This is a genomic window from Blastococcus sp. SYSU D00922 (assembly GCF_054050495.1).
Genome location: NZ_JBJGZL010000017.1, coordinates 1 through 56,087, shown reverse-complemented (window position 1 = coordinate 56,087; position 56,087 = coordinate 1). Strand labels below are relative to the sequence as shown.

General features: G+C 74.1%; 50 protein-coding genes, 2 pseudogenes and 1 riboswitch (1 of these 53 running past the window's edge). Of the genes and pseudogenes, 29 read left to right on the top strand and 23 right to left on the bottom strand.

Annotated elements, in window-relative coordinates:
• A pseudogene (locus tag ACI78T_RS18920) lies at positions 1-358 on the bottom strand (glycosyltransferase family 4 protein); its annotated part reaches 692 nt to the left of the window's first position; the annotation flags it as partial.
• Between the two features lie 71 nt (positions 359-429).
• Here ACI78T_RS18920 and ACI78T_RS18915 point away from each other — a divergent pair.
• The 3 genes and pseudogenes from ACI78T_RS18915 to ACI78T_RS18905 all read left to right on the top strand — a co-directional run.
• The gene (locus ACI78T_RS18915; RefSeq protein WP_456559672.1) at positions 430-1,155 is read left to right on the top strand and encodes a methyltransferase domain-containing protein; all 726 of its coding nucleotides are present in this window, start codon (positions 430-432) and stop codon (positions 1,153-1,155) included.
• Between the two features lie 174 nt (positions 1,156-1,329).
• Positions 1,330-2,307 (top strand): DUF3068 domain-containing protein, encoded by a 978-nt coding sequence (locus ACI78T_RS18910; RefSeq protein ID WP_456559671.1) that lies wholly within the window; start codon positions 1,330-1,332, stop codon positions 2,305-2,307.
• Between the two features lie 36 nt (positions 2,308-2,343).
• Positions 2,344-5,487, top strand: a pseudogene (locus ACI78T_RS18905) (alpha-(1->3)-arabinofuranosyltransferase domain-containing protein); the annotation flags it as partial.
• A 944-nt stretch (positions 5,488-6,431) separates the two neighbouring features.
• On the opposite strand, the gene ACI78T_RS18900 reads toward ACI78T_RS18905, so the two are convergent.
• Together ACI78T_RS18900 and ACI78T_RS18895 are read right to left on the bottom strand one after the other, a co-directional pair.
• The gene (locus ACI78T_RS18900; protein ID WP_456559670.1) at positions 6,432-7,664 is read right to left on the bottom strand and encodes an acyltransferase family protein; all 1,233 of its coding nucleotides are present in this window, start codon (positions 7,662-7,664) and stop codon (positions 6,432-6,434) included.
• An 83-nt stretch (positions 7,665-7,747) separates the two neighbouring features.
• Entirely contained in the window at positions 7,748-8,380 is a 633-nt protein-coding gene (locus ACI78T_RS18895; protein ID WP_456559669.1) for a TetR/AcrR family transcriptional regulator, read from the bottom strand.
• A 99-nt stretch (positions 8,381-8,479) separates the two neighbouring features.
• Between ACI78T_RS18895 and ACI78T_RS18890 the strand changes: the two genes are divergently transcribed.
• The 3 genes from ACI78T_RS18890 to ACI78T_RS18880 all read left to right on the top strand — a co-directional run bounded on the left by ACI78T_RS18890 (position 8,480) and on the right by ACI78T_RS18880 (position 13,013).
• Entirely contained in the window at positions 8,480-9,826 is a 1,347-nt protein-coding gene (locus tag ACI78T_RS18890; protein WP_456559696.1) for an MFS transporter, read from the top strand.
• 67 nt (positions 9,827-9,893) lie between these two features.
• The gene (locus ACI78T_RS18885) at positions 9,894-11,369 is read left to right on the top strand and encodes a GntP family permease (protein WP_456559668.1); all 1,476 of its coding nucleotides are present in this window, start codon (positions 9,894-9,896) and stop codon (positions 11,367-11,369) included.
• A 57-nt stretch (positions 11,370-11,426) separates the two neighbouring features.
• Positions 11,427-13,013 (top strand): glutamate synthase-related protein, encoded by a 1,587-nt coding sequence (locus tag ACI78T_RS18880; protein ID WP_456559667.1) that lies wholly within the window; start codon positions 11,427-11,429, stop codon positions 13,011-13,013.
• Positions 13,014-13,047: 34 nt separating this feature from the next.
• On the opposite strand, the gene ACI78T_RS18875 is transcribed toward ACI78T_RS18880, so the two are convergent.
• Both ACI78T_RS18875 and ACI78T_RS18870 read right to left on the bottom strand, forming a co-directional pair.
• Positions 13,048-13,686, bottom strand: coding sequence for an FMN reductase (locus tag ACI78T_RS18875; RefSeq protein WP_456559666.1), 639 nt, complete (start codon positions 13,684-13,686; stop codon positions 13,048-13,050).
• Complete coding sequence (locus ACI78T_RS18870) at positions 13,683-14,825, bottom strand: LLM class flavin-dependent oxidoreductase (protein ID WP_456559665.1); 1,143 nt, start codon at positions 14,823-14,825, stop codon at positions 13,683-13,685. Before ACI78T_RS18870 ends, ACI78T_RS18875 begins: the two co-directional genes overlap by 4 nt.
• Before the next feature lie 250 nt (positions 14,826-15,075).
• On the opposite strand from ACI78T_RS18870, the gene ACI78T_RS18865 reads away from it, so the two are divergent.
• The 3 genes from ACI78T_RS18865 (at position 15,076) to ACI78T_RS18855 (ending at position 17,478) form a co-directional block, all read left to right on the top strand.
• Complete coding sequence (locus ACI78T_RS18865) at positions 15,076-15,954, top strand: hypothetical protein (RefSeq protein ID WP_456559664.1); 879 nt, start codon at positions 15,076-15,078, stop codon at positions 15,952-15,954.
• Positions 15,955-16,039: 85 nt separating this feature from the next.
• Positions 16,040-16,549, top strand: a complete 510-nt coding sequence (locus ACI78T_RS18860; protein WP_456559663.1) for a universal stress protein — start codon at positions 16,040-16,042, stop codon at positions 16,547-16,549.
• Positions 16,546-17,478, top strand: coding sequence for an SMP-30/gluconolactonase/LRE family protein (locus ACI78T_RS18855; RefSeq protein ID WP_456559662.1), 933 nt, complete (start codon positions 16,546-16,548; stop codon positions 17,476-17,478). The genes ACI78T_RS18860 and ACI78T_RS18855 overlap by 4 nt, the downstream gene beginning before the upstream one ends.
• A 25-nt stretch (positions 17,479-17,503) precedes the next feature.
• On the opposite strand, the gene ACI78T_RS18850 is transcribed toward ACI78T_RS18855, so the two are convergent.
• The gene (locus ACI78T_RS18850) at positions 17,504-18,163 is read right to left on the bottom strand and encodes a TetR/AcrR family transcriptional regulator (protein WP_456559661.1); all 660 of its coding nucleotides are present in this window, start codon (positions 18,161-18,163) and stop codon (positions 17,504-17,506) included.
• Between the two features lie 136 nt (positions 18,164-18,299).
• On the opposite strand from ACI78T_RS18850, the gene ACI78T_RS18845 reads away from it, so the two are divergent.
• From ACI78T_RS18845 to ACI78T_RS18820, 6 genes are all read left to right on the top strand, one after another.
• Positions 18,300-19,802 carry a flavin-containing monooxygenase gene (locus ACI78T_RS18845; RefSeq protein ID WP_456559660.1) on the top strand — a complete coding sequence of 501 codons (1,503 nt, stop codon included), beginning with the start codon at positions 18,300-18,302 and terminating at the stop codon, positions 19,800-19,802.
• Positions 19,802-20,644, top strand: a complete 843-nt coding sequence (locus ACI78T_RS18840) for an SDR family NAD(P)-dependent oxidoreductase (RefSeq protein ID WP_456559659.1) — start codon at positions 19,802-19,804, stop codon at positions 20,642-20,644. The genes ACI78T_RS18845 and ACI78T_RS18840 overlap by 1 nt, the downstream gene beginning before the upstream one ends.
• Before the next feature lie 32 nt (positions 20,645-20,676).
• Positions 20,677-21,687, top strand: coding sequence for a GNAT family N-acetyltransferase (locus ACI78T_RS18835; protein WP_456559658.1), 1,011 nt, complete (start codon positions 20,677-20,679; stop codon positions 21,685-21,687).
• Between the two features lie 21 nt (positions 21,688-21,708).
• Entirely contained in the window at positions 21,709-22,356 is a 648-nt protein-coding gene (locus tag ACI78T_RS18830; RefSeq protein ID WP_456559657.1) for a class I SAM-dependent methyltransferase, read from the top strand.
• A gap of 127 nt (positions 22,357-22,483) precedes the next feature.
• Positions 22,484-22,623: riboswitch (cyclic di-AMP (ydaO/yuaA leader) on the top strand.
• A 213-nt stretch (positions 22,624-22,836) separates the two neighbouring features.
• Positions 22,837-23,604, top strand: a complete 768-nt coding sequence (locus ACI78T_RS18825) for an aggregation-promoting factor C-terminal-like domain-containing protein (protein ID WP_456559656.1) — start codon at positions 22,837-22,839, stop codon at positions 23,602-23,604.
• Positions 23,605-23,703: 99 nt separating this feature from the next.
• A complete protein-coding gene (locus ACI78T_RS18820; RefSeq protein ID WP_456559655.1) occupies positions 23,704-24,429 on the top strand; it encodes a DUF72 domain-containing protein in 726 nt (241 codons plus the stop codon).
• Position 24,430: 1 nt separating this feature from the next.
• On the opposite strand, the gene ACI78T_RS18815 is transcribed toward ACI78T_RS18820, so the two are convergent.
• Entirely contained in the window at positions 24,431-25,606 is a 1,176-nt protein-coding gene (locus ACI78T_RS18815) for a glycoside hydrolase family 3 N-terminal domain-containing protein (protein ID WP_456559654.1), read from the bottom strand.
• Positions 25,607-25,740: 134 nt separating this feature from the next.
• Here ACI78T_RS18815 and ACI78T_RS18810 point away from each other — a divergent pair, with 134 nt between their 5' ends.
• Positions 25,741-26,136: a hypothetical protein gene (locus ACI78T_RS18810; RefSeq protein WP_456559653.1), complete on the top strand. Its 396-nt coding sequence runs from the start codon at positions 25,741-25,743 to the stop codon at positions 26,134-26,136.
• On the opposite strand, the gene ACI78T_RS18805 is transcribed toward ACI78T_RS18810, so the two are convergent.
• From ACI78T_RS18805 to ACI78T_RS18775, 7 genes are all read right to left on the bottom strand, one after another.
• The gene (locus ACI78T_RS18805; RefSeq protein WP_456559652.1) at positions 26,133-26,567 is read right to left on the bottom strand and encodes a hypothetical protein; all 435 of its coding nucleotides are present in this window, start codon (positions 26,565-26,567) and stop codon (positions 26,133-26,135) included. The two genes, ACI78T_RS18810 and ACI78T_RS18805, sit on opposite strands and share 4 nt — an antisense overlap.
• Positions 26,568-26,749: 182 nt before the next feature.
• Entirely contained in the window at positions 26,750-27,466 is a 717-nt protein-coding gene (locus ACI78T_RS18800; protein ID WP_456559651.1) for an ANTAR domain-containing protein, read from the bottom strand.
• Positions 27,467-27,664: 198 nt separating this feature from the next.
• A complete protein-coding gene (locus ACI78T_RS18795; RefSeq protein WP_456559650.1) occupies positions 27,665-28,624 on the bottom strand; it encodes an anti-sigma factor RsbA family regulatory protein in 960 nt (319 codons plus the stop codon).
• Positions 28,621-29,460 (bottom strand): MEDS domain-containing protein, encoded by an 840-nt coding sequence (locus tag ACI78T_RS18790; RefSeq protein ID WP_456559649.1) that lies wholly within the window; start codon positions 29,458-29,460, stop codon positions 28,621-28,623. The genes ACI78T_RS18795 and ACI78T_RS18790 overlap by 4 nt, the downstream gene beginning before the upstream one ends.
• 80 nt (positions 29,461-29,540) lie before the next feature.
• Positions 29,541-30,947, bottom strand: coding sequence for a Re/Si-specific NAD(P)(+) transhydrogenase subunit beta (pntB, locus tag ACI78T_RS18785; protein WP_456559648.1), 1,407 nt, complete (start codon positions 30,945-30,947; stop codon positions 29,541-29,543).
• Complete coding sequence (locus tag ACI78T_RS18780) at positions 30,944-32,473, bottom strand: Re/Si-specific NAD(P)(+) transhydrogenase subunit alpha (RefSeq protein ID WP_456559647.1); 1,530 nt, start codon at positions 32,471-32,473, stop codon at positions 30,944-30,946. The genes pntB and ACI78T_RS18780 overlap by 4 nt, the downstream gene beginning before the upstream one ends.
• A 151-nt stretch (positions 32,474-32,624) precedes the next feature.
• The gene (locus ACI78T_RS18775) at positions 32,625-33,512 is read right to left on the bottom strand and encodes a leucine-rich repeat domain-containing protein (RefSeq protein ID WP_456559646.1); all 888 of its coding nucleotides are present in this window, start codon (positions 33,510-33,512) and stop codon (positions 32,625-32,627) included.
• 200 nt (positions 33,513-33,712) lie between these two features.
• Here ACI78T_RS18775 and ACI78T_RS18770 point away from each other — a divergent pair, with 200 nt between their 5' ends.
• From ACI78T_RS18770 to ACI78T_RS18760, 3 genes are read left to right on the top strand one after another with little or no spacing between them, the layout of a single operon-like run.
• Complete coding sequence (locus ACI78T_RS18770) at positions 33,713-35,788, top strand: putative bifunctional diguanylate cyclase/phosphodiesterase (protein ID WP_456559645.1); 2,076 nt, start codon at positions 33,713-33,715, stop codon at positions 35,786-35,788.
• Positions 35,785-36,666 (top strand): HDOD domain-containing protein, encoded by an 882-nt coding sequence (locus ACI78T_RS18765; RefSeq protein ID WP_456559644.1) that lies wholly within the window; start codon positions 35,785-35,787, stop codon positions 36,664-36,666. The genes ACI78T_RS18770 and ACI78T_RS18765 overlap by 4 nt, the downstream gene beginning before the upstream one ends.
• 29 nt (positions 36,667-36,695) lie before the next feature.
• On the top strand, positions 36,696-37,469 hold the full coding sequence (locus ACI78T_RS18760; RefSeq protein ID WP_456559643.1) for an SDR family oxidoreductase: 774 nt from the start codon (positions 36,696-36,698) through the stop codon (positions 37,467-37,469).
• 16 nt (positions 37,470-37,485) lie between these two features.
• Here ACI78T_RS18760 and ACI78T_RS18755 read toward each other — a convergent pair whose 3' ends face one another.
• From ACI78T_RS18755 to ACI78T_RS18745, 3 genes are all read right to left on the bottom strand, one after another.
• Entirely contained in the window at positions 37,486-38,787 is a 1,302-nt protein-coding gene (locus ACI78T_RS18755; RefSeq protein ID WP_456559642.1) for a hypothetical protein, read from the bottom strand.
• A 253-nt stretch (positions 38,788-39,040) separates the two neighbouring features.
• Positions 39,041-40,186 carry an acyl-CoA dehydrogenase family protein gene (locus ACI78T_RS18750; RefSeq protein WP_456559641.1) on the bottom strand — a complete coding sequence of 382 codons (1,146 nt, stop codon included), beginning with the start codon at positions 40,184-40,186 and terminating at the stop codon, positions 39,041-39,043.
• A 7-nt stretch (positions 40,187-40,193) separates the two neighbouring features.
• Positions 40,194-41,369: an acyl-CoA dehydrogenase family protein gene (locus ACI78T_RS18745; RefSeq protein ID WP_456559640.1), complete on the bottom strand. Its 1,176-nt coding sequence runs from the start codon at positions 41,367-41,369 to the stop codon at positions 40,194-40,196.
• Positions 41,370-41,539: 170 nt separating this feature from the next.
• Here ACI78T_RS18745 and ACI78T_RS18740 point away from each other — a divergent pair, with 170 nt between their 5' ends.
• Complete coding sequence (locus tag ACI78T_RS18740) at positions 41,540-43,003, top strand: mannitol dehydrogenase family protein (RefSeq protein ID WP_456559639.1); 1,464 nt, start codon at positions 41,540-41,542, stop codon at positions 43,001-43,003.
• A gap of 119 nt (positions 43,004-43,122) precedes the next feature.
• Entirely contained in the window at positions 43,123-43,995 is an 873-nt protein-coding gene (locus tag ACI78T_RS18735) for a DUF559 domain-containing protein (RefSeq protein WP_456559638.1), read from the top strand.
• 62 nt (positions 43,996-44,057) lie between these two features.
• Here the strand turns inward: ACI78T_RS18735 and ACI78T_RS18730 are convergent, their stop codons facing one another.
• The gene (locus ACI78T_RS18730) at positions 44,058-45,230 is read right to left on the bottom strand and encodes a 4-hydroxybenzoate 3-monooxygenase (RefSeq protein ID WP_456559637.1); all 1,173 of its coding nucleotides are present in this window, start codon (positions 45,228-45,230) and stop codon (positions 44,058-44,060) included.
• A 50-nt stretch (positions 45,231-45,280) separates the two neighbouring features.
• The gene (locus ACI78T_RS18725) at positions 45,281-46,060 is read right to left on the bottom strand and encodes an IclR family transcriptional regulator (RefSeq protein ID WP_456559636.1); all 780 of its coding nucleotides are present in this window, start codon (positions 46,058-46,060) and stop codon (positions 45,281-45,283) included.
• 68 nt (positions 46,061-46,128) lie between these two features.
• On the opposite strand from ACI78T_RS18725, the gene pcaH reads away from it, so the two are divergent.
• From pcaH to ACI78T_RS18695, 6 genes are read left to right on the top strand one after another with little or no spacing between them, the layout of a single operon-like run.
• Positions 46,129-46,875 carry a protocatechuate 3,4-dioxygenase subunit beta gene (gene pcaH / locus ACI78T_RS18720; RefSeq protein WP_456559635.1) on the top strand — a complete coding sequence of 249 codons (747 nt, stop codon included), beginning with the start codon at positions 46,129-46,131 and terminating at the stop codon, positions 46,873-46,875.
• Positions 46,875-47,525 (top strand): protocatechuate 3,4-dioxygenase subunit alpha, encoded by a 651-nt coding sequence (gene pcaG, locus ACI78T_RS18715; protein ID WP_456559634.1) that lies wholly within the window; start codon positions 46,875-46,877, stop codon positions 47,523-47,525. The genes pcaH and pcaG overlap by 1 nt, the downstream gene beginning before the upstream one ends.
• A gap of 22 nt (positions 47,526-47,547) precedes the next feature.
• Positions 47,548-48,873 carry a 3-carboxy-cis,cis-muconate cycloisomerase gene (pcaB, locus tag ACI78T_RS18710; protein ID WP_456559633.1) on the top strand — a complete coding sequence of 442 codons (1,326 nt, stop codon included), beginning with the start codon at positions 47,548-47,550 and terminating at the stop codon, positions 48,871-48,873.
• Positions 48,870-49,649: a 3-oxoadipate enol-lactonase gene (gene pcaD / locus ACI78T_RS18705; protein WP_456559632.1), complete on the top strand. Its 780-nt coding sequence runs from the start codon at positions 48,870-48,872 to the stop codon at positions 49,647-49,649. The genes pcaB and pcaD overlap by 4 nt, the downstream gene beginning before the upstream one ends.
• Positions 49,646-50,038, top strand: a complete 393-nt coding sequence (gene pcaC, locus ACI78T_RS18700) for a 4-carboxymuconolactone decarboxylase (RefSeq protein ID WP_456559631.1) — start codon at positions 49,646-49,648, stop codon at positions 50,036-50,038. The genes pcaD and pcaC overlap by 4 nt, the downstream gene beginning before the upstream one ends.
• A 41-nt stretch (positions 50,039-50,079) precedes the next feature.
• A complete protein-coding gene (locus ACI78T_RS18695; protein ID WP_456559630.1) occupies positions 50,080-50,916 on the top strand; it encodes an alpha/beta fold hydrolase in 837 nt (278 codons plus the stop codon).
• A 4-nt stretch (positions 50,917-50,920) separates the two neighbouring features.
• Here ACI78T_RS18695 and ACI78T_RS18690 read toward each other — a convergent pair whose 3' ends face one another.
• Together ACI78T_RS18690 and ACI78T_RS18685 are read right to left on the bottom strand one after the other, a co-directional pair.
• On the bottom strand, positions 50,921-52,132 hold the full coding sequence (locus tag ACI78T_RS18690; RefSeq protein WP_456559629.1) for a cytochrome P450: 1,212 nt from the start codon (positions 52,130-52,132) through the stop codon (positions 50,921-50,923).
• A gap of 48 nt (positions 52,133-52,180) precedes the next feature.
• Positions 52,181-53,161 (bottom strand): PDR/VanB family oxidoreductase, encoded by a 981-nt coding sequence (locus tag ACI78T_RS18685; protein ID WP_456559628.1) that lies wholly within the window; start codon positions 53,159-53,161, stop codon positions 52,181-52,183.
• Positions 53,162-53,240: 79 nt separating this feature from the next.
• On the opposite strand from ACI78T_RS18685, the gene ACI78T_RS18680 reads away from it, so the two are divergent.
• Both ACI78T_RS18680 and ACI78T_RS18675 read left to right on the top strand, forming a co-directional pair.
• Complete coding sequence (locus ACI78T_RS18680; protein ID WP_456559627.1) at positions 53,241-54,014, top strand: IclR family transcriptional regulator; 774 nt, start codon at positions 53,241-53,243, stop codon at positions 54,012-54,014.
• Positions 54,011-54,604, top strand: coding sequence for a 5-formyltetrahydrofolate cyclo-ligase (locus tag ACI78T_RS18675; protein WP_456559626.1), 594 nt, complete (start codon positions 54,011-54,013; stop codon positions 54,602-54,604). The genes ACI78T_RS18680 and ACI78T_RS18675 overlap by 4 nt, the downstream gene beginning before the upstream one ends.
• A gap of 36 nt (positions 54,605-54,640) precedes the next feature.
• Here the strand turns inward: ACI78T_RS18675 and ACI78T_RS18670 are convergent, their stop codons facing one another.
• On the bottom strand, positions 54,641-55,051 hold the full coding sequence (locus ACI78T_RS18670; protein ID WP_456559625.1) for a DUF4186 domain-containing protein: 411 nt from the start codon (positions 55,049-55,051) through the stop codon (positions 54,641-54,643).
• Between the two features lie 88 nt (positions 55,052-55,139).
• The gene (locus ACI78T_RS18665; protein ID WP_456559624.1) at positions 55,140-56,006 is read right to left on the bottom strand and encodes an alpha/beta fold hydrolase; all 867 of its coding nucleotides are present in this window, start codon (positions 56,004-56,006) and stop codon (positions 55,140-55,142) included.
• Positions 56,007-56,087 lie beyond the last annotated feature (81 nt).

Here is a 56,087-nt window from a genome sequence, read left to right as displayed (position 1 = left end):
GCTCGCGGTGCACGTGGTGGACCAGGTTGACGACGGGACGGCGGGTCACCAGCGTGCTGCCGAAGGGCAGGCCGTTCTGGACGTCGACGACCAGGCGGGGACGGTGCCGCAGCACGTGCAGGAGGGCCCGCGGGTAGACGCTCAGCCGACCGCCCCGGCGGACGATGCGCACGCCACCGATGACCTCCTCCGCCGGCGCCCGGTCGTGCGCGGCGCAGAACATGGAGACGGTCAGCCCGGCACCCGCGAGGCCCTCGGCCATGCGGTGCACGTAGCGTTCGGAGCCCCCGCCTTCGGGGTGGGTGATGTCCCGCCAGTTGACGAACAGGACATCGATCGGCGTTGATCGAATGCGCACCGCGGGAGACTACCCCCCGGTAACAACGGGCCCGCAGGCCTTATCACCGCAAAGAAGGGGGTCCGAGCGGAATGGCGCGTACCGCCACGTTCAGCCGTTCGGTCTCCCTCTTCCGCGCATTTCTCCGCGAGCAGTCCGACCCCGACCACTTCTACGGCGTGCTGGCGGCGGACTCGGCGCGCCAGCTGGCTGAGCACGTCGCCCTCGACGGGGCGCTGGTCCTCGACGTCGGGGGAGGCCCGGGGTACTTCGCCGATGCTTTCCGGAGCGAGGGGGCGCGCTACGTCGGCCTCGAGCCGGACGCCGGCGAGATGGTGGCGCGCGGCGAGCCGGAGCCAGGCACGGTCCGGGGGAGCGGCGAGGCCCTCCCCGTGCTGTCGGCGGCGGTCGACGTCTGCTACTCCTCCAACGTCCTGGAGCACGTTCGGTCCCCGTGGTCGATGACCGCAGAGATGGTCCGCGTGACCCGGCCCGGGGGCACGATCTTCCTGTCGTTCACCCCGTGGTGGTCGCCCTGGGGCGGGCACGAGACGGCGCCGTGGCACTACCTCGGGGGGCACCGCGCGGCCCGCCGGTACCGGCGGCGCACCGGGCACGAGCCGAAGAACCGCTTCGGCGAGTCGCTGTTCCGCGTCTCCGTGGGCGCCGCGCTCCGCTGGGCGCGGTCGTGCCCGGACGTCGAGGTGCTGGCCACCTATCCCCGCTACCACCCCTGGTGGGCGCGGTGGGTCGTCGCCGTCCCGGTGCTGCGCGAGGTCGTCTCCTGGAACCTCGTCGTCGTGATGCGGCGCCGCTGAGAAACGGCGCCGCCGTTCACCCCTGGGGGTGACTCCTTCACCCTGGTACCGCGCCGTATCGGGCCGTTGATACCGCTCCGTACCAGCCGGGGCTGGACAGCGGCCTACTCGTCAGTAGTGTTGCGGCGCTGCGACGCAACGGTGCCGTCGCGACGAGCTGGAGGAGCAATCGGCATGCGTGGACGCGCCATCGGGCTGGGGCTGCTGGGTCTGGGAGCGTTCCTGCTCGCCGCCGCGCTCGCCGTCCGCCTGTTCCTGGAGCCGGCGCTGGTCAAGTACCCGCTCGACCAGACGGCCAGCCCGACCGCGCAGGGCACCGACATCGAGTACTTCGACCTCGCCGCCGCGGAGCAGCTGAGCGGCCTCGAGGCCGACGTCCGCCAGGAGGTCCAGGGCGACCCCGGGTCGGAGGCGGCCTCCGACGACGTCGCGGTGTGGAACTTCGGCTCCACGATCACCGCCACCGACGGCACCCTCCTCAACGCCGGCACCTACCGGGTCTGCATCGACCGGCGCGAGGCCGTCGCGGTGAAGTGCGACGTCGACCACGTCGACTACGACGACGACGTCGACATCGAGGGCCTGACCCTCACCTTCCCGTTCGGCACGGAGCAGAAGGACTACGACGTCTTCAACTCCACGACCCGGCAGGCCTGGCCGGCCACCTTCGAGGGCGAGGAGGAGCTCGAGGGCCTCGACGTCTACCGCTTCGTGCAGCGCATCCCCGAGACCGTCATCCGCACGACCGACGTCCCCGCCGCCCTGGTCGGGTCGGACGAGGGCGGCACCGTGTCGGCCGACATCGTCTACAGCAACGAGCGCACCATCTGGGTGGAGCCGACCAGCGGCGTCATCGTGACCTCCGAGGAGCACCCGAACACGGTCCTCGTGGGCCCGGACGGCGACGAGGCCGCCACGATCCTGTCGGGCACCTTCGCCGGCGACGCCGACACGATCTCCGCCGGTGTCGACCGCGCCGAGGACATCGGCGGGCAGATCTCCTTGGTCAAGACCGTGCTGCCGCTCGCGCTCCTGGGGCTGGGCCTCGTCGTCATCGTGATCGGCGTCCTGCTCGTCCGCCGGGCCGGGACCGGGGCGCACCGCCCCGGGCAGTACGTGGCGCCGCCCGTTCGCGAGCCGCAGGTCCAGTAACCTCCGGGGGTGCGGCTGCGCCCCTCGGCCCCGCACATGGCAACGCTCATGACCCTTCCGGACGCACCCGCGTCCCCGCCGGCCGGTGGCCGGCCTCCATCCAGCGTGGAGGCCGGCCACCGGCCGTCTCCGGTGCAGCGACTGCAGGTCCTCGTCGCGTGCGCCGGGCTGGTCGTGCTCACCCTCAGCCAGCAGCCCGGCAAGGTCGTCGCCGACACCAAGCTGGACCTCGCCGTCGACCCGTGGGGCTTCCTCGGGCGGGCCCTCCAGCTCTGGGAGCCCGAGGGCTTCGCCGGTCAGGTGCAGAACCAGGCCTACGGCTACCTCTTCCCGATGGGACCGTTCTTCGCCCTGGGCGAGACGCTGGGCATCCCCGTGTGGGTGGTGCAGCGGCTCTGGATGGCCGCGTTGCTCTGCCTGGCCTTCCTCGGCGTCGTGGTCCTGGCCCGGCGGTTGCGGATCGGCACGCACGAGTCGCAGCTGCTCGCCGGCCTGGCCTACGCGCTCGCTCCGCGCATGCTCAGCGGCATCGGGGCCACCTCCATCGAGGTGCTGCCGATGGCCCTGGCGCCGTGGGTGCTGGTGCCCCTCGTCGCCGGGGCGCACGGGGGCTCACCCCGCCGGGCCGCCGCGCTCTCCGGGCTGGTGGTGTTCTGCGTCGGCGGGGTGAACGCGGTCGCCACGGCGGCGGTCCTCCCGCTGGCGGCGATCTACCTGCTGACCCGCCCACCCGGCCCGCGCCGGCGCCGGCTCGTGGCGTGGTGGGCCGGTGCCGTCGCGCTCGCCACGGCCTGGTGGGCCGGACCGCTCCTGCTGCTCGGGCGGTACAGCCCGCCCTTCCTCGACTACATCGAGAGCGCGGCGACGACCACCCGGCCGACCGGTCTGCTGTCGACGCTGCGCGGCACCACGCAGTGGGTCGCCTACCTCGCCCGGCCGGACGGGCCGCTGTGGCCGGCCGGCTGGGACCTGGTCCACGACACGCTGCCCGTCGTCGCCACGGTGGTGCTGGTCGTCGTGGGCATGCTCGGGCTGACGTGCTCGAACCTGCCCGACCGCGGCTGGCTGGTGCTCGGGCTGCTCGCCGGCGTGGTCCTCGTGACCGCCGGGCACCTCGGTCCGCTGCAGGGCTTCTTCGCCGAGCCGGTGAACTCCGCGCTCGACGGCGTCCTGGCGCCGCTGCGCAACGTGCACAAGTTCGACCCGGTGCTGCGCATCCCGCTGGTGCTGGGCATCGCCCACCTGACCGGGATCATGTTCCGGCGGGTGCGGCGCCCGGGCCGCGACCGGCTGCGCCCGGTGGCCCGGGCGGGGATCGGCGCCGTCGTGCTGGCCATGGTCGCCGTGGCCTCGCCCGCCGTGGCCGGCCGGCTGACGGCTCCCACCGGGTTCGCGGCGCTGCCCGCGTACTGGGAGGACGCCGCGGAGTGGCTGGCCGACGCGCAGCCCAGCGGCCGGGCGCTGGTGCTCCCGTCCTCCTCGTTCGGCACGTACGCCTGGGGCAGCACCGGTGACGAGCCCCTCCAGCCGCTGGCGGAGTCGGACTGGGAGGTGCGCAACGCCATCCCGCTGACGCCGGCGGCGCACATCCGGATGCTCGACGAGGTCGAGGAGCGCCTGGCGCGCGGGGAGGGCTCCGCCGGCCTGACGCGGTACCTGGCCAGGGCGGGGATCTCGCACCTCGTCGTCCGCAACGACCTGGACAGCGGCGCCGCGGGCGCGACGCGGCCCATCCTCGTCCAGCAGGCGCTCCGGGACTCGCCCGGCATCACGCGGGTCGCGACGTTCGGCCCGCAGTTCCCCGGCGGCACCTCGCTCTTCGGGCGGGCGCTGGACGCCTACCTCGCCACCCCCCGGCCGGCGCTCGAGGTGTACGCGGTGGCCGGCGCCGTGCCGGACGCCTGGACGACCCCGTTGTCCGACGCGGTCCCCGTCGTCGGCGGTCCCGACGCCGTGCTCGCCCTGGAGGAGCGCGGCCTGCTCACCGGCCGTCCCGCCCTCGTCGTCGACGACGGGGAGGCCGCGGACGAGGTGATGGTGAGCGACGCCCAGCTCCGCCGGGAGCGGACCTTCGGCCGGACGTCCGCCGCGGTCTCCGCGGGTCTCTCCCAGGACGACCCGCTGCGGCTGGAGGGGCGGGCCCGCGACTACCTCTACCCGGGCGCCGAGCACGGCGAGTCCGTCGTCCGCTACGACGGGGGCCGCGTGTCGGCCTCGAGCTCCGCGTCGGACGCCGACAGCTACGGCCGCTCCGTGCCCGCAGACCAGCCCTTCGCCGCGGTCGACGGGGACCTGACCACCGTCTGGCGCCCGGCCGACCGGCTCGGCGAACCGCAGCGGGTCTGGTGGCGCATCGACAGCGACGAGCCGATCACGGCCTCGTCCGTCGTGCTGCAGCTGGCGGCCGACCCCGACGCGGACGTCCCGGCCCGGCTGCGGCTCACCACGGACGCCGGCAGCAGGGTCGTCCCCCTCGAGGCGACGTCGCGCCCGCAGCGGCTGCAGCTCCCCTCCGGGAGCACGCGGAGCCTGACCCTGGAGGTCGTGGGGGACGAGACGGGCCGCACCACCGAGGACCTCGCGATCGCGGAGCTCGACGTCCCGGGCGTCGAGGTGTCGCGCACCGTCGTCACGCCCAGCCCGTCGGGGCCGGCCTCGGTCTACGCCTTCGACGCCTCCTCCCCGGCGGAGTCCGGCTGCGCGGTGGTCGCCACCGGGGACACCCGGTGCGCCGGTCAGCTGGTGCGCGGGCCCGAGGAGTCGGCCGGCCTCGACCGGGTGTTCACCACCGTCCAGGCCGCGGCCTACGACATCTCGGTCACGGCCGTGCCCCGGCCGGGGGGAGCGCTCGACGCCCTCATCGCCGCGGCCGCGCGGCCGCTGGGCCCGGACGTCGCCGTGTCGAGCACGGCGGTGCCCGACCCGCGGTCGGGTGCGGACGCCGCGGTGGACGGCGACCTGGGTACCGCCTGGGTGGCGTCGGCCGGGGACCGCGCCCCCGCTCTCACCCTGGACTGGTTGCAGCCCCGGACGATCGACGGCCTCCGCGTGGTGCTCGACGCCGACACGGCCGCCTCGGTCCCGACGGCCGTCCGCGTCAGCGCCAACGGTCTCGAGCGCACGGTGGAGCTCGACGACGACGGACGGGCGAGCTTCCCGGCGCTGACCACCGACCGGCTCACGCTCTCGTTCCCGCTGCGCCTGGAGACGACGTCCTTCGACCCGTACACGCGTCTGGTCAGCACCCTCGGCGTCGGCATCTCCGAGCTCGAGATCGACGCCGTCGCCTCGCGCGACGCCGGCACGGTGGTCGAGCTCCCCTGCGGTGAGGGGCCGGTGGTGACCCTCGACGGGACGTCCCGGCAGACCTCCGTCCGCACCACGCTGGGTGCCCTGCGGACCCTCGAGCCGGTGCAGCCGGTGATCTGCCCGGAGACCGCCGCCGACCAGCGGCTGCCCCAGGGCGAGCACCGGTTCACCGCCGCCGACACCGACTCCTTCGCCGTGCGGTCGGCGACGCTGGTGCGGTCCGACGCCGCCGTCGGCGCCGGGCGGCGCACTGCCGCTGACGTGTCGCGGTGGGACGCCGAGCACCGCGTGGTCGAGGTCGGCCGGCGTTCCGAGCCGACGCTGCTCGTCGTCCCGGAGAACACGAACCCTGGCTGGGTCGCCACCCTCGACGGCCGGGAACTGGAACCGCTGGCCGTCGACGGCTGGCAGCAGGGCTACGTGCTGCCCGCCGGAGCCCCCGGCGAGGTGCGGCTGGACTTCGCCCCCGGGGACACCTATCGGACCGCGCTGCTCGGAGGCGCCGCGGCGCTCGGGGTGCTCGCCGTCCTCGTCCTGGTCCCGGCGCGGACGTCGGGCCCGCCGGCGACCGGCCGCCGCCGGACGGCCGGCGCGGTCACCGTGGCGGCCGCGGTCGGCTCGATCGGCCTCGTCGGGGGCGTCGCGGGGCTCGTCGCCCTGGCGGCGGCCCTGGCCGCCGCGTGGCTGGCCGGCCGGCGCCGCCCCCTCGTCCTGGGCCTGCTGACCGCGGCGGCGCTGCTCGCCGCGCTGACGGTGGCGCTCGTGACGGGCACCGTCTGGGAGGCGCCGTCGGGCGACCCCGGCGTCCCGGTGGTTCAGGCGCTCGCGCTGCTCGGGATCTCCGGCGCCGTGGCCTCGCTCGTCGCCGTCCGCTTCCCCGCCCGGTCCGGGACCAGCCCCCGCCAGCGGCGCACCGGCCGCTCGACGAGCAGGTAGAGGCCCGCTGCGACCGCCACCGAGACCAGCCAGGTCGCGATCAGCACGAGCAGGAAGTTGCCGGTGAAGGTCGTCCAGCCCAGCAGCGCGTAGCCGCCGGCGAGGATCGGCACGTGCACCAGGAAGAGGCCGTACGAGATCTCGCCGAGGGACGTCACGAGCGGTCCGGAGAGGGCGCGGCGGATCAGACCCTGGCGCTGGTCGCCGAACACGAGCGGCAGGATCAGCAGCCCCGCGACCCCGAGGTAGAGCAGGTTCTTGGTGACCGCCTGCCCCGGTGAGGGCGCCACGAGGTCGAGCGGCCCGGCGAACGGCGTCGTCGAGAACCAGAACAGCACGCCTGCGGCGGTCCAGCACGTCGCCGGGCTCGAGCCCAGCTCGGTCGCCAACCGCACCGGTCGCCAGGTGCGGTCGGAGACCGACAGCACCGCCAGCACCATGCCGGCGCCGAACCAGCCGAAGAACGACGGGAGCCAGAGGTCCATCTGCACCGGGAGAGGACGGGCGACCCACACCCAGACCAGCCAGAGGACGCCCACCAGGGCCGCGACGCCGAGGGCGACGAGGACGCGCGCCGGCCGCTCCGGCCGGGGGCCGTACAGCCGGACGAGACCCGCGCCGAACAGCGGGAGCAGGAGGTAGAACGAGACCTCGGTCGAGAGGCTCCACGTGTGGGAGAGCCCCTCGGCGACCGGCACGGTGACGAAGTTCTGGACGAGCGGGAGGTAGCTGGCCCACAGGGCTGGGCCGGCGCCCCGGTTCTCCGGGAGCAGCAGGAGCGCGGCGGTGACCGTCAGCCAGTAGGCCGGGAGGATGCGCAGCGCCCGCCGCCATAGGTAGGCGGCCGGCCGGGGGCCGGGTCGGCGTCGGGCGGCGGCCAGGAAGATCGGCCGCGAGAGCAGGAAGCCCGACAGGACGAAGAAGATCGGCACACCGATGTCGAAGCGGGCGAACGCCCGGCCCAGCAGCGAGCTGGTGTCTCCGCCGGTCCAGAAGGCCACGTGCGTGCCCACCACGGCCGTCGCGGCGAGCGCCCGGGCGCCGTCGAGGGCGGGGAAGGCCCGCTCGGCGCGGGCCTCGGGGCCGCCCTCGAGCGTCGTGGATGCGGTCACGGGTTCCTTCCGGCGGGACGGCGCGGACCCGCAGAGCGTAGACAGAACCGGTTACCGGCCGGTAGGTCGTGGCCCCGTACGGGTCAGTCGCGCCGTTCGAGCAGCCCGATGACGATCGCGGCCGCGGTGTCGTCGTCCTCGCGCAGGAGCTCGGCCTCGCCCCGCTCGACCCGGGCCAGCATCAGCTCGTTGATCCCGCCCACGGCCGCGACGAGGAGGTCCCGGCTCACCGGCCGGACCTCGTCGGGGTGCTCGGCGACGAGCGCCGCCGCCACCTCGGTGAGCAGCTCGACGTAGCGGTCGATCATCTGCCGCCGCAGGGCCAGCGCCGGCCGGCCGGCCGCCTGGACCTCGACGAGCGCCGCCCAGGCCACGGCGGGGCCGTCGGCCAGGGTCTCGAGGTACGCGCCGACGCCCGCGCGCACCCGGTCGCGCCAGGGCAGCCCGGCCTGCCGGGCCTCTTCCTGGGCCTGCCGGACGCGGTCGAGCACCTTGTCGTTCGCCCGCGAGTACAGCTCGAGCAGGCAGTGCTCCTTGTCGCGGAAGTGCGCGTAGACGACGGTCTTGGACACCCGTGCCGCGGCGGCGATGTCGGAGATCGTCGTGGCCTGGTAGCCCTTGCCGACCATGCAGGTGGCGAGCGCCCAGAGGATCCGGCCGCGACGGGGGGCGTCGTCCACGGCCGGGTCGTCGGCGGGGTCGACCAGGGTGTGCATCGCGGCGAACTGTAACGGGCAGGAAGCGCCCGGGTGAGCGAACTCACCGCGGCGTCGCGGAAGCAGCGCCGTCGGTCCGGTGTCCTCCATGGGGTGACGATGCAGCCAGCCGGGGACGGCGCTCCGGTCGTCGAACGGCCGTCGGCCCGCGCCTGGACCGTGTGGCTGGTCGCGCTGACCGCCTACACGGTCGCGGTCTTCCACCGGGCGTCCCTGGGGGTGGCCGCCGTCGACGCGCAGGAGCGGTTCTCCGCCGGCGCGTCGGCCGTCTCGTTGTTCCTGGTCCTGCAGCTGGCCGTGTACGCGGGGCTGCAGGTGCCGGTGGGCGTGGCGCTGGACAGGTTCGGGTCCCGCCGGATGATCCTCGCCGGCGCGGTGACGATGGCCGCCGGCCAGCTCGTGCTGGCTCTGGCCACCGACGTGCCGACGGCGGTCGCCGCGCGCGTCCTGGTGGGAGCGGGCGACGCGATGACGTTCATCAGCGTCCTGCGGGTGGTCGGGCTCTGGTTCCCCGGGCGCACCGTCCCGCTGATCACCCAGCTCACCGGGATCCTCGGCCAGCTCGGCTCGGTCGCCGCCGCCTACCCGCTGGTCGCCCTGCTGCACGGCACCAGCTGGCAGACGACGTTCCTGGGTGCCGCCGCCACGGGCGTCCTCGTCGCCGTCCTGGTGCTCGTGGCGCTGCGCGACGCCCCCGAGGGGACGGTGCTCGCGCCGGCCGCGGGTCTGGCGGAGCTGCGTGGCAACCTGGCCGCCACCTGGCGCGAGCCGGGCACGCGGATCGGGCTGTACACGCACCTGGTCACCCAGTTCTCCGGGACGGTCTTCGCGCTGCTGTGGGGCTACCCCTTCCTCGTCGTGGGGGAGGGGCTCTCGCCGGGCGTCGCCGCGTCGCTGCTGACCCTGCTGGTCGTCGTCGGCATGGGGGTGGGCCCGCTGTTCGGCCGGCTGTGCGGGCGCTGGCCGCTGCGCCGGTCCGACCTCGTCTTCGGCATCCTCGCCGTCACCGTGACCATCTGGACCGTCGTCCTGCTCTGGCCCGGGCGCGCGCCGCTGCCGCTCCTGGTCGTGCTCGTCGTCGTCCTCGGCACCAACGGGCCCGGGTCGATGATCGGGTTCGACTACGCCCGCACGGAGAACCCGGCGGAGCGGATGGGGAGCGCGAGCGGCGTGGTCAACGTCGGCGGCTTCGTGGCGTCGCTGCTGACCATCCTCGCCGTGGGGCTCGTGCTCGACGTCCTCACCCCGGGGTCGTCCACCGACTACGACCTCGACGCCTTCCGGGCCGCCTTCGCGGTGCAGTACGTCTTCTGGGCGATCGGCCTGGTGGGGGTGCTCCGGCACCGCCGCCAGCTGCGCGGGCGGCTCGCGCGCGACGGCGTCGTCCTCGCCCCGCTGACCGTCGCGGTGCGTGCCCGGCTGCGCGGGGGCTCGGCCTACCGCTGACGGCGTCGGATGGCGGGCGTCCGCCACGGCGCGCAAGATCACCTCCCGAGACCGCTGGGAGGCGTCCATGACCGAGGTCGAACCCGCGCTGGGGGCAGGTCCGCTGCTGCTGATCGCCGCAGCGGCGGTGCTCGTGCTGCTCTTCCTGATCATGCGGCTGAAGATGCACGCGTTCCTCGCGCTCATCCTCGTCAGCCTGCTGACGGCCCTGGCGGCCCAGGTCCCCCTCGAGGACGTCGTCACGACGCTGACCACGGGCTTCGGCTCGACCCTGGCCAACGTCGCGCTGCTGGTGGGCCTGGGCGCCATGCTCGGCCGGCTGCTGGAGTTCAGCGGCGGGGCCCAGGTCCTCGCCGACTCGCTCATCCGACGCTTCGGCGAGAAGCGCGCACCGCTGGCCCTCGGCGTCGCCGCCCTGCTGTTCGGGTTCCCGATCTTCTTCGACGCGGGCCTGGTCGTGTTCCTGCCGATCGTGTTCACCGTCGCCCTGCGCCTGGGCGGGTCGCTGCTCACCTACGGGCTCCCGGTCGCCGGCGCCTTCGCGGTCATGCACGCCTTCGTGCCGCCGCACCCCGGCCCGGTCGCGGCCGCGGAGCTGATCGGCGCCGACATCGGCCTCGTCCTGGTCTTCGGCCTGCTGATCGGGCTGCCCACCTGGTACCTGGGCGGGTACCTCTTCGGCCTGTGGGCCGGCCGCCGCTACGACGTCGCCGTCCCCGACATCCTCGGTTCGGACGAGGACCGCTCCGGCGGCGGGGGATCGTCGGGTGCGCCGGACGCCGCGGTGGAGGGGACCTCACCGGCCGCGGGGGACGGCTCCGCGCCGACCCGGACCGCCCGGCGGACCGCCGGCCCGCCGTCGTTCGGCACGGTCATCGCGATCCTGCTCCTGCCGCTGGTCCTGATCTTCCTCAACACCGGCCTGAGCACGCTGGCCACCGCCGGCGCCCTGGACGAGGGGTCGTTCGTGGTCCGGGCGGGCCAGCTGATCGGTGCGACGCCCGTCGCCCTGCTGATCACGGTCCTCGTCGCCAGCTACGTGCTGGGGACCCACCGCGGCACCGACAAGGCCGAGGTCGAGTCGGTGGTGAACTCCGCGCTCGGGCCGGTCTGCTCGATCATCCTGATCACCGGCGCGGGCGGGATGTTCGGCGGCGTGCTGCGAGCCAGCGGGATCGGCGAGGCGCTGGCCGACGTGCTGGCCGACATCGGTCTGCCCGTGATCGTCGCGGCCTTCGTCATCGCGGTGCTGCTGCGGATCGCCCAGGGGTCGGCCACCGTCGCGCTCACCACGGCCGCGGGCCTCATCGCGCCGGTCGTCGAGGCGAGCGACGGGCTGACGAGCATCGACCTCGCCCTCATCGTGATCGCGATCGCGGGCGGCGCGACGGTGCTCTCGCACGTGAACGACTCGGGCTTCTGGCTGGTCAGCCGGTTCTTCCAGATGGACGAGAAGACCACGCTCAAGACGTGGACGGTGATGGAGACGCTGCTGGGCACCATCGGCTTCGTCCTGGCGCTGGTGCTGAGCCTGCTGCTCTGACCCGGCCCGCGTCCGTTCGACTGTCGCGGAGGACCCACCGCTGGGATCGTGACCCGCATGAACCGCGTAGCACGCGCGGCCGCCGCCGGGCTGTCCGCCGTCGCAGCCGTCGCCGCCCGGGACCTGCTCCAGCGGGAGCACACGCTGCTGCGCAACTTCCCGGTGATCGGGCACGCGCGCTACCTGCTCGAGTCGATCGGCCCGGAGCTGCGGCAGTACCTCGTCGCGGGCAACAACGAGGAGCGCCCGTTCACCCGCGACCAGCGGCGGTGGGTGTATGCCTCGGCCAAGGGCGACAACAACTACTTCGGCTTCGGCACCGACAACGACCTCGAGTACACGGCCGGGTACCCGGTCATCAACCACCGGACGTTCGGACGCGCGGTGCCCGCGACCAACGTGCACACCGGCCACGACGTCGACCTGCCGTCGGCCAAGGTGCTGGGCGGTCCCCGCGGGCGCCGGCTGGCCTTCCGCCCGTCGTCGGTGGTCAACATCTCGGCGATGAGCTTCGGCTCGCTGTCGGGTGCCGCCGTCGAGGCGCTGAACAGGGGCGCCGCGCTGGCCGGTTGCCTGCACAACACGGGGGAGGGCGGCGTCTCGCCGCACCACCGGCACGGCGGCGAGCTGGTCTACCAGATCGGGACCGCGTACTTCGGCTGCCGCGACGCCGAGGGGCGCTTCGACCTGCAGCGGCTGAAGGCGCTGGTCGCCGGCGCGCCGGTGCGGGCGCTGGAGATCAAGTTGAGCCAGGGGGCGAAGCCCGGCCTGGGCGGGGTCCTGCCCGGCGCGAAGGTGTCGGCCGAGATCGCCGAGACCCGCGGGGTGCCGGAGGGCGTGGACTGCATCAGCCCGTCACGGCACGCCGAGTTCTCCGACGTCGACAGCCTGCTCGACTGGGTGGAGCTGCTGGCGGCCGAGACGGGCCTGCCGGTCGGCATCAAGTCCGCCGTCGGCGACATGCGCTTCTGGGACGAGCTGACCGACCACATGGCCGCCGGCGGCCCATCCGGACGTCGAGGCGTCGACTTCGTGACGATCGACGGGGGCGAGGGCGGCACCGGCGCGGCGCCGCTGATCTTCACCGACTCGGTGTCGCTGCCCTTCCAGCTCGGCTTCGCCCGGGTGTACGCGACCTTCGCCCGCAAGGGGCTCGCCGAGGACGTCACGTTCATCGGCGGCGGCAAGCTCGGCCTGCCCGACAACGCGACGGTGGCGTTCGCGCTGGGCTGCGACATGGTGAACGTCGCCCGTGAGGCGATGCTGGCCATCGGCTGCATCCAGGCCCAGAAGTGCCACACCGACACCTGTCCCACCGGCGTGGCCACGCAGAACGCGTGGCTGGCCCACGGCCTCGACCCGGCGCTGAAGTCGGTGCGGGCGGCCAACTACGTGCGCACGCTCCGGCGCGACCTGCTCAAGGTGGCCGAGGCGTGCGGCGTCGAGCACCCGGGGCTGATCGACTCCGGCTCGGTCGAGGTGCTCACCGGCCGGACGGCGTCGCGGCCGCTGCACGAGGTGTACGAGTACGAGCCCGCCTGGGGGCTGCCCTCGGCGACCGACCGCGCGGAGATCGCCCGCATCATGCGCGGGGAGTCGGAGGGCGGCGGCAGCGCGCCGCCCTCCGCCACCGCGGTCGGCTGAGGGCCATAGTGGCCACGATGGCCCTCGGTGGTCGCTAGCGGCCCTTCAGGAGGTCCTCGAAGGACGTCGTCGGATCGGCGAAGGGGTCCACCGGCCGGGCGCCGGCCGGGCGGCCGGCGACCAGGTCGGCGAGCTCGCCCGCGGCCCGGTCGATGCGGCCGGCCAGCGCGCGGTCGATGCCGCCCGCCCCGGCCCAGTCCTCCGTCGCCGCGAACACGGCCGTCGGCACGGTCACCGCGCGCAGGTAGCTGAACAGCGGGCGGACGGCGTGCTCGAGGGCCAGGGAGTGCCGGGCGGTGCCGGCGGTCGCCCCGAGGAGGACGGGCTTGCCGATCAGCGCGTCCTTGTCCAGGACGTCGAAGAACGTCTTGAACAGGCCGCTGTAGGAGGCGGAGAAGATCGGCGTCACGGCGATCAGGCCGTCCGCGCCGGTCACCGTGTCCACCGCCGTCTGCAGGGGCTTGTTGGCGAAACCGGTCACGAGGTTGTCGGCCAGGTCGCGGGCGTGCTCGCGCAGCTCGACGACCTCGACCGTGGTGTCCTCGCCGCGGTCCTTGAGCGCCGCCACGGTGGCGCTCGTGAGCCGGTCGGCCAGGAGCCGGGTCGACGACGGGACGCTGAGACCGCCGCTGACGACGGCGATGTTCCTGACGTTCCCGGCCCGCGTGGTCATCGGACCTGCCCCGTCACGTCGTCGGCGCCCGCGTAGACCGTCGCGTCCTTCGCGCCACCGGCCGCGGCGACCAGCGACTCGTGCGTCGGCGCCTCGGGGACGTGGGCCGGCTTCAGCGCGGCGAACTCCTTGCGCAGCACCGGCACGACCTCCTCGCCGAGCAGGTCCAGCTGCTCGAGGACCGTCTTCAGCGGCAGGCCGGCGTGGTCGATGAGGAACAGCTGGCGCTGGTAGTCGCCGACGTAGTCGCGGAAGCCGAGGGTCCGCTCGATGACCTGCTGCGGGCTGCCGACGGTCAGCGGCGTCTGGGAGGTGAACTCCTCCAGCGACGGGCCGTGGCCGTAGACCGGGGCGACGTCGAAGTAGGGGCGGAACTCGTTGACGGCGTCCTGGCTGTTCTTGCGCATGAACACCTGCCCGCCCAGGCCGACGATGGCCTGGTCGGCGCTGCCGTGGCCGTAGTGCTCGTAGCGGCGGCGGTAGAACTCGACCATCCGCTGGGTGTGCTCCGGCGGCCAGAAGATGTGGTTGTGGAAGAACCCGTCGCCGTAGTACGCCGCCTGCTCGGCGATCTGCGGGCTGCGGATCGAGCCGTGCCAGACGAACGGCGGGACGCCGTCGAGCGGGCGCGGGGTCGAGGTGAAGCCCTGCAGCGAGGTGCGGAACTTCCCCTCCCAGTTCACGACGTCCTCGCGCCACAGCCGGCGGAGGAGCGCGTAGTTCTCGACCGCGAGCTCGATGCCGTCGCGGATGTCCTTGCCGAACCACGGGTAGACCGGCCCGGTGTTGCCGCGCCCCATCATCAGGTCGACCCGGCCGTCGGCCAGGTGCTGCAGCATCGCGTAGTCCTCGGCGATCTTCACCGGGTCGTTGGTGGTGATCAGCGTCGTGGACGTCGAGAGCTGGAGCTTCGTGGTGTTCGCCGCGATCCACGCCAGCGTCGTGGTGGGGGAGGAGGAGAAGAAGGGCGGGTTGTGGTGCTCGCCGAGGGCGAAGACGTCGAGCCCGACCTCCTCGGCCTTCCGGGCGATGGTCAGGACCGCCTTGATCCGCTCGGCCTCGGTCGGGGTGCGACCGGTGGTCGGGTCCTGCGTGATGTCGCTGACCGTGAAGATGCCGAACTGCATGTCGGTTCCCATCGCTAGTTGAGAGTGCAACTACCGCCCCGCACAACAGGAGCACCCCCGGATCTATGCCCGCCGTCCCATCCCACCACCCCGGACCGGGGACGGGCCGGACCCGGGGTCCCGGGTAGCGGAACGTGACCGTCCTGGCACGGTCAGCCGAACTACGCCGGTGCCACTCTCACGGTCCGGTCACGGCGCCGGGCCGTCGGCGCCCGCGTCTGGCACTGTCCGGCCTGTCAGCAGTGGCAGCAGGGGGAGATCGATGACCGTGGCCGACGGCGGGAACAACGGGCGCGCGACCGGCATGAGTCAGGGTGGGCCGAACGTGCGCGGTGACTTCGACGAGCTGCTGGACCACCGGCCGGTCTTCCGGGTCCGGCTGCACGGCTACGACCGCCTCGAGGTCGACAACTACACGGCGTGGGCGGAGAGCGAGCTCGTCGCCGTCCGCCGCCAGGTCGACCACCTGCTCAGCCGGTTCGGTGAGACCTCCGCGGAGCTGGAGATCTCCCGGCGGCTGCTCGCCGACGCCCCGCCCGGCCGGGAGGCCTTCCCCGTCTCGCAGCGCGTGCAGGAGATGCTCCGCCTGGCCGAGGAGGAGGCGGCGGCGCTCACCGAGGCCGGCGCGCGCGAGGCCGAGCGCATCGTCGCGGAGGCGCGCACGGAGGCCGACGCCCGCCTGCGCAAGGCCCACCAGATCAAGGAGATGGCGGTCGACGCCGCCGACGAGCTGCTCGAGCAGGCGCGCCGGGACCGCGCGGCGGCCGCCGCGCAGATCGAGCGCGCCGGGGCGGAGGCTGCGGAGATCCTCCGCACGGCCGCCGTCGAGCGCGACCGGCTCGACGCCCTCGCCGCGCAGGAGCGGGAGCGGGCCGACGCCGCCGCGACCGCGCACCGTGCCTCGGTGCAGGCGGAGGTCGACGACCTGCGCCACCAGCGCGACCAGGCGCGGCAGTCCCTGCGCGGGCTCACCGACCGCATCAGCGAGGCGCTCAAGGCGGTCGCCGACATGGTGCCCGAGGACCAGCCGCGCACCCACGTGGTGCAGGGCAACGTGGCCGTCGAGCAGGTGGCGCCCGAGCAGCGGGACGAGAACAACGTCGTCGTGATGATGGGCCGCCCCGCGCCCGTGCCGCACTGAGCCCGCCGCCCGGCGTCCACCGGACCGCACCCCTGGTGAGAAGCTAGGGCTGCGCCGTGACCAGGCCGGACCGAGGGAGGCAGCGATGAGCGACGTCTGCGAGGCCGTACGCGTCGAGGGCGGGATCGTCGTCGGGCACGACGGCTCCAAGAGCGCGCAGGAGGCGCTGGTCTGGGCCGGGCGCCTCGCCTGCCGGGCCGACCTCGACCTCCACGTGGTCCGCGCCTGGGCGATGATGACCGCGCCGCAGCCCAGCACCTGGACGCCGGGGTACGTGCCGCCGCTGCCGGAGTGGGAGAAGGCGGTGCTCGACGAGCTGTCCGCGCACGTCAAGGCGGCGGGGCTCGACCCGTCCGTGCGGGTCACCTGCCACGCGGTGCACAAGGCGCCGGCACAGGGGCTCATGACCGCGGCCGAGGGGGCGAACCTGCTCGTCATGGGCGCCCGCGGGCGCGGCGGCTTCCGCGGGTTGCTCCTCGGCTCCGTCAGCGACCAGCTGGTGCACCACGCCCCCTGCCCGGTGACCGTCGTCCGGACCGGGGTCACCGGCCGGGAGATCGAGGCGCCGTCGGGCAGCGTCGTCCCCGCCGGGTGAGCGCCCCGGAGGGATTCGCCGGCGTCCGGCTCTTCCCCGTCGGGGGGCACGGGCCCGAGGACGTGGTGGTCGACCACGAGGGGCGCGTGCTCACCGGTGTCGACGACGGCCGGGTGCTCCGCCTCGACCCATCCGACGGCACCGTCGCCACGGTGGCCCGGGTGCCCGGCCGCCCGCTGGGGCTGGAGCTGCTCGGCACCGGCGAGGTGCTCGTCTGCGCCTCCGACGCCGGGCTGCTCGCCGTCGCGCCCGGGAGCGGCGCCGTCCGGACGCTCGTCGACCGCGTGGGCGGCCGGCCGCTCTGCGCGGTCAACAACGCCGCGGTCGCGCCCGACGGCACCATCTGGTTCACCGACTCCTCGACCCGCTTCCCCATCCCGCGCTGGCGCGAGGACCTGCTGTGGCGCACGCGCAGCGGCCGGCTGTTCCGGCGGGACCCCTCCGGTGAGGTCACCGAGGTGCTCGGCGGGCTCGAGTTCGCGAACGGGGTGGCGCTGGCCTCCGACGGCTCGTACGTCGCCGTGGCGGAGACCGGTGCCCGCCGGATCCGGCGGGTGTGGCTGACCGGGGCGCGGGCCGGCTGCAGCGACGTGCTGGCCGACGACCTCTGGGGCTACCCGGACAACATCGCGCTGGGCTCCGACGGCCTGATCTGGGTGGCCCTGGCCAGCCGGCGCGTGCCGGCGCTCGACGTCATCCAGCGCCTGCCCCTCCCGCTCCGCGCGGCGGTCGGGCGGGTGCCGGAGCGGTGGCAGCCCTCGGCCCACCCCGCGGTGGGCGCCGTGGGTCTCGGCCTCGACGGCCGCGTCGTGCGCGAGCGCACCGGCACCGTCGACGGGTTCAGCATGCTCACCGGCGTCCGGGAGGCCGGCGGGACGGTGTGGCTCGGCAGCCTGACCGGCGAGACGCTGGCCGCCGTCCCCCGCTGACACGGGCCCTCCTGACCATCACGGGTCAGCCGGTGGGGGCGGTCCCGTAGATCGTCCGGAGCCACACCTCGAGCAGCACCTCGACGACGGCGGACTCGGCGACCGCGGGCCCGTCGCCGCTGAACGTGGCGTACAGGGCGCGCTCGTTCATCGAGGTCAGCAGGACGGCGAGGTCGCGCGCGGGCGGCCCGGGCGGTGCCGCGCCGCGCGCCCGCTCGGCCTCGATCGCGTCGGCGCACCGCAGGGCCCACTGGTCGAACACCCGCGCCCACAGCTCGCGGATCTCCGCGTTGGTCGAGCGGGCCTCCGCCCACGCGAGGGTGAGCGCACGGTGCGCGCGGAACGTCTCGAAGTACGTCGTGATCGCCAGTCGCCAGCCCTCCCGCGGCCCGGCGCCCGGGAGCAGGGACGCGTCGAGGGTGGCGGCGTCGGCCTCGGCGACCACGCGGTCGAGCAGCGTGAGCAGCACGGCGTCCTTGGACGCGAAGTAGAAGTAGAAGGTCGGCCGCGAGATGCCGGCGCCCCGGGCCAGGTCGTCGACGGAGATCGCGCTGAGCGGCTTCTCCGCCAGCAGCCGTTCGGCGGTGGCGAGGATGGCGAGCTCGCGGTCGTCGCCCGACGGGCGCGCGGTACGGCGTCCGCGGGGGGGCGGCTCGCCCAGGGGCCCGCTCAACGGCACAGCCATGTCCGGAGGATACCGCGCGCAGGCCGTTTCTCAACACCCTGTTGACTCGTTCGACAGGGCGTCGATAACGTCGGTGCCGCAGGGTTCAGCGCCGACCCCTCGCCGGCGGCGGCCGGCCCGGACGCAGGAGACATGCATGGCCCCGGAGCACCTCGAGCAGCCCACCGAGCACGTCGACGTCCTGATCGTCGGAGCCGGCCTGTCCGGGATCGGCGCCGCCTGCCACCTCCAGGAGGAGTGCCCGGGCAGGTCCTACGCGATCCTCGAGTCCCGGGGCGCCATCGGTGGCACCTGGGACCTCTTCCGCTACCCGGGCATCCGGTCGGACTCCGACATGTTCACCCTCGGCTACGCCTTCCGGCCGTGGAAGGACTCCAAGGCGATCGCCGACGGAGAGGCGATCCGCACCTACATCCAGGACACCGCCCGCGAGTACGGCGTCGACTCGAAGATCCGCTTCCACCACCAGGTGCTCTCGGCCGACTGGTCGGCCGCCGACGCGCGCTGGACGGTCACCGCCCGGCGGACCGACAGCGGGAACACGGTCCGGCTCACCTGCTCGTGGCTGCAGGTCTGCTCCGGCTACTACCGCTACGACGAGGGCTTCCGCCCGACGTTCGAGGGCGAGGAGCGGTTCACCGGCGAGATCATCCACCCGCAGCACTGGCCCGAGGACTTCGACGGGACCGGCAAGCGCATCGTCGTCATCGGCAGCGGGGCCACCGCCGTCACCCTGGTGCCCAACCTGGCCGGGGACGCCGAGCACGTGACGATGCTGCAGCGGACGCCCAGCTACATCATGGCGCTCCCGGGCCGCGACCCCCTGGCCACGTTCCTGCGCAACAAGCTGCCGGTGAAGGTCGCCTATCCGATCGTCCGGTGGAAGAACGTCCTGATGTCGACGGCGTTCTACCAGTTCAGCCAGCGCTTCCCGTCGGCCGCGAAGAAGCTGCTGCGCCGGCTCACGCAGAAGCAGCTGCCGGGTGTCGACGTCGACACGCACTTCAACCCGCCGTACAACCCCTGGGACCAGCGGTTGTGCCTGGTGCCCGACGGCGACCTGTTCCGCGCGCTGCGCCGCGGCCAGGCGTCCATCGCCACCGGCCGGATCGCCGCCTTCACCGAGAAGGGCATCCAGCTGGAGTCCGGCGAGCACCTCGACGCCGACGTGATCGTCACGGCGACCGGGCTCAACCTGCTCCCGATGGGCGGCATGACGCTGAGCCTCGACGGCGAGCGGGTCGACGTCTCGAAGACCGTCTCGTACAAGGGGATGATGCTCTCGGGCGTCCCCAACTTCACGATGGTCATCGGCTACACGAACGCCTCGTGGACGCTCAAGGCGGACCTGGTCAACCGCTACGTCTGCCGGCTGCTCAACCACCTCGACGCCGAGGGCTACGTCTCCGCCACGCCGGTCGCGCCACCCGAGGGCGCCGACCAGCCGTTCCTCGACCTGTCGTCGGGGTACGTGCAGCGCAGCCTGGCAGACCTCCCCAAGCAGGGGCGGCGCAAGCCGTGGCGGCTGCACCAGAACTACATCCGCGACGTCCAGCTCATGCGGCGGGGCTCGCTCGAGGACGAGGGCATGACGTTCCAGCGCGTGCCCGCCACGACGACGGAGAAGGCGGTCGCCTGATGGGTCCCTACCAGTTCGCCGGCGGCACCGCGGTCGTCACCGGCGCCGCCAGCGGCATCGGCGAGGCGCTCGCGGCCCAGCTCGCGGCCCGCGGCAGCCACCTCGTGCTCGTCGACCGGGACAAGGACCGGCTGGGCGACGTCGCCGACCGGACCCGGGCCGCCCACCCGGGCCTGACCGTCACGACGCACGTCGCGGACCTGTCCGACGACGCGCAGACCGACGCCCTGGCCGCGACGCTCGCCGCCGAGCACCCGGAGACCACGCTGCTGGTCAACAACGCCGGCGTCGCGCTCGGCGGCCGCTTCGACCAGGTGACCCTCGAGGAGTTCGACTGGGTCATGGCGGTCAATTTCCGGGCCGTCGTGCGGCTCACCCACGCCCTGCTCCCGGTGCTCAAGGCGCACCCCGGAGCGCACCTGGTCAACGTCTCCAGCGTCTTCGGCATCTTCGCCCCCGCCGGGCAGGCCGCCTACTCGGCCAGCAAGTTCGCCGTCCGCGGCTTCTCCGAGGCCGTGCGGCACGAGCTGGCGGAGGACGAGGTCGGCGTCACCGTCGTGCACCCCGGGGGCATCAAGACCCGCATCGCCGAGAGCGCGCGCACCGGGTCCGGCGTCTCGATCGAGGAGTACGAGGCCGGCCGCAAGCAGTTCGCCAAGCTCCTGCGCATGCCGCCCGAGAAGGCCGCCGCGCAGATCGTCGAGGCGATCGAGGAGCGCCGGCCGCGGCTGCTCATCGGCTGGAGCGCCAAGGTCCCGGACGTGCTCGTCCGCCTGACGCCCGGTAGCTACTGGAAGCTGATCGCGCGCCGGGCGGCGCCCGCGAAGCCGCCGGCCGCCTGAAATCCGGTTGTGCCGGGCGGTAGAACCGGGAGGTGACCTCCCGCCTCGTCGAGCTCGGCCCGGACGACGCCCTCTTCGCCGACTGGTGCGCCGTCTGGGCCGCGGCCTCGCTGGCCGAGCGCCCCGACGAACCGCCCCGCCCCGCGGCCGACCACGTCGCGATCGGCCGTGAGCTGCTCACCGCGGGCGGCTCGCGCACCGGCACGCACTGCGCCGCCGTCGTCGACGGCGCGGTCGCCGGTGCGCTGCGGCTGATCCTGCCCGAGCGCGACAACACGTCGGTCGCGATCCTCGACCTCGCCGTCCACCCCGCCCACCGGCGCCGCGGCATCGGCAGCGCCCTGCTCGCCGAGGCGCTGGCCCTCGCGGCGGCGCACAGCCGCACGGTGGCCATCGCCGACGTCGACGAGCCGGTGCCGGACAACCCCGGCCGCGCGTTCGCCGAGCGGCACGGGTGGTCCTGCGACCTGCTGGAGACCCGGCGCGACCTCGACCTGCCGGTGCCCGAGGGCCGCCTCGCCGCGCTGGAGGAGGACGCGACGGCAGCGGGCGCGGGCTACGAGGTCGTCACCTGGCGGGACCGCACTCCCGACGCGCTGCTCGAGGACCGCGCCCTGCTCGCCCGGCGGATGACGACGGACGCACCGCAGGGCGACCTGCCCGTCGAGGAGGAGGACTGGGACGGCGCCCGCATCCGGGAGGTCGAGGCCGTGTCCCTGGCCCGCGGCCGGACGGTGGTCTCTGCTGGCGCCGTCCACGACGGCCGCCTGGTCGGCTACACCGATCTGCAGATCCCGCTGTCGGTGCCGGTCCGGGCACAGCAGGCGGGCACGCTCGTCCTGCGCGAGCACCGCGGCCACCGGCTGGGCGCCCGCATGAAGGTGGCGGTGCTGCGGGAGCTGGCGGCCTCCTTCCCGTCGGTGCGCCGGATCAGCACCTACAACTCCGAGGGCAACCGGCCCATGGTGGCGGTGAACGAGGCGCTGGGCTTCCGGCCGGCCGGGCAGTTCTCCGCCTGGTCCACGCGGGTGCCGGGGGTCTGAGGCGTCCGGTTGACTGGAGGCGTGCCGTCCGACCGCGCCGTCCCCGCCCAGTTCGTCCGCGACCACACCCGGCCGGAGCGGCCCTCGCTCGTCCCCGAGGTGATCCTGCACGTCGCCGCGGACGTCGTCGCGCTGTGGGAGGCGATCGAGACCGAGCGGGGCGTGGCGCCCACCGACCCGCCCTTCTGGGCCGCCGCCTGGCCCGGCGGCCAGGCCCTCGCCCGGCACGTCCTCGACCAGCCGGGCGTCGTCGCCGGCCGGTCGGTGCTGGACCTGGGCGCCGGCAGCGGGCTCGTCGCGATCGCCGCCGCGCTGGCCGGCGCCGCGCAGGTCAGCGCCAGCGACATCGACCCGTTCTCGCACGCGGCGGTCGCCGTGAACGCCGAGGCCAACGGGGTGCCACCGATCGCCGTGCTCGGCGACGTCCTGGGCGAGGACCCGCCGGTCGTCGACGTCGTCCTGGCCGGCGACGTCTGCTACGACCGCGTGATGAGCGAGCGCGTCCTGCCGTGGCTGGAGGCTGCCCGCGCGCGGGGCGCGGAGGTGTTCCTGGGCGACCCCGGTCGGCCATACGTGCCGGTCGACCGCCTGCAGCGGTTGGCGATGTTCGACGTCCCGGACACCGAAGGACCACAGGTTCGGCGGACGACGGTCTGGAGACTGCCGTGACGGGTGGGGCGAGAAGCATCACGTCGCCGATTTCGGATCCGGCGTTGTCACGACTCGATAACGGCGGCTACGTTGGCTGGGTCCGGCCGGTTGTTCCTGCCCCACCGGGGGAGGCCGCGCCGGGCGCCGCCGAGTCGCCCACCACACGGGCGAGCCGGGGACCCACCGCAGTACTGGGGTGAATCCTGCTCCGAGCCCAGGCTCGGGGTGGGTAGGGCTGCTTCCCGCCCGAATCCGTCAGCTAACTCGGTAGGCGGCCACGGAAGAGACCGAAGAAACGGAGAGCAGCAGCACGGCCCGCCCTCGGGCAGACCTTGCACGCAGCAGCCGATCCGGACCGTCGCGCGGGAGACCCCTGCGCTGATGCGGTCCGCCGGGCGACCGCCCGCCGCGCTGCCCGTCGCCACACAGCAGTGGATCGCCCGCGCCCTCTGAGCGCGGGCCGTACCGCTGCGCCGTCATCCGGAGCACACGCACCCCATGAACATCCGCACCACCCTGTCCTCGTCCGCCGCCGCCCTCCGCGCGCGCGGCACCCGGCTGCCCGCGAAGGGCCGCCGTCCCGCCCTGTACCTCTCGACCGCCGCCGCGGGCGCGCTGATCGTCGGCGTCGTCACCGCCGGCGGGCCGCCCGCCCAGGCCGACGCCGCGCAGCCCCAGTCGGTCAGCGTCGCCGAGCAGCTCGGCGTCAGCGCCCAGACCCCGCAGAAGCTGCAGGGCGACGTCGTCGGCTCGCTCGAGCAGCTGGCCGCCAGCCGCGCCGAGCGGGACGCCGAGCAGGCCACCGCCAAGGCCGCCCAGGACGCCGCCGTCCAGGCCGAGCTCGACCGCATCGCCGCCGAGCAGGCCGCCGCCAAGGCCGCCGCCGAGGAGGCCGCCCGCGCCGAGGCCGCCCGTGCCGCCGAGGCCGAGGCCGCCGCCGCGCGCCCCGGCCAGGGCACCAACGCCGCCGTTGCTCCCGCCGGCTCCTACAAGGAGTACGCGATGAGCAAGGTCGGCAGCGCCGGCGAGTTCAGCTGCCTCGAGAGCCTCTGGGGCAAGGAGAGCGGCTGGAACCCGAACGCGCAGAACCCGAGCAGCACTGCGTACGGGATCGCCCAGTTCCTCGACTCCACCTGGGCCGGCACCGGCATCGCCAAGACGTCGGACGGCTACCGCCAGATCGACGCGGGCCTCATCTACATCGAGAAGGCCTACGGCTCGCCGTGCGGCGCGTGGGCCAAGTCGCAGTCCAGCGGCTGGTACTGATCCGCTGATCCCCGCTTCTCGAGTGTTGCTCCCGCTCCCGGGGTGCTGCAGGACCCCTGGAGCACGCAGAACACTCGAGAAGCGGGGTAGCAGGTCGTCGTGGCCGTGCACATCGGGACGTCGGGGTGGAGCTACGACCACTGGGACGGCGTCCTGTACCCGCCGGGGACGCCGTCCCGTGACCGGCTGGCGCACTACGTGCGCCGGTTCGGCACCGTCGAGTTGAACGCCAGCTTCTACCGGTGGCCGCGCGACGCCGGCTTCGCGAGCTGGCGTCGCCGGCTGCCGCCGGGCTTCCAGCTCTCGGTCAAGGCGCCCCGCGGGCTCACCCACGCCAAGCGGCTCTACGGGCCGGAGCCCTGGCTGCCGCGGCTGACCTCCGCCTGGCACGAGCTCGGCGACCGCCGCGCGGTCCTCCTGCTCCAGCTGCACCCCGCCCACCAGCGCGACGACGCCCGGCTGGCCTACGTCCTCGAGCGGCTGCCCGCCTGGATGCGGGTGGCGGTCGAGTTCCGGCACCCCAGCTGGCACGACGACGCGGTGTTCGCGCTCCTGGAGCGGCACGGCGCCGCCTACTGCGTCATGAGCGGCGCGCAGCTGCCCTGCGTCCTGCGCGCGACCGCGCCGTTCGTCTACGTCCGCATGCACGGGCCCGATCCGGCGCACCTCTACGCCGGGTCCTACGGCGAGGACGACCTCCGCTGGTGGGCCGACCGGGTGGGGGAGTGGGCCGCCTCCGGTCGCGACGTGTACGTCTACTTCAACAACGACGGGTACGGGCACGCGGTCCGCAACGCCGAGCGGCTCCGCGACCTCCTCGGCTGACTCACCCCTCGAGGAGGCCGGCCCGCTGCTTCGCGGTGAGTGCGGTGCGCACGGCCGCGTCCACGGTGCGGGCGAACACCGGGTCGCTCGCGTCGCGGGCCAGGATGGCGTCGATCATCTCGGGCACCAGCTCCGGGTCGACGGTGAGCACGAGGGTGCCGCCGGCGGCGATGAACCGCACCGCGCGGTCGCCCGGGGGCACCGCGCTGACCGCCTCCGCGTTGCCCAGGTCGTCGGAGATGACCACGCCGTCGAAGCCCAGGCGCCCGCGCAGCAGACCCATGAGGACCACGGACGAGAAGGCCGCCTGGTCGTCGGGGTCGATCTGGGCGTAGGTCGCCGACGACACCATGACGAACGGTGAGGCGGCCGAGGCCGCGAGCTGGCCGAACAGCGCCACCTGCGGGTCGTCGGCGGTCGTGACGGTGTCGGTCACGTCCGCGGAGGTGTCGGTGTTGGCCTGCACCCGCCCGAGGCCGGGGAAGTGCTTGAGGGTGGCGGTGACGCCGGCGCCGCCCAGCCCCTCGACGACGGTGCCGGCCGCGGCCGCCACCGCCTCGGGCGTGCTGCCGTACTGGCGGTCGTAGTAGCCGATCGGCTCGTTGGCCTGCTCGTTGCCCGGCGGGACGACGTCTGCGACGGGGGCGAGGTCGAGGTTCACCCCGGCGCTGCTCAGCGCCGCCCCCATGCCCTGGGCGAGCGCCGCGAGGTCGGCCGGGGGCATCGACCCCTGCTGGAGCGCCGACGGCAGGCGCTCGAAGCCGGGGCCGCGGAGGGTCTGCACGTCGCCGCCCTCCTGGTCGGCGGCCACCCACAGCCCCGGACCGGGGGCCGCGGCCTGCCAGCGCTGGCTCACCTGCGCCAGCTCCTCCGCGGCGGCCGTGGACCGGCCGGCCATGAAGAGCCCGCCCACGCCGCTCTCCGCCACCGCGTCCCCGCTGCCGAGGTCGTCCAGCGGCACGCCGGCGACGAACAGCTGGGCGACCTGCGCCCGACGGTCGAGCCCCGCCAGCGCGACCTCGACCGGGTCCGCCGGCGTGGTCGAGGCCGTCGTGGGGGAGCTGGACGACGTCTGCGCCCGGGGACCGGTGGGCGCGTCCGACCCGCACGCGGTCGCCAGGAGGGACAGGGCGAGCACGACGACGGGGACGGACACGCGGTGTCCGGCGGTGAGCATGGAAGTCCTCCCGGGAGGGCAGGGCGACGCTGCGGTGGTCCTCGCATCGTCGCCGCTGAGCGGGCCGCGGGGCACCCGCGACACCCCGGTGCCGGCCGCTCGCCGTCGTCCGGCCCGGGTAATACGGTCGGGTCATGGCCGGTGAGCAGGAGAGACCAGAGCCCCAGACGGCGACCGGCAAGCTGGTCGGGCGGTCGATCGACGAGTTCGTCAACCAGCTGCGCGGCTTCACCGACCGCGCCCGCTCGGTCGCCGGCGCCGTCCCGGCGCGGCTGCACCTGCCCGCGCTGCCCTCGCCCCCGGGGGCGATGAGCGCTGCGCAGGTGAGCGCGATCGCGCAGACGGTGCGGGCGCAGCGGGAGTCGATCTCCGCCATCCGCTCGCAGCTGGAGGCGTTCGACCAGCAGCTGGCGGTCTTCGAGCGGATCCTCGACCCCCTGGTCGAGTGGAGCGCGACCTGGGCCCAGCTGGAGAAGGCGGTCGGCGACTTCGTGCGGCCGGCTCCCGACGGCAGGCAGCCCGAGGCCTAGAGCCCCTCGTCGGTGTCGTCGCGGTGCCGGCGGCGCAGCAGCCCGGTCACCGACCCCACACGGTCCTGAGCCACCCGCAGCCCGTGGATCAGCGGGACCAGGTCCTCCTGGATGCGGCGCAGCGTGTCCGGGACGGTGTCGACCACCGGGTCGTCGAGCACCCGGCCCACCCGCTCGATGCCCGGCTTCAGGGCCCGCACCGGCTCCTCGAGCTCGTCGACGAGGTCCTCCAGGCGCTCGGCGATCCGCTGGGCGGAGGCGATCGTCGCGTGCGCCATCGTGGTGGCCTCGGTCAGCTCCTTGACCGTCCCGTTGAGATCGCTCAGCGTGCGGGGGAGCTGGGCCAGCGCCTCCGTCTGGGTCTGCAGGAGGCTCATGAGCTCGGTCAGCCCGGGGATGCGGGGCATTCCGAGCCCGCGGAAGGGATCCACGTCAGCAACCGTCGGCGAGGAGGCGGCGCGCCGCAACCGCAGTCGGCGCCGGCGTCCCAGGCGGCCCAGCGGCCGGTGCTTCGACCACTGGACCTGGGCCCTCGGGACTGCCGGCGGTCCCGTGGACCGTGCCCCGGCTATGCCCCCGTGGTGGCGCGGTCACGCGCGGCCCACCCGGCGCCTCAGAGCCCGCCGAGCGCGCCGGTGCGCACGAACTGGTCGGCGATGTCCCGCACCTTGGTGTTGGTCTCCATCGACACCCGGGTCAGCGCCTGGAAGGCCTGGTCGGCGGTGAGCCGGTAGCGCTCCATCAGGATGCCCTTGGCCTGGTCGATCACGGCCCGGGAGTCCAGCGCCGCCGCGAGGTGCTCGGCCCGATGCACGGCGCTCGCGTACAGGTACATGTTCGAGACCGGGACGACGGCGTAGTCGGCGAAGCGCGAGACCAGGTCCCGCGTGCGCCGGTCGGAGACGGTGAAGTGGCGGGCGTAGACGTTCATCGCCCCGCAGACCTTCTCCCGGGTCGGCAGCGGGAACGAGAGCACGCTGCCGCACCCTGCTGCCGCGGCCGTGCGGGCGAACTCCGGCCACGTGTCGTCCGACCGGGTGTCGACGATCTCGGCCGTCCGGCCGGTCGACGCGGCCGACAGGCACGGGCCCGCCCCTCGCCGGTACTGGGTCTCGTCCAGAGTCTGCGCGAGGTCCCCGGTGGCCGCGACGGTGGTCGGGCGGTTGTCGCCGAGGATCGTGAGGGAGATGACCGGCTCGCCGGGCAGGACGCCGGCGGCCAGGGCCGTGACCCGCTGGAGGACCGACTCCAGCGAGTGCTCGGCGAAGGAGAGCAGGCCGAGCTCGTCGAAAGCCGGCTGGGCGACGGGGTCGCCGTCAGGGGGATTCACTGCTGCGCTCCGTGTGGGTGGCACCGGACCATGCCGCCGGCGGTGGACGACGCCGCCCCGGGTGTTCCAGGGCGTGTCGAACGGCGGGACAGCTGTCCCGCCCGCGAGCCGGCTGTTAGACGCGCTTGCCTGCAGCATAGCCAGCGACGACGTCGCCGACGGCCAGCGGCCGGGGCGCCGTGTCGTCCGCGGGACGGGTCAGCGCCAGGTCGTGATGCGGACCGACGTGCCGTTGCCGGTGGACCGGACCTGCACGAGGTCGCAGAGCTGGTTCACCAGGAAGACCCCCCGGCCGCCGTCCTGGTCGACCGGGGGCAGGCGCCGGCCGGTCAGCGGGTCGGCCAGGTGCCCCTGGTCGCTGAACTCCACGACCGCCGCGCTGGGGGTGGCCCACATGGCGACGGTCCCGGTGCCCGGGCCGTGGCAGACGCTGTTGGTCGCCAGCTCCGAGGCGGCGAGCTCGAGGATCTCGACCTTCTCCGCCGGCAGGCCGGTGCTCCGGGCGAACTGGGCGACGGTCCGGCGGGTGGCGGGGATGTCCGCGGCCCCGTAGCTGCCGCGGAGGACGGCGTCGGTCGGGACGGGCAGCGCGGCACCGAAGATCCCCGTCACGTCGTCGGGGGCGTACTCCGGGCTGGGGCGGCGGCCGGCGGACGTCCCCGCCGTCGGGTGGCTGCGCACCGCGGCCCGGACGACGGCCCGGGGGAGGTGCGTCTCGTCGTAGGGGCAGAGCAGGCGCCACGGCACGCCGCCGTCGAAGGCGGAGTTGAGCAGCAGCTCGTGCAGCCGGCACTCCAGGAACTCCGCCTCGCGCCGCCCGACGAAGGCCGGCTCACCCACGCCGCGGAGCCGGCGGCCGGCTGCGGTCTGCTCCTGGAGCAGCCGGTCCCAGACGCCGATGATCCGGCCGGGGTTGCCGCCCACCTCGGCCATGTCGAGGAAGCCCACCGCGGCGGCGTCGTCGCCCAGGGCGTCGCGCAGCTGGTCCAACCGTCCGCGGGGCTCGGCGACGACCACCGCCTCGTCGTCCTCCAGCCCCTCCCGCACGAACGGGAGGAGGCCGGCCAGGAAGTCCTCGTCGTCGCGGTAGAAGAGAGCCTCGTGCTCGAAGGACGCGTGCTCGACCGCGGCCTGCGGCCGCCCGAGGACGGCGGTCACGCTGCGGCGCTGAAGGTGACCGGGGCGAGGTCGGCGAGACCCAGCACCCCCCACATCCGCCGCACCAGGTGGGAGGCCCCGCGCACCTCGAGCGGCTGCCGGTTGTCGGCCAGGTCGCGGGCCCACCGGGCGATCACCCGGGAGGCGGCGACGTCCATGAAGTCCACGCCCGCCAGCTCCAGCACCGCGCCACCGGCCTCGACCGGCGAGGACGCGAGCACGCGGGCCAGCCGGTCGGCGCTGAAGGTGTCGACGCTGCCGCTCAGCACGATGCGCGGCCCGTCGAAGAAGACCTGGAAGGGCGGCGCGGCGGGGGCGTGCACGAGGGGGTGCACCGAGGCGACGTCGGTCAGCGCCTCGGCGGAGAGCCGGCTGCTGTAGGCGCACATGGCCGTGAAGCCCGACTGCTGGGCGATGAACTCGTCGGCCACGTGCTCCCACTCGACGAGCGAGGCCCGGCGGTCGGCGTCCTCAGCCAGCGGGCTCACCTCCGCGACCACCCGCAGCCCGGTGTAACCGTCGGCGATGGCCTGGCGCGTGGCGTCGTCGTAGAAGGTGCGTTGGCTGCCCGGGGCGAACTTGCCGGCCGCCTCGTAGGCCTCGGCGGTGGTGAGCGTGCGCAGGGCGCCGTCGGCGGCGAGCGCGGCGGCGTCGCCGAAGCCGTCGGCCGGGGTGCCGATGCTGTCGATGACGCGGTTGCCGATGACCAGGACCCGCTCCCGGCGCTCGAGGCCACCGGCGAGGAAACGCCGCACGGCGCGGTCGAACGCCTGGTCGTCCTCGTCGTAGACCCAGCAGATGTGGTCGGACGCGCCTGCTCGGGGGACCTCGGTCACTTCTCCGTGGGGGCGCACCCACCCAAGGTAGGCCCCCGGGCCCGTGGAGGACAGGGGTCACGGCAAGGTCACAGCGCTGGTCAGAGGGCGCGGAGGATGTCCTCCACCCGCTCCCGCGCGTCACCGAAGAGCATCCTGCTGTTCTCGCGGAAGAACAGCGGGTTCTGCACCCCGGCGTAGCCGGTGCTCATCGACCGCTTGAAGACGACGACCCGCTCGGCCTCCCACACCCGGAGCACGGGCATGCCCGCGATGGGGCTGCCCGGGTCCTCGGTCGCGGCCGGGTTGACGGTGTCGTTGGCGCCGATGACGAGGACGACGTCGGTGCCGGCGAAGTCGTCGTTGATCTCGTCCATCTCCAGGACGACGTCGTAGGGCACCTTCGCCTCGGCCAGCAGCACGTTCATGTGTCCGGGGAGCCGGCCGGCGACCGGGTGGATGCCGAACCGGACGTCCACGCCCTTGTCCCGGAGCTTGCGGGTGAGCTCGGCGACCGCACCCTGCGCCTGGGCGACTGCCATGCCGTAGCCGGGCGTGATGATCACCGACGAGGCGTCGCGCAGCAGCTCGGCGGTGTCCTCGGCGCTGACCTCGGTGTGCTCGCCGTAGTCGCGGTCCTCCGAGACGCTGCCCTCGTTGCCGAAGCCGCCGGCGATGACCGAGATGAACGAGCGGTTCATGGCCTTGCACATGATGTAGGAGAGGTAGGCACCGGAGGAGCCCACGAGCGCGCCGGTCACGATCAGCAGGTCGTTGCCCAGGAGGAAGCCGCTGGCCGCCGCCGCCCAGCCGGAGTAGCTGTTGAGCATCGAGACGACGACGGGCATGTCGCCGCCGCCGATGGAGGCGACCAGGTGCCAGCCCAGGGCCAGCGCCACGAGCGTGACCGCCGACAGCACCACGAGGTTGGGCTCGACCACGAACACGACGGTCAGGACGGCGAAGACGACCAGCGCACCGAGGTTGAGGGCGTTGTGCGCCGGCAGCATCAGCGGGTTGCTCTTGATCCGCCCCGACAGCTTCAGGAACGCCACGATCGACCCGGTGAAGGTGACGGCGCCGATGAAGACACCGATCACCACCTCGGCGGAGTGGATGCCGAGCAGGTTCGACGCGACCTCGGTCTGCTCGTCTGCGTCCGCCTCCACCGAGAGGTAGCCGTTCCAGCCGACGAGCACGGCGGCCAGACCCACGAAGCTGTGCAGGATCGCGATCAGCTCGGGCATGCCGGTCATCTCGACCCGGGCGGCCCGCCAGAGGCCGATGGCGGCACCGACGACCATGGCGACGACCAGCAGGGCGATGCCCACGCCCGAGGCGCTGCGCGTGGCCAGGCCGATCGTGGCGGCCAGCGCGATCGCCATGCCGGCGATGCCGAAGGCGTTGCCGGCCTTGGCCGTCTCGTGCTTGGACAGGCCGGCCAGGCTGAGGATGAACAGCAGCGCGGCGACGATGTAGGCGGCCGACGCGGCCGAGGTCGCGGTCATCGGGTGAACATCCCCAGCATCCGGCGGGTGACGGCGAAGCCGCCGAAGACGTTGATGCTGGCGACCAGGATCGCGACGAAGGCCAGCACGGTCACCACCGCGTCGTCGTGGCCGATCTGCAGCAGCGCGCCGACCACGATGATCCCGCTGATCGCGTTGGTCACCGACATCAGCGGCGTGTGCAGGGCGTGGTGCACGTGCCCGATGACGTAGAAGCCGACGACGACGGCCAGGGCGAAGACGGTGAAGTGCTGGATCAGCTCGTTCGGCGACAACGCGGTGATGAGGAACAGCACGGCCGCACCCAGGCCGACCAGCGCGAACCGCCGGCTCGGCGACGGTGGCTCGGGTGGCGGCGCCGGCTCGGCCGGCGTCGCGGGAGCGGGCGCCGGCGCGGCGGAGACCTGCACCGGGGGCGGCGGCCACGTCTTCTCGCCCGCCCGCACCACGGTGATGGCCCGCTGGACCACGTCGTCGAAGTCGAGGACCAGCTGCCCGTCCTTGCCCGGCGTCAGGAGGGTCAGCAGGCTGACCAGGTTCTGGCCGTAGAGCTGCGAGGCCTGGGCGGGGAGCCGGCCGGGCAGGTCCGTGTAGCCGATGATCGAGACCCCGTTGTCCGTCACCACGATCTCGTCCGGGACGGAGCCGGCCACGTTGCCGCCCTGGGCGGCGGCCATGTCGACGATGACGCTGCCCGACCTCATCGAGGCGACCATCTCCTCGGTGATCAGCCGTGGCGCCGGCCGGCCCGGGATCAGGGCGGTCGTGATGATGATGTCGACGTCCTGGGCCTGCTCGGCGTACATCACCGCTGCCCGCCGGTTGAAGTCCTCGCCCATCTCCCGGGCGTACCCGTCGGCGCTGACCTCCTGATCGCCGGCGGGGACGGCGACGTACTCACCGCCCAGCGACCGCACCTGCTCGGCGACCTCCGGGCGGACGTCGGTGGCCCGGACGATCGCGCCGAGACTGCTGGCCGCGCCGATGGCGGCCAGCCCGGCGACTCCCGCGCCTGCCACCAGCACCTTGGCCGGCGGGACCTTGCCCGCCGCCGTCACCTGGCCGGTGAAGAAGCGGCCGAAGGTGTGCGCCGCCTCGACGACCGCCCGGTAGCCGGCGATGTTGGCCATGGAGGACAGGACGTCCATCGACTGGGCCCGGGAGATGCGGGGGACCGCGTCCATCGCCAGCACGGTGATGGGCCGGGCGGCCAGCGCGTCGACCAGCTCGGGGTTGAGCCCGGGGCTCAGCAGGCTGACCAGGGTGGCGCCGTCGCGCAGCCGGGGGATCTCCTCCGTCGAGGGCGCGTTCACCCGGAGGAGGACGTCGGCCTGCCAGGCGTCGTCCGCCGTCCCGACCGACGCCCCGGCCTCCGCGTAGGCCTCGTCGGGGAAGCTGGCCGCGGCGCCCGCGCCGGCCTCGACCACCACGTCGTAGCCCAGGGCGATGAGCTTGGCGACGGTGGCCGGGGTGGCGGCCACCCGCGTCTCGCGGGCGCGGGTCTCCCGCGGAACTCCGATACGCAACGTGGCGCTCCAATCGGCTGCAGGCGTCGTTGCCCGTCACCAGTGGGGTGGACGGATCATGCACGGGAAACGACGGCCGGGCCTACGAGGTGAGGCCGATGTGACCACTGCCACGCGATCGGTCCCGGGAGATGGGACGGCGTTCGCCTGATCAGGCGAGCCCGTTGACCGACACCCCGGCCGCGCGGAGCTCGTCCACCCCGGTCAGCCCGGCGGGGTCCGTCTCGTCGAGCCCCAGGTTGACCAGCGCCCGCAGTCCGAGCAGCGGCGTCAGGTCGGTGACCGGGTTGGCGCCCAGCTGCAGCTCCTGGAGCAGCGGGGCGGTGGCCAGCCCGCTGACGTCGCTGATCGCGTTGCCGAACACGTCGAGGACGAGCAGCGTCGGGATCGTCCCCAGCGGGGCGGCGTCGGTGATCCGGTTCCGGGAGAGCCGGAGCGTGTCCAGCGACGGCAGGCCGGCCAGCGGCGCGACGTCGGTGATGGCGTTGCCGGACAGGTCGAGCTCGCGCAGCGCGTCGTGCTCCGCGAGGGCGCTGATGTCGGTCACCTGGGCGGCGGCGACGCCGAGGGCGGTCAGCGTGGTCGTGCCGGACAGCGGCCCGAGGTCGCTCACCGGGTTCTGCGACAGCCCGAGGTCGAACAGCTCCATCCCCCGGAGCGGGGACAGGTCGGCGACCGCGTTGTCGGTCAGCGTCAGCGTGGACAGGCGCGGCAGGGACGCCAGCGGGCCGAGGTCGGAGATCTCGTTGCGCGACAGGTCCACGGTGGTGAGGGCCGGGAGCTCGCCGATGCCCTCCAGCGAGCGGACAGGTCCCTCGACGGACAGGCCTCCGACGCAGCGGAGCTCGTCGACGGACGCCAGGTCGTCCGCCGAGACGACGCCGACGGCCGGCAGGCCTGCCGCCGTCGCGACGCAGGCGGCCAGCGCGGGGTCCGGGAACACCTCGGAGAGCGGCTCGCCGGAGTCGGCGCAGCCGCTGAGGACGGCCGCGAGCGACAGGGCGGCAGCGGCCGCGGCGCGGGCCGGGACGAGCGGCATGACGGGCACCTCCGGAGCGGAGGCTAGTTCCGGACCCGTCCGGGGCCGGTCACGGCGCGCGGACCCGGCTTCCCCCCATCGGGGGAGCCGACGTCGTTCAGGTGAAGGGAGCGGGGGGTCCGGGCCGATGGACCCCCTGACGGGAGCCGTTCCCGCAGCTGGAGCAGACCGGCGACGACCGCACCACCGGAGGGAGGACCGTGTCCGCCTGGATCAGCGCGCCCGAGGACGACGCGGTGCCGCCGGAGATCGTCTCGACGGTCTTCTACAGCGCGACGGTGAGCGACAACCTCGCTCTCCTCGTGGCCGAGACCGTCGGCGGCACGCAGCGGGTGACCTGGGGCAACGAGGGCGCCGTGCAGCTCCTGGGCTACGGCCTGGAGGACCTGCGCCTGCTGCCGGTCGCCCAGCTCTTCCCGACCCTCGGGGGCGGGGAGCTCAAGCTGCTGCTGCGACGCGAGCGTGCCGCGCGCATGACCCTGCTCGTCCACACCGCCAGCGGCGCGGAGGTCGAGGCGGTCGTGATGACCACCCCGTCGCCGGGCGGCCGGATGTGGACGATCCGCATCCTCGCGACCGCCAACGAGCAGGAGCGCGCGCTGCGCGCCACCGCCGACGCCCACGAGCGGCGGTTCTCCGCGCTGACCGAGCGCTCGCCGGTGCCCACGCTGCTGTCCGAGCAGGGCATGCGGCTGGCCCACGTCAACGACGCGTTCTGCACCCTCGTGGGCCTGCGGGCCGAGCAGCTGCTCGGCACGGGCTGGATCGACACGATCCACGAGGACGACCTGGACGCCGTGATCGAGCGCGTGTCCTCCGCGCTCGACGGCGAGGAGGTCGAGACCCAGGCCCGCCTCGTGCGCGACGACGGCAGCGTGCGGACGACGATCATCCGCTTCGCCCACCTGTTCACCCCGGGTGTGGGCGCCGGCTTCGTCGGCACGATCGAGGACATCACCGACCGGCTGGCCTTCGAGGCGAAGCTGGCCCACCAGGCGCACCACGACCCGCTGACCGGGCTGCCCAACCGGACCCTGCTGGCGCAGTACGTGGGGGAGCGGTTCACCAAGGGCGACGGTGGCCTGGCCTGCCTCTTCCTCGACCTGGACAACTTCAAGGTCGTCAACGACTCCCTCGGGCACACGGCCGGCGACGAGCTGCTGGTCGAGGTCGCCGACCGGCTGCGCGCCACCGTGCGTCCCGGCGACCTGGTCGCCCGCTTCGGCGGCGACGAGTTCGTCGTCGTCTGCGAGAACGTGGACGAGGAGGCGGCCGTGGCCCTGGCCGGCCGGGTCTCGGAGGCGCTCGCCAAGCCGATGCGGCTGGGCGGCGTGGACATCCGCCCGTACGCCAGCGTCGGGGTGACCGTGCAGACGGCCGAGCACCTGGCGGCCGAGGAGCTGATCCGCGACTGCGACATCGCGATGTACCAGGCCAAGGCCAGCGGCAAGGGGCGGGTGACCGTCCTCGACCAGGAGGCCCGCGCGCAGGCCCGCGACAAGCTCCGCCTGGTGACCGAGCTGCGCGACGCCGTCGAGCGGCGCGAGATCGCGATGTACTACCAGCCGATCTTCAGCACCCGCGACGGCCAGCCGGTCGCCGTCGAGTCGCTCGCCCGCTGGGACCACCCGGTGCGGGGGCCGATCAGCCCGAGCGTCTTCGTGCCGCTGGCCGAGGAGAGCGGCCTGATCACCGTCCTGGGCCGGCTGGTGCTGGACGAGACCTGCCGCCAGCTCGCCGAGTGGGACCACCTGCTGGGCGTCGGCGCCGTCGGCCGCGCCAACGTCAACGTCTCGGCGCTGCAGCTCGACGACAACCTCGCCGCCCAGGTGGCGGCCGCGCTCGACCGCCACGCGCTGGCGCCGTCCCGGATCCAGATCGAGATCACCGAGTCGGCCCTCATGAAGGACCCGGCGTCGGCGCGCGAGGTGCTCGACCAGCTGCGCGCCCTCGGGGTCGAGCTCGCGATCGACGACTTCGGCACCGGCTACTCGTCGCTGGCCTACCTGCGGCACCTGCCGGTCGACTGCCTCAAGGTCGACCGCTCGTTCGTCGCCGAGCTCGCCGACGGGCACAACGAGATCGCCTCGGCGGTCATCGCGATGGCCCGCAACCTCAACCTGTGCACCGTGGCCGAGGGGGTGGAGACCGTCGAGCAGGCCGAGGAGCTGATCCGGCTCGGCGCGACCTACCTCCAGGGCTTCAGCCTCGCCAAGCCGATGACCGGCGGGCACACCGCGGCCTGGTTCGCCGCCCACGCAGAGGACGCCTCATGACAGTCACCCCGTTCCCCGGGGCCGACGCCGGCCCGGCGCCGGTGTTCGACATCGAGCTGATCCTGGCCGGCATCGACACGATGGCCGTCCAGAAGCCGGTCGCCGCCCAGGTCGTGTCCGTCGCCAACTCCGACGAGACCGACGCGCGCACGCTCGCCCGCATCCTGTCCTCCGACATCGCCCTCGCGGGCCGCGTCATGAAGCTGGCCAACTCCGCCTACTTCGGCATGCGCGGCCGGGTGACCTCGCTGCAGTTCGCCGTCACCGTCGTCGGGTTCACGACCGTGCGCACCATGGCGACCGTCGCGCTCACGAACATGGAGGACGAGTCGCGGCTGCCCGGCAACTTCTGGGACGTCACGACCAGCCTGGCCCTGGGCGCCTCGACCATGGCCCCCCGCTTCGGGGAGCGCCCGCCGGACGCGCTGTGCCTCGGGCTGCTCGCGCAGCTCGGCGCGGCCCTGCTGCACCACAACGACCCGGAGGGCTACGCCGAGATCGTGGCGGCCCACCCGACGTTCCGTGCCCGCCGCGCGGCCGAGACCCGGCGCTACGGCATCAACAGCCTCTTCCTCACCGCGGTGGCCCTGGAGCAGTGGGGCTTCCCCGCGGTCCTCACCACCCCGCTCAAGGAGATCGACGACTACCAGACGATGGACGGCGCCCTGCTGCGCGCCGCCTTCGAGGTCGCCGCGCGGCTCACCCACGAGGACCACGAGGAGATCCCGATCTCCCGGCTCACGCTCGGCCGCCTGCGGGAGGACGACCTGGTGCCGATCCTCGACCAGGTGCGCACCGAGGCCGCGGACCTCAAGCGGGCGATGCTCGGTCAGCCCGCCGACGACCCGGACGCCAACCCGTCGGACTGGGTCTACTGACGGAGCCGGTCTCCGGTAGAAGTGACCGGGTGACGTCCTCGCGCAGCATCCTCATCAGCGGCGCCGCCCGCGGGATCGGGCGGGCCACCGCCGAGCTCTTCCTCGCCCGCGGCTGGCGGGTCGGCATGTTCGACGTCGACCGGGCCGCCGCGGCGGAGGCGGCGGCCGGCCGCGAGCGCGCCGTCCCCGGAGGACTGGACGTCCGCGACGCCGGCCAGTGGCGGTCGGTGCTCCGGGAGTTCTGCGGGGACGGCCGCCTCGACGTCCTGGTCAACAACGCGGGCGTGCTCTCGTCCGGGCCCTTCACCGAGATCGACCTGGACAGCCACCGCCGCATGGTCGACGTCAACGTGACCGGGGTGGTCAACGGCGCGGTCGAGGGCCACCCGTTCCTGCGGTCGCCGGGCGGCCTGCTGCTCAACCTGTGCTCGGCGTCCTCGATGTACGGCCAGCCGACCCTGGCCACCTACGGCGCGACCAAGGCGGCGGTCCGATCGCTCACCGAGGCGCTCGACATCGAGTGGCGGGGCGAGGGGATCCGGGTGCGGAGCCTGGTCCCGCTGTTCGTCGCCACCGAGATGGTCACCCGGGACGGCGTCCGGGCGACCAGCGTCGCCAGCCTCGGGGTGCGGCTCACCGCGGACGACGTCGCCGCGGCAGCCTGGCGGGTCGTGCACGAGCGGGGTGTCCCGCTGCGCGGCCCGCACCGGGCCGTCGGCCGGCAGACGAAGGTCCTGGCCGCGGTCTCCGCCGTCACCCCCGACTGGGCCAACCGCCTCGTGGTCGGGCGGCTGGCCCGCTGACCGCCGTCGCGGCCGGTCAGCAGGGGCCGGGGGCGATGTCCTCGGCGAAGCCGTCCTCGGACGGGGTCAGGCAGACGACGTCCGCACCGATGGCGACCTGGACCAGCTCGCCGACCGCCGTGATGACCAGGTCCGGGGCCACGCCCTCGTAGTAGGGCAGGACGTCGGGGAGCAGCGCGGCCGACGGCTCGCCGCCCTGCTCGTACGCGGTGGCCGCGATGTCCATGTCGACCCAGGTGGCGACGGTGTAGGCGTCCAGCGGGACCTCGGTCCCGACCTCGCCCCCGGCCCCGTAGCCGGGCAGCTCGGACATGCCGACGGCCATGAGGGCCTCGAGGTCGACCTCGGCGGCGCCGTCCGGGGCGGTGATCTCCCGTGCGGGGCCCAGGTCGGCCCGCAGCACGAGCGAGCCCTCGGCGCCCTCGACGAACTGGGCGACGTCGAGCTCGGCCCGCTTCAGCTCGCCGTCGCGCACCCAGAACGAGACGTCGATCTGCAGCTCCGGGATCGAGTCGACCGTCGGCAGCTGCTTCTCCAGCTCCGCGGCGGTGGCCTCGTCGTAGAGGCCGGGCAGGCCGGCCTTGAGCTCGCCCCAGACCTCGCGGACGTCCACGGTGGCGACGAGGTGGTCGCCGTTCTCGTCGGCCTCCCGGCGCTCGACGGCCGTGACGCCGCCCTTGAGGGCTTCGCCCAGGAGGTCGCGCATCTCCCGCGTCGCGTCGTCGGGCATGGCCGCACCGCCCGACATCTCCTCCAGCTGCTCCAGGTAGGCCTCGACGTCGACGGAGACCCAGTCGCCGTCGAGCAGCGCGGTGGCCGGCTCGCGGATCTCGTCCGGGGCGGGGCCGGAGACGCCGTCCTCGCCGGTGAGCCCGGCGCGGAACTCGTCGAGCCCCTGCTGCATCTCGGGGAAGCGCTCCGCCAGGCCGTCGAGATCGGCCCGCGCGTACGCCGTGTACCCGATGGAGCGCAGCTCGCCGGCGACCAGGTCGTCGATCCGGACGACGACGCTGCTCGCGTCGTCGGTGTCGCTCTCGTCCTCGCCGAGGTCGTAGGCGAGGTCGAGCGACGACGACAGCACCGTCTCCAGGACGTCGTCGGAGAGGCCGGGGTCGGCCTCGGGCTCGGCGGACTCGGCGAACGCCCGGACCTCGTCGGCGGAGCTGGCGATGGACAGCTCCACGGCGCCGGCCCTGTCCTCCACGAGCTCGGCGAACGCGTCGCGCAGGGCCAGCTTCGGCTCGAGGGCCTGTGCGCCGCAGGCGGCGGTGCCGGCCAGGGCGACCAGGACGGCGCCTCCGGCCACGAGTCGGGGCATGCGCACGGGCTTCCTCCAGGGTTCCGCCCCGGGGCGTTCCCCGGCGACGATCAGCAACGGCGGAAGCCTGGACCAGGTCGGCCCCCCGGGCGGGCGCGTGTCGTGCGCGTGGGGCGGCTGCGACCTGAGGGGGCACACCGTTACCGGAGCGTGCCGGAACCCGGACCACGGCACCAGACCCCGATCGGGCGACGGGCCCGGGACGCGACGGAGCCCCGTCCCGCGGTGCGGGACGGGGCTCCGGACGGTGGGGTCAGCCGGCGTACGGCGCGCCCAGCGGGTCGACCGTCTCGTAGCTCGCCACGCCCTCGGCGAGGCGGGCGGCGGCCCAGTCGCCGTCCCCGAGCAGGTGGTCGATCGCGGTGAGACGGCTCGTGTAGTGCCCGACGGAGTACTCGGCGGTGACGCCGATGCCGCCGTGCAGCTGGATGGCTTCCTTGCCGATGTGCCGGCCCGCGCGGCTGGTCTGCAGCCGGACGCGGTCCGCGGCCGAGACGACGTCGCCCCCGGCCTCCTGCACCATCGACGCCCACAGCGCGACGCTGCGGGCCAGCTCCAGGGACACGTACATGTCCGCGGCCCGGAAGGTGAGCGCCTGGAACTTGTTGAGGGTGACGCCGAACTGCTTGCGCGTCTTGAGGTACTCGGCGGTGGTGCGCAGCGCCGTGTCCATGGCGCCGAGCGCCTCGTGGCCGTAGGCGATCCGGGCCTCGGCGAGCGCCCGCTCGATGGCGGCGGTCTGGTCACCGGTGCCGAGGGCCACGGCCGGGGTGCCGTCGAAGCGGACGTTGGCCGCCCGGGTGCCGTCGTGGGTGCGGTAGCCGGTGCGGGTCAGCCCGGAGGCGTCGCCCTGGACGACGAACAGCCCCGTGCCGCCGTCGACGGCCGCGCTGACGACGAGCACGTCGGCGCGGGCACCGCTGGGGACCGGCTCCTTGACGCCGGTCAGCGTCCAGCCGTCGCCGCTCTGCGTGGCGGTGACGGCCTCGGCCGTCGGCGTCCAGCGCGTGCCGGGCTCGGCGTGCGCGAAGACGGCGATCGTCGTCCCCTCCGAGATGCCACCGAGCAGCTCGGCCTTCTGCTCCGGGGTGCCGACGGCGGCGATCAGCCCACCGGCCAGCACGACGGTCTCGATGAAGGGCTCGGGTGCGAGGATCCGCCCGATCTCCTCGGCGACGATCGCCACCTCGACCGGGCCGGCGCCCATTCCGCCGTCCTCCTCGGAGAAGGGCAGGCCCAGCAGGCCCATCTCGGCCAGCCGTGCCCAGGTCTTCTCGTCGAAGCCGGGGTCGTTCTTCGTCACCGCGCGGCGCTGCTCGGTGCTGGGGTAGGCGCGGGCGAGCAGGCCGCGCACCGCCTCGCGGAGGTCGTTCTGCTCGCTGTCGTAGTCGAAGTTCACTGTCGTCTCACAACCCCAGGATCGAGCCGGCGATGATGGTGCGCTGCACCTCGTTGGAGCCCCCGTAGATGGAGACCTTGCGGTAGTTCAGGTAGTTCGGCGTCGCGACCCGGGCCCAGTCGGGCACGTCGGAGCCCTCCTCGGCGAAGGAGGCCAGGGAGAGCGGGCCGGCGAGGTCGACGAACAGCTCGGTCGCCGCCTGCTGCAGCTCCGAGCCGCGCAGCTTGAGCACCGACGAGGCCGGGTGGGGCTTGCCGTCGGCGGAGTTGGCGACCACCCGGAGGGCGGTGAGCTCGAGCGCCAGCAGCTCGTTCTCGAGCTCGGCGATGCGCGCGGCCACGAACGGGTCGTCGGCCAGCGGGCGGCCGCCGGAGGTGATCGCTTGCGCGTGCTCCTTGGCCTGCGCGAGCATCCGCTTGGTCGAGCCGACCCGGGCGATGCCGACGCGCTCGTTGCCGAGCAGGAACTTGGCGATCGTCCAGCCCTGGTTCTCCTCGCCGACGAGGTTCTCCGCCGGCACGCGGACGTCTTCGAAGAAGACCTCGTTGACCTCGAAGCCGCCGTCGAGCAGCTCGATCGGCCGCAGGGTCACGCCCGGGGTGTCCATCGGGAAGACGAGCATCGAGATGCCGCGCTGCTTCTTCTCGGCGGTCGGGTCGGTGCGGACCAGGCAGAAGATCCAGTCGGCGTGCTGGCCGAGCGTGGTCCAGGTCTTCTGGCCGTTGACCACCCAGTCGTCGCCGTCGCGGACGGCGGTGGTGCGCAGCGAGGCGAGGTCGGAGCCGGCGTCGGGCTCGGAGAAGCCCTGGCACCACCAGATGTCGAGGTTGGCCGTCTTGGCCAGGAACCGCTCCTTCTGCTCCTGGGTGCCGAAGGCGGCGAGGACCGGGCCGATCATGCTGGCGTTGAACGCCAGGGGCTCCGGCACGTTGGCCAGCTGCATCTCCTCGCGCCAGATGTGGCGCTGCAGCGGCGTCCAGTCCTTGCCGCCCCACTCGACCGGCCAGTGCGGCACGGCGAGCCCGGCGGCGTTGAGCGCCTGCTGGGCGACGACGAACTCGTCCTTGCTCAGGTGCCGGTGGGCGGCGACCTTGTCCCGGATCTCCTGGGGCACCTGGGTGGTGAAGAAGGTCCGCATCTCGTCCCGGAAGGCTTCGAGCTCCGGGGACAGCTGCAACCGCATCGGTCCTCTTTCCTCGACGGCGGCCGCTCCTGTGGTGCCGTCGTCAACGTTCGGGTCGAGCCGACGATCCCACATCTGCTACCGGCGGGTAGCTGGGGGCGGCGGGCGGCGTGGCGCGGAAATGCCGCGTCCTGCCGTTCCGGCGGCGGCGCAGCGGGCATGGTGTCCGCGTGACGCCTCTCGCCGCGCGCTCCCTGCGGTCCCTGAACGGGCAGGTCGCGACGCCGTCCTACGACCGGAGCCAGGTCCGGCCGGGCATCGTCCACCTCGGGGTCGGCGGCTTCCACCGGTCCCACCAGGCGATGTACCTGGACCGGCTGATGTCCCGGGGGCGGGCCCTCGACTGGGGCATCTGCGGGGTGGGGGTGCTGCCGTCCGACCGCACGATGGCCGAGGTCATGGCGGAGCAGGACTGCCTCTACACGCTCGTCGTCCGCAAGCCGGACGGGTCAGAGGACGCCCGCGTCATCGGGTCGATCGTCGAGTACCTGTTCGCGCCGGACGACCCGGAGGCCGTCGTGGCGCGGATGGCGGATCCCGCGACCCGCATCGTCTCGCTGACGGTCACGGAGGGCGGCTACAACGCCTCGGCGGTCACCGGCGAGTTCGACGGCTCGAACCCCGGGGTCGTCAACGACCTCCAGCCGGGCGCGGCCCTGCGGACGTCCTTCGGCCTCGTGGTCGAGGCGCTGGTGCGGCGGCGCGAGCGGGGGATCGCCCCGTTCACCGTGGTCTCCTGCGACAACATCCCGCACAACGGCGACCTCGCCCGCAGCAGCTACGCCGCGTTCGCCGGGCTGCGTGACCCGGAGCTGGGGGAGTGGGTGCGCCGCGAGGTGCCCTTCCCGAACTCGATGGTCGACCGGATCACTCCCGCGACCACGGACGACGACCGGGCCGACGTCGCCGAGCGCTTCGGCGTCGAGGACCGGTGGCCCGTCGTCTGCGAGCCGTGGACGCAGTGGGTCCTGGAGGACACGTTCTCCTGCGGCCGGCCGCCGCTCGAGGACGCCGGCGTCCAGCTCGTCGACGACGTCGTTCCGTACGAGCTGATGAAGCTGCGGCTGCTCAACGCCGGTCACCAGGTGCTGGCCCAGCCGGGCCGCCTGGCCGGGCTGCGGTACGTGCACGAGGCATGCGGCGACGAGCTGTTCCGCCGGCTGCTGCGGGGCTACCTCGACGAGGAGGCGACCCCGACGCTGTCCCCGGTGCCCGGCATCAACCTCGACGCGTACAAGGCGGACCTGGTCGGGCGCTTCGCCAGCCCGGCGATCGCCGACACCCTCGACCGGATCTGCGCCGAGGCGTCCGACCGCATCCCGCAGTTCCTGCTGCCGGTGCTGCGCGCGAACCTCGCCTCGGGCGGGGAGATCTGGCGGTCGGTCGCCGTCCTGGCCGCCTGGGCGCGCTCGGCGGACGGCGCCGACGACGACGGCCGGCGGATCGAGCTCAGCGACTCGCGGGCCGAGGCGCTCGCCGCCCGGGCGCGGGCGGCCGACCCGCTCGCCTTCGTGGCCGACCGCGAGCTGTTCGGCGACCTGGTGGACGACGAGCGGTTCACGAGCACCTACGTGGCGACGCTGCAGTCCCTGCGCACCCGCGGCGTCCGCGCCACCCTCGAACCCCTCGCCTGAACGCGCGAGATCTGCACACTCGGGGCCATCAGGCGCTGATGGCCCCGAGTGTGCAGATCTCGCGGACGGTCTGTGGACGGTGTCAGCGCTCACCGAGGCGTTTCCAGCAGGCTGCGCCGATGCCCACCCGCCCTGTGCCTCCTCGCCTCACGGGCCCGGCCACCCGCTCGGGCGCGGCGGCAGCAGGCATCTCCGACGCGCAGCTCAGGCATCGTGGCGTCGTCCGCCTCTCGAGGGACACCTACCTGCCGCGGGCGCTGCTGCAGGACGTCACGGCGCGGATTGCTGCCGTCCTCCTGACCGCGCCGCCGAACGCGGTGGTCAGCCATGTCACCGCTGCGGCCATCTGGGGGCTGGCGATCCCCCTGCAGGCGGATGACGAGAGAGTGCACCTCACGGTCGCGACGGGATCGGCGGTGCGCGCACGGTCCGATCGAGCGATCCACCGCAGCCCGCTGGTCGCCGACGAGGTGTCCGAGCGGCTCGGCGTCCGGCTCACCACGCCGCAGCGCACCTGGCGGGACCTGGCCATGGTCCTCGCCCCGCCCGCGCTGCTCGCCGTCACCGACCAGGTGCTCGCCCGCTGGTGCACGCGCGCACAGCTGAGGGCTCAGCTGGACCTCCGGCCGTCGGGGAGGGGGGCGGCCCGGGCGCGGGCGGTGCTCCCCGTCGGTGACCGGGGATCGGATTCCCCGATGGAGTCGGTGCTGCGCTGGTTGCTCCACGCCGCCGGGGTTCCGGCACCGGTGCTCCAGCACGAGATCCGAACGCCCGACGGCAGGTTCTTCGCGGACTTCGCATGGCCGGAGCTCAAAGTGCTGGTCGAGTTCGATGGCGACCACCATCGGGAGCGCAAGACGTTCGTGGACGACGTGCGACGCCAGAACGCGCTCGTCGCTGCCGGCTGGACGATCCTGCGGTTCACCTCGGCCGACGTCATCGGTCGCCCCGACGACGTCGTCGCCCGGATCAAGCGCGCCCTACGCGGATGAGATCTGCACACTCGGGGCGATCAGGCGCTGATGGCCCCGAGTGTGCAGATCTCGTGCCGGCGTCAGAGGTCGAGGGGGAGGCCGGTGTAGTTCTCGGCGAGCTCGCGGGCCGCGGGCTCCGACGAGCACACCCGCCGGAGCTGGGAGAGCTGGAGCTCGGCGTCGAAGTCGTCGCCGGACCGGTGCAGCATCGACGTCATGAACCAGGAGAAGTGGGTGCACCGCCAGACGCGGGCCAGCGCCCGGTCGGAGTAGCTGTCGACCAGGTCGGTCTGCTTCTCCTTGAGCAGCCGCACGATCGCCGGCGCCAGCAGGGTCACGTCGGCTACGGCGAGGTTGAGGCCCTTCGCGCCGGTCGGCGGCACGATGTGCGCGGCGTCGCCGGCCAGGAACAGCCGGCCGCGGCGCATCGGGGCGCTGACGAACGACCGCATCGGCAGGATCGACTTCTCCGTGACGGTGCCGGTGTTCAGCTCCCAGCCCTCGAGCGCGAACCGCTTGGCGAGGTTGTCCCAGATGCGGTCGTCGGACCAGTCCTCGATCTTCTCCGAGGGGTCGACCTGGAGGTAGAGCCGCGAGACCTTCGGCGAGCGCATCGAGTAGAGCGCGAACCCCTCGGGATGCCAGGCGTAGATCAGCTCGTCGGTGGCCGGGGCGGCGTCGGCCAGGATCCCGAGCCAGGAGTAGGGGTAGGTGCGCTCCCAGGTCCGGCCGGTCGTGCCCTCCTGGACGACGGCGCGCGACGGGCCGTGGAAGCCGTCGGTGCCGGCGACGACGTCGCACTCGAGCACCTGGGGGTTGCCGTCGGCGTCGGTGAAGCGGATGCGCGGGTTGTCGGTGTCGACGTCCTCGGGCCGCACGTCGGAGACCTCGAAGAGCAGCGGCGGGCCGCCGTCGAGCTGCGCCTTGATCAGGTCCTTGGTGACCTCGGTCTGGCCGTAGACCCACACCGTGCGGCCGCACAGCTCGGGGAAGTCCAGCTTGTGGCGGGTGCCCGGGTACTGCAGGTAGATGCCGCGGTGCTCCATGCCCTCGCGCTGCAGCCGGTCGCCCACCCCGGCCTCGGTCAGGGTGTCGACGGTGTGCTGCTCGAGGATGCCTGCGCGGATGCGGGCTTCGACGTAGTCGCGGGAGCGGTTCTCCAGGACGACGTTGTCGATGCCCTGCAGCGTCAGCAGCCGGGAGAGGAGCAGGCCGGCCGGGCCGGCGCCGATGATGCCTACCTGGGTGCGCACGGCCCGAGTGTGACCGCGGCTACCGACGCCTGGGAACCCGTTCCTCCCGCTCAGTGGAAGTCGCGCGTGCGCGCCAGCTCGCGCCCGATGCCCCGTGCGGCCATCTCCAGCACGGGTACGAGACGCGGCAGGTCGCGGCGGTGCGGGGGGACGACGATCCCGAGCGCGGCCACGACGACCGGACCCCCGCCGTCCCGGTCGACCTGCACCGGGACGGCCAGGGACGCGGCGCCGGGGGACATCTCCTCCGACGTCCGGGCGTACCGGCGGCGGCGGACCTCGGCCAGCTCCCGCCGCATGCGTCCCGGGTCGACCACGGTGTGCCGGGTCTGCCGGCTGAGCGAGCGCAGCGCCTGCTCGACGACGTCCAGCGGCGCCGAGGCCAGCAGCACCTTGCCGACCCCGGTCGCGTGCAGCGGGAGCCGGCTGCCCACCTGGCTGACGATCGGCACCGACTCGCGTCCGGAGATCCGCTCCACGTACAGCGCTTGCAGGCCCTCCCGGACGGCGAGGTGGACGGTGTCGCGGATGGTCGTGTGCAGGTCCTGCAGGAACGGTGCGGCGACCTGGCGGAGCTCGAGCTGCACCGGTGCGAGCAGGCCGAGGTCCCAGAGCTTGCGGCCGATCTCGTAGCGGCCGTCGCCGCGGCGGTGGAGCGCTCCCCAGCCGGTCAGCTCGCCGAGCAGCCGGTGCGCCGTGGCCAGCGGCAGCGCGGAGCGCTCGGCGATCTCCGACAGCGACAGCCGGGGGGTCGAGGCGTCGAACGCGTCGAGGATCGCCAGCGCCCGGGAGGTCACCGAACGGCCGGGTGCGCTGCTCCGTCCGGCCATCGGAATCCCTCCCGCCCAGTGGAAGTCCGGGCTTGGAGAGCCTAACCCGGGGCCCGTACGGTCCCGGCATGACCGGGACCACATCGCCGAGCGGCCTGCACCTGCCGAGGTACCTGCGCGAGCCGGACGCCACGCGGACGCCTGTCGGCTTCCCCGACTACCGGAGCACGGCCCTGCGCGCGCCGCTGCGCACGCCGGTCGACCTGCCGCACCGGCTCACCGAGATCACCGGTCCGGTGCTCGGCGAGGACCGCGTGCTGCCGACCGACGCCGACCTGACCCTCCGCAACGGCGGGGAGGCCGTCGGCCAGCGGATCCTCGTGTACGGCCGGGTGCTCGACAGCGACGGCCGCCCGGTGCCCGACGCCCTGGTCGAGGTGTGGCAGGCCAACGCGGGCGGGCGCTACCGGCACGTCGTCGACGTGTTCCCCGCGCCGCTGGACCCGCACTTCGACGGGCTCGGCCGGGTGGTCACCGACAGCCTGGGCCGCTACGAGTTCATGACGATCAAGCCCGGCGCCTACCCCTGGGGCAACCACCACAACGCGTGGCGGCCGGCGCACATCCACTTCAGCCTGTTCGGGCGCGCGTTCACCCAGCGGCTGGTCACCCAGATGTACTTCCCGGACGACCCGCTGTTCGGCCAGGACCCGATCTTCAACTCGATCCCGGCCGCGGCGCGCCACCGCGCGATCAGCCAGTTCAGCCTCGAGCGGACCGTGGACAACTGGGCGCTGGCCTTCGAGTGGAACATCGTGCTGCGCGGCACGGACCAGACCCCGTTCGAGACCGAGGACGACGGAGACGTGGCCTGATGACGGTGAACCCGCTGGACGTCCCGGACGTCACCGAGCCCTACCAGCCGCTGCCCGGGCGCAGCCGGACCACCGGCTTCCTGGAGGGGCCGCTGCGGCTGGGCACCAGCCCGAGCGCGACCGTCGGCCCCTACCTGGCCATCGGCCTGACCTGGCCCGACGGCGAGCTGGCGGCCGCCGAGGGCACCCCGGGTGCCTTCTGGATCCGCGGCCGGGTGTTCGACGGCGCCGGCGCGGTCGTGCCCGACGCGATGGTCGAGACCTGGCAGGCCGACCCCGACGGCGGCTTCCCGTCGCCGGAGGACCCCCGCGGGGCGTCGTCCTACCCCGGCTTCCGCGGGTACGCCCGGGCCCAGACCAGCACCGGCGAGTACGCCGTGCACACCCTCAAGCCGGGCCGGGTGCCCGACGGCGAGGGCGGCCTGCAGGCCCCGCACATCGACGTCTCGATCTTCGCGCGCGGCCTCCTCGACCGGGTGGTCACCCGGATCTACTTCGCCGACGAGGCGGAGGCCAACGCCGAGGACGTCGTCCTGCGCGGGCTCGACGAGGACCGGCGCGCCACCCTGCTCGCGGAGAAGTCGGACGACGGCTACCGGTTCGACGTCTACCTGCAGGGGGACCGGGAGACGGTCTTCTTCGCCGTATGACCCGCTCCGGTAGGAAGTGGGTGTGAGCGGACTCTTCGACGGCACCTTCGCCCGCGGGGGAGCCTCCGCGGCCGTCTCCGACCCGGCCTGGCTCGACGCCCTGCTCGACGTCGAGGCGGCGCTCGCCCGGGCTGCCGCGCGCACCGGGCTGGTGCCCACCACGGCCGCGGACGCCGTCACCGCGGCGTGCGCGGAGCCGGCCGGGCTGGACCTGGCGCGGGTGTTCGCGCGGGCGGCCGACGCCGGCAACCCCGTACCGCCGCTGGTCCGGGTGCTGCAGGACGCCGTGGGTTCGGACGCCGCGCGGGCGGTGCACGTCGGCGCGACGAGCCAGGACGTGCTCGACACCGCGATGCTGCTGGTCGCCCGCCGCGCCATGGCCGCGATCGACCGCGATCTCGCGGTGGCCGCCGAGGCGGCAGCCGGTCTGGCGCGCACCCACCGGGACGACGTCGTCATGGGCCGCACGCTCATGCAGCAGGCCCTGCCCACCACCTTCGGCCTCAAGGCCGCCGGCTGGCTGGCCGGGCTCGAGGGCGCCCGTGCCCGCCTGGTCGCCGTCGACGACTCCCTGCCGGTCCAGTACGGGGGAGCGGTCGGCACGCTGGCGGCCAGCGACGGGTCGGGCACCGACCTGCGTGCCGCGCTGGCCGCCGAGCTCGGGCTCGCCACCACCCCGGTCGCGTGGCACACGGTCCGCCTGCCGATCGCCGACCTCGCCGGTGCGCTGGGAGCCGCGGCGGGCGTGCTCGCCACCGTCGCGCTCGACGTCGTCCTGATGGCGCAGACCGAGGTCGGCGAGGTCAGCGAGGGCGCCGAGGGCCGCGGTGGGTCGTCGGCCATGCCGCACAAGCGCAACCCGGTCGCCGCCATCTCCGCCCGCGCGTGCGCCCGCCGGGCGCCCGGGCTCGTCGCCACCCTGCTCGCCGCGATGGAGCAGGAGCACGAACGCTCGGCCGGGGCGTGGCACAGCGAGTGGCCCACCCTCGGCGAGCTGCTGGCCAGCGTCGGCTCGGCGGCCGCCTGGCTCGCCGAGTGCCTGACCGATCTGCGGGTCGACGTCGCCCGGATGGCCGCCGCCGTCGAGGCGGCCCGCGACCCCGAGCTGGCCGGCGCGCTCGCCGACGCCCTCACGCCGTCACTCGGCCGCGGCGCGGCCCACGACGCCGCCGCGGAGGCGGTCCGGGAGGCCCAGCGCTCGGGTCGTCCGCTCGCCGAGGTCGTCGCGCAGCGGTCCGACGTCGACGTGACCGCCCTGCTCGGCGGCGGCCCGGACGTCGGCGAGGCCGCCGCGCAGGTCGACGCCGTCCTCGCCGCCTACGCCGCCCGTACCGGAGGAGCCGCATGACCGCCGTCGACGTCGCGTACACCGAGGACGGGCCGGCCGACGCGCCGGTCGTCGTCCTCTCCAACTCCCTGGGCGCCACCCGGGGGATGTGGGACCCGCAGGTGCCGGCGCTCGCCGAGCGATTCCGGGTGGTCACCTACGACACCCGCGGGCACGGGGAGTCCCCGGCGCCCGCGGGACCGTACGGGCTCGACGACCTCGTGGACGACGTCGTCGCGCTGCTCGACCGCCTCGGCGCCGACCGGGCGCACGTCGCCGGGCTCTCGCTGGGCGGCATGACGGCGATGCGGCTGGCCGTCCGCGAGCCGGACCGGGTGCAGAGCCTCACCGTCCTGTGCAGCTCCGCCAAGGCCGACCCGCAGGGCTTCCTGGACCGCGCGGCCGCCGCGCGGGCGGGTGGCACTGCCCAGTTCGCGCCGACCGTGGTGGGGCGCTGGCTGACCCCGGGCTACGCCGCGGAGCACCCCGACCTGGTCGCCCGGCTCGTCGGGATGATCGAGGGCGCCGACGACGAGGGCTACGCCGCCTGCTGCGAGGTGGTGGCCGGGCTGGACCTGCGTGAGGACCTCGGCCGGATCACCGCGCCGACCCTCGTCGTCTCCGGCGCCGAGGACCCCGCGCTGCCGCCCGAGCACCAGCGGCTGATCGCCGGCGGCATCCCCGGCGCGCAGCTGCTGACCCTCAGCCCGGCCGCCCACCTGGCCAACCTCGAGCGGACGCTGGAGACCACCGGCGCGCTGCTCGGCCACTTCGACTCGGCTGGAGCCCCCGCATGAGCACCGACGACGAACGGCGCGAGGCCGGCATGCGGACCCGGCGGGAGGTGCTCGGCGACGCGTGGGTCGACCGTGCCGTCGCCGGCACGACGCCCTTCACCGCGGACTTCCAGGACTTCATCACCCGCACCGCGTGGGGCGACCTCTGGCAGCGGCCCGGGCTGGCCCGCCGCGACCGCAGCCTCATGACGCTGTCGATCACCATCGCGCTGCGGCACTGGGACGAGTTCGCGCTGCACGTGCGCGCGGCGAAGAACAACGGCCTCACCGACGAGGAGATCGCCGAGGTCATCCAGCACGCCGCGATCTACGCCGGCGTCCCGGCCGCCAACCACGCCTTCAAGGTGGCCGCACCGATCCTGGAGGAGCTGCGCGGCACGTCGGCCTGAGATCCCTTGTCGGCCATCGCCGGTGCCGACAGGGTGGCGTCATGACCGACGTCCGGACGACGGGGCGGGAGCCCCGGCGCGGCACGTTCCCGAACGGCATGGAGTACCTGGCCTGGGGGGACGGTCCGCTGACGCTGCTGTCGATCCTGGGCGGTCCCGGCAGCTTCGTGCCCACCGGGACGATGGCGAAGATGCTGGTGCGCCAGTCCCGGCCCTACGTCGAGGCGGGCTACACGAACTGGATCGTCACCCGCCGCCGCGGCATGCCCGCCGGCCACGGCATCGCCGACATGGCCGACGACTACGCCCAGGTCATCGCCGAGCAGTTCGGCGGCCGGGTGGACCTCGTGGTCGGGGAGTCCTTCGGCGGCATGGTGGCCCAGTACCTGGCGGCACGGCACCCGGAGCGGCTGGGACACCTCGCCCTCGTCGTCGCGGGTTGCGAGGTCAGCGAGTGGGGCAGGGACGTCGACACCCGGATGGCCACGGCGCTCGCGCGCGGGGACGCCACGGGGTGCGGCACCGCCTTCGCCGAGTACGTCATGCCGGGGGATCGCCTGCGCCCGGCGCGGCGGCTCCTGGGTCCGCTCGTCGGCCGCCTGATGTTCGCCGACGAGCCCTGCCCGCCGGGCGACGTCCTGGTCGAGCTGAGGGCGGAGACGTCGTTCGACTCCCGCGCCGTGCTCCCCGGTGTCCGGGTCCCGGTGCTGATCGTCTCCGGGAGCCGCGACCGGTTCTTCCCGCCGGGGATCATCGACGAGACCGCCGCACTCATCCCCGGCTGCCGGGTCGTGCGGTACGAGGGCAAGGGGCACCTGGGCACCGGCACGGACAAGCGGGTCGCCACCGACGTCCTCGCCTTCGCCGCCCGCCGCTGAACGGTCAGCCGAGCGTCACCCGCACCGGGATGCTCTCCCAGGCCCGCAGCGTGTTGTTGTGGTGCCGCTTCGTCGGGCCGTCGAGCCCGATCGTCCGCACCCGGCGGGCGAGCGCCGTCACGAGGGTCGCGGCCTCCAGGCGCGCCACGTGCTGGCCGACGCACTGGTGGATGCCCATGCCGAACCCGACGTGCCCCGACGGGTCCCGCGAGAGGTCGAAGGTGTCCGGGTCCGCCCAGCGCCGCGGGTCGCGGTTGGCGGCGGCCAGGAACATCAGGATCTTGCGGCCCTCGGGGACGACGACGTCGCCCACGCGCACGTCGGTGGTCGCCGTCCGGAAGAAGGTCTGCACCGGCGACTCCCAGCGCACCGCCTCGTCGAAGGCGACGCGCGCCAGGCCTGCGTCCTCGCGCACGCGCTGCCACTGGTCGGGGTTGGTGGCGAACGCGTAGAGGACGGCGGAGATGCCGTGCACCGTCGTGTCGACGCCGGCGGTGAGCAGCGACCGCACCGCGAGCGGGGCCTGCTCGGGGGTGATGTCGCCGCGGTCCGACGCCGCCCAGATGTCCGCGCCGAACCCGGTCGGGGCCAGCACGTCGCGCCGGCACTGCGTGTTGACCCAGGCCGAGAGCTCGGCCACCCGCGGCGCGCCCTTGGCGACGAGGTCGTTGGCCGGCCCGAAGGCGTTGAAGGCGTGGTCGCCGTAGGGCAGCAGGTTCTCCCGCCCCGTCTTCTCGATCCCGACGGCGTCGGGGAACACCCGGAGCGGGAACGTGGCGGCGAGGTCGGCGACGGCGTCGAAGGCGGTCCCGCGGGCGAGTACCTCGTCTACCAGCGCCTCGGCGTCGGCCGCCCAGCCGTCGTGCAGCCGGCGCAGCGCCCGCGGCCCCAGCACCTTCTGCAGCACCCGGCGGGGCGCGTCGTGCTTCGGCGGGTCCGCCTCCAGCACGATGCTCGGCGGCCGCCACGGCTTCTCGTAGCGGAAGTTCGACAGCCCGACGCCCGCGGCCGACTGGAAGCCCTGCCAGTCGACCAGCGCCGCGTAGACCTCGTCGTAGCGGGCCATGGCGTAGACGTCGTAGCGGCTCAGGTGCACGACGGGTCCGGCCTCGCGCAGCTCGGTGTGCATCGGGAGGGGGTCCTCGAGCACCTCGTGGCTGAACGGGTCCACGTCGCTGGTCGGCAGTGCGGTGCCGGTCGGGACGGTCGCGGTCATCATTTCCTCCCGGAAGAGGGACTTCCTGTACAGAAAGTCCCGTGGGGGTCAGAGGTCGAGGACGAGGCGCTCGTCGCGCGAGCGGGAGACGCAGACGTACATGCAGTCGTTGACGTCCCGCTCGTCGTCGTCGAGCAGGGCGTCGCGGTGGTCGGGGCGGCCGGCCAGCACGGTCGTCTCGCAGGTGCCGCAGACCCCGCGGCGGCACGAGGAGAGCACCTCGACGCCGACCTGGCTGAGCGCCTCCAGCACCGTCAGGTCGGGGGTCACGGTCACCGTGGTGCCGGTCCGCGCCAGCTCGACCTCGAACGGCGCGGTCCGCACCGGCGCGCCGGCCTCCTCGGCGACGAACCGCTCGGTGCGCAGCGTGTGCGGCGGCCAGCCGGCGCAGAGGCTCTCCACGGCGGCGAGCAGGGGAGCGGGCCCGCAGGCGTAGATCCGCACGCCCTCCCGCGGCTCGCCGAGGAAGCCGGGCAGGGAGCGCCGGAGACCGGACTCGTCGCGCGGCACCACCTCTACGCGATCGCCGTATCGGGCCAACTCGTCGAGGAAGGCCATCGACGCGCGCCGGCGGCCACCGTAGAGCAGCCTCCAGTCGGCGCCGAGCATCTCGGCCTGGCGCACCATCGGCAGGATCGGCGTGATGCCGATGCCCCCGGCGACGAAGAGGTAGCGGTCCGAGGGGACGAGCGGGAAGTTGTTGCGCGGGCCGCCCACGCCCACCAGATCGCCGACCTGGAGCGAGTCGTGCACGTAGCTGGAGCCGCCGCGGCTCTCCAGCTCCAGGAGGACGCCGACCCGGTAGGTGAACGGGTCCCACCTGTCGCCGCACAGGGAGTACTGCCGGGTCATGCCGTTCGGCAGCACGAGGTCGATGTGCGAGCCGGGTGTCCAGTCGCGCAGCCGCCCGCCGGACGGGGCGGCGAGCTCCAGCGTGAGCACCCCGTCGGCCTGCACGTCCTTGGCCGTGACGCGGAGCATGGCGACGTCGGCGCCCACCGGGGTCGGCGCGGGGGAGACGGCGGTCATGGGGACCACGGTGGACCGTCCGGGTGTGATCCGGGAAACACCTTCTCAATGGATGGGAGACCGGTGTCACACTGTCCGCATGCCACGCGTCGCGACGGGCGAGTCCTCGCTCACCCGCGCCGTCCGGATCCTCGAGTCGTTCACGCCCGACGAGCCGGAGCTCACCGTCAGCGAGGTGGCGCGCAGGGCCGGGCTGCACCTGGCCACCGCCTCGCGGATCGTGGGCCAGCTCGTCGACCACGGGCTGCTCAGCCGGGGCCCGGACCGCGAGGTCCGCGTGGGGATCCGGATGTGGGAGCTGGCCGCCCGTGCCGCGCCGACCCGCTCGCTGCGCGACGCCGCCATGCCCTACCTCGAGGACCTGCACGCCGTGGTCGGCCACCACGCCCAGCTGGCGGTCCTGCACGGCGACGAGGTCATCTTCCTCGAACGGCTGTCGGCCCGGGACGCCGTCGTCAACTACTCGCGGGTGGCCGGCCGGTTGCCGCTGCACATCTCCTCGTCGGGCGTCGTCCTCATGGCCTACGGCCCGGCCGAGCTGCAGGAACGGGTGCTCGCCCGGCCGCTCGAGAGCCGGACTCCGGCGACGGTCACCGACCCCGCCCGGCTGCGTGCCCTGCTCGACCAGGTCCGGCGCACCGGGTACGCCCTGCTGCCCGGCCACGTCCACCCGGACGCCACCGGCATCGCGGTCCCGGTGCGGAACGGGCTCGGCGAGGTCGTCGCGGCGCTCTCGGTGATCGTCCCGAACGACGCCGGCGCGGTGTCCGCGGTGCCGGCGCTGCTGGCCGCCGCCCGGGGGATCGGGCGCGCGCTGCGCGCGGCGGGGCTGCTCCCTACGCTGCCGGGGTGACCTCCCGCGAGGACCCGGTCGTGGTCAAGGACGAGCTCCGCGAGGGGCTGCTGTTCCGCCGGCGGGCTCGTCCGGCGGTCGAGCGCGCCGCGGCGGCGGAGGCAGTCGCCGCCGCCCTGCTCGAGGGGCTCTCGGGCGTCGGCACGCTGGCGGCCTACGTGCCGGATCCGTCCGAGCCCGGCAACGGCCGGCTGCCGGACGCCTACGCGCAGCTGGGCGCCCGCGTCCTGCTGCCGGTCATCCCGGCGGAGGGGCGGGTCCTCGACTGGGCGGTCCACACCGGGGAGCTGGAGCACGGCCGGTTCGGCCTGTCCCAGCCCGTCGGCCCGCGGCTCGGGCCCACCGCGATCGCGGAGGCCGACGCCGTCGTCGTCCCGGCGCTGGCCGTGGACCGCTCCGGCATCCGGCTGGGCCGGGGCGGCGGCTACTACGACCGGGCGCTGGTCCACGCCCGGCCGGACGCCGTCCTCGTCACGGTGGTGTTCGACGACGAGCGGCTCGACCACCTCCCGCGCGAGGCGCACGACCGGCCGGTGCGGGCCGTCGTGACGCCGTCCGGCGGTTGGCAGGAGCTCGTCCACGGCCGGTGAGCTCAGCTCTCGCCGGCTGTGAACGCCGCGCCACCGTCACGATCGGCGTGAGGTGGAGCTTTCGGAGGTCCGACCCCCCACGGAGGTCGCCAGCTCGCGGTCGATCCAGCGCCCGATCACCTCGACCACGTAGGCCCGCTCGTCGCGGTCGAGCCGTTTCCCCTTGGCGATGCCGTGCCACGTCTCCAGGCAGCTGCGGCAGCAGGTCGCGGTCGCGTGCTGGGCCACGAAGACGGGGTGGTTGCGGTACGGGGTCTGCCGGCCGTCGTTGCGCGGCTCGGCGGGTGCCAGCCGCTCCGCGATGATCTCCCCGGCGTGAGCCCGCATCGTCTGCGGACCACGCAGCTCGGCCGTGGCCCGATCGCGCCCGCGCAGGTGGAACCGCCGCCCGAACGGTCGTGCGCTCGCGCGGTCGATCCGTTCATCGATCTCGGCGGGGTCGGGCACGCCTCCAGATTAGGCACGACACGGTGGCCGACGACGAGGACGAGAGCGGCCGGGTCCCGCCGCACCCGTTCGCCACCTGCGGGTGAGGTCAGCTCCCGGCGAGCACCGCACGGACGGCGGAGGCGAACGCGTCGGGGGCCTCGAGCGGCACGAAGTGCCCGGAGTCGGGGAGCTGCGTCACCGTCACGTCGGCGAGGAACTCGTCGAGCCGGTCGGACCACTCGACCGGGAAGAGCGGGTCGTGCGCCGGCCAGAGCACGTGCGTGGGGACGGCGAGCCGCGCCTCGGGGGCCGGCGCCTGCTCGGCCAGCCCGCGGACCAGGATGCCCGGGCCCTGCCGGTACCAGCCGATCGACGCGGTGAAGGCCCCGGGCGCGGCGTAGTTCTCGGCGAGCCGGTCGAGGTCCTCGGCCGCCGGCGCGTACGACGGGCCCGACCAGTGCGTCCAGAAGTGCTCCAGGTACGCCCGGACGGCGTCGCGGTCACCGTCGAGCAGCTGCTCGGCGAGGTCGAGGCGGTGGAAGTGCTGGTACCAGAACTCGCGGTGGACGTCGGGCCCGAGCAGCCGCTGCCCGGCGCCCGGCAGGGGCGGGGCGACGACGAGCGCGCGCACCCGCCCGGGGGACTGCGCCGCGACGACCTGGGCGATGCGGCTGCCGATGTCGTAGCCGGCCAGGACGACGTCCTCGAGGCCGAGCTCGTCGAGGAGCGCGGTGACGCTGCGGGCCTGGGCGGCGCCGGTGTACGCCTCGTCGGGGTCGGCGAGGTGCTTGTCGGACTCCCCGAAGCCGCGCAGGTCGGGGACGACGACGTCGGCGGTGCCGGCCAGCAGCGGCGCGACCAGGCGGTAGTCGGAGCGGCCGCCGGGCCACCCGTGCAGGAGCACGACGGGCGGCCCGTCGCCGCTCCTGTCGTAGGCGAGGGAGAAGCCGTCCACGGGGGAGCTGCGAGGCATGGTGGGCACCCAGGGTCGAGGTCGGTCGGGGGACACGCACCGCCGGGGGGGGGGGGGGGGGGGGGCCCCCCCCCCCCCCCC

What these genes read in the sequence shown, in the direction of transcription:
- ACI78T_RS18915 (WP_456559672.1), top strand. Translation starts at nt 430, where the DNA reads ATGGCGCGTACCGCCACGTTCAGCCGTTCGGTCTCCCTCTTCCGCGCA.
- ACI78T_RS18910 (WP_456559671.1), top strand. Translation starts at nt 1,330, where the DNA reads ATGCGTGGACGCGCCATCGGGCTGGGGCTGCTGGGTCTGGGAGCGTTC.
- ACI78T_RS18895 (WP_456559669.1), bottom strand. Translation starts at nt 8,380, where the DNA reads ATGCACACCCTGGTCGACCCCGCCGACGACCCGGCCGTGGACGACGCC.
- ACI78T_RS18890 (WP_456559696.1), top strand. Translation starts at nt 8,480, where the DNA reads ATGCAGCCAGCCGGGGACGGCGCTCCGGTCGTCGAACGGCCGTCGGCC.
- ACI78T_RS18885 (WP_456559668.1), top strand. Translation starts at nt 9,894, where the DNA reads ATGACCGAGGTCGAACCCGCGCTGGGGGCAGGTCCGCTGCTGCTGATC.
- ACI78T_RS18880 (WP_456559667.1), top strand. Translation starts at nt 11,427, where the DNA reads ATGAACCGCGTAGCACGCGCGGCCGCCGCCGGGCTGTCCGCCGTCGCA.
- ACI78T_RS18875 (WP_456559666.1), bottom strand. Translation starts at nt 13,686, where the DNA reads ATGACCACGCGGGCCGGGAACGTCAGGAACATCGCCGTCGTCAGCGGC.
- ACI78T_RS18870 (WP_456559665.1), bottom strand. Translation starts at nt 14,825, where the DNA reads ATGGGAACCGACATGCAGTTCGGCATCTTCACGGTCAGCGACATCACG.
- ACI78T_RS18865 (WP_456559664.1), top strand. Translation starts at nt 15,076, where the DNA reads ATGACCGTGGCCGACGGCGGGAACAACGGGCGCGCGACCGGCATGAGT.
- ACI78T_RS18860 (WP_456559663.1), top strand. Translation starts at nt 16,040, where the DNA reads ATGAGCGACGTCTGCGAGGCCGTACGCGTCGAGGGCGGGATCGTCGTC.
- ACI78T_RS18850 (WP_456559661.1), bottom strand. Translation starts at nt 18,163, where the DNA reads ATGGCTGTGCCGTTGAGCGGGCCCCTGGGCGAGCCGCCCCCCCGCGGA.
- ACI78T_RS18845 (WP_456559660.1), top strand. Translation starts at nt 18,300, where the DNA reads ATGGCCCCGGAGCACCTCGAGCAGCCCACCGAGCACGTCGACGTCCTG.
- ACI78T_RS18840 (WP_456559659.1), top strand. Translation starts at nt 19,802, where the DNA reads ATGGGTCCCTACCAGTTCGCCGGCGGCACCGCGGTCGTCACCGGCGCC.
- ACI78T_RS18825 (WP_456559656.1), top strand. Translation starts at nt 22,837, where the DNA reads ATGAACATCCGCACCACCCTGTCCTCGTCCGCCGCCGCCCTCCGCGCG.
- ACI78T_RS18815 (WP_456559654.1), bottom strand. Translation starts at nt 25,606, where the DNA reads ATGCTCACCGCCGGACACCGCGTGTCCGTCCCCGTCGTCGTGCTCGCC.
- ACI78T_RS18810 (WP_456559653.1), top strand. Translation starts at nt 25,741, where the DNA reads ATGGCCGGTGAGCAGGAGAGACCAGAGCCCCAGACGGCGACCGGCAAG.
- pntB (WP_456559648.1), bottom strand. Translation starts at nt 30,947, where the DNA reads ATGACCGCGACCTCGGCCGCGTCGGCCGCCTACATCGTCGCCGCGCTG.
- ACI78T_RS18775 (WP_456559646.1), bottom strand. Translation starts at nt 33,512, where the DNA reads ATGCCGCTCGTCCCGGCCCGCGCCGCGGCCGCTGCCGCCCTGTCGCTC.
- ACI78T_RS18765 (WP_456559644.1), top strand. Translation starts at nt 35,785, where the DNA reads ATGACAGTCACCCCGTTCCCCGGGGCCGACGCCGGCCCGGCGCCGGTG.
- ACI78T_RS18755 (WP_456559642.1), bottom strand. Translation starts at nt 38,787, where the DNA reads ATGCCCCGACTCGTGGCCGGAGGCGCCGTCCTGGTCGCCCTGGCCGGC.
- ACI78T_RS18745 (WP_456559640.1), bottom strand. Translation starts at nt 41,369, where the DNA reads ATGCGGTTGCAGCTGTCCCCGGAGCTCGAAGCCTTCCGGGACGAGATG.
- ACI78T_RS18735 (WP_456559638.1), top strand. Translation starts at nt 43,123, where the DNA reads ATGCCCACCCGCCCTGTGCCTCCTCGCCTCACGGGCCCGGCCACCCGC.
- ACI78T_RS18725 (WP_456559636.1), bottom strand. Translation starts at nt 46,060, where the DNA reads ATGGCCGGACGGAGCAGCGCACCCGGCCGTTCGGTGACCTCCCGGGCG.
- pcaH (WP_456559635.1), top strand. Translation starts at nt 46,129, where the DNA reads ATGACCGGGACCACATCGCCGAGCGGCCTGCACCTGCCGAGGTACCTG.
- pcaG (WP_456559634.1), top strand. Translation starts at nt 46,875, where the DNA reads ATGACGGTGAACCCGCTGGACGTCCCGGACGTCACCGAGCCCTACCAG.
- pcaD (WP_456559632.1), top strand. Translation starts at nt 48,870, where the DNA reads ATGACCGCCGTCGACGTCGCGTACACCGAGGACGGGCCGGCCGACGCG.
- pcaC (WP_456559631.1), top strand. Translation starts at nt 49,646, where the DNA reads ATGAGCACCGACGACGAACGGCGCGAGGCCGGCATGCGGACCCGGCGG.
- ACI78T_RS18695 (WP_456559630.1), top strand. Translation starts at nt 50,080, where the DNA reads ATGACCGACGTCCGGACGACGGGGCGGGAGCCCCGGCGCGGCACGTTC.
- ACI78T_RS18690 (WP_456559629.1), bottom strand. Translation starts at nt 52,132, where the DNA reads ATGACCGCGACCGTCCCGACCGGCACCGCACTGCCGACCAGCGACGTG.
- ACI78T_RS18685 (WP_456559628.1), bottom strand. Translation starts at nt 53,161, where the DNA reads ATGACCGCCGTCTCCCCCGCGCCGACCCCGGTGGGCGCCGACGTCGCC.
- ACI78T_RS18680 (WP_456559627.1), top strand. Translation starts at nt 53,241, where the DNA reads ATGCCACGCGTCGCGACGGGCGAGTCCTCGCTCACCCGCGCCGTCCGG.
- ACI78T_RS18665 (WP_456559624.1), bottom strand. Translation starts at nt 56,006, where the DNA reads ATGCCTCGCAGCTCCCCCGTGGACGGCTTCTCCCTCGCCTACGACAGG.